We start from the raw sequence: 51,063 nt of genomic DNA, 5'->3' as shown, positions 1-51,063 counted from the left end.
AGTATCGGTTACTACAAAAGAAGGAAGTACAACAGATATCTGTGAAGGAGTACAGGCATGGGTATCTGGAGTAAGTTATGCTGTTGGAGATCGAGTAATTTACAGGAGTTATGTTTATGAAAGAACTGCCAACGGATGGATAAGGCTCGGGAGATGTGATGCTAATCTTTGTGAAGGAGTAGATGCTTGGGTATCCGGAGTACGTTATAATATAGGAGATCGAGTAGTATATAGAGGTAATCTATGGGAACGTGGTGCAAGAAGATGGAGATTTGTTTCGTCTTGTAGTGAACAAGCGAACAAATTTGAATCAGTTGCTCCGCCACAAAAGATGAGTGTGTATCCTAATCCGATAAGCGGAAATGTACTAAATATTGTTTTCAATCCTTCTCAAGAAGCAACCTATAGTATTTATAATTTATTAGGAAAAATAGTGTCTAGTGGTTATTTTAAGTCTTCTGTACAGATAGATCATTTGCAAACAGGAACATATATCCTCAAAGTTACTTCTGATAAAACACAACATGTTACTCGATTTGTAAAAGAATAGAGAAAGATGAAAAACTAAAAAAATAGACTTTTATACTTAGATTAGTCTACAGAATTTAAAAACAGCTATAGTTAAATGGTCGCTATAGCTGTTTTTTTTGAATTCATTTTTCAACTTTTGTATTGTGTGGTATATTATATAAGGTTGTGATTAATTTATTTTCTGTAATAAAGGGTTAAATGCTTTTGAAGCAACAATTACGTTATCTCCCACAGCTATTGCTTTAATATCATCTTCTTCAGCAACTATTTTCACAAAATTTGAGCCTATCAAAATAGTAACAATATAAATTATATCTTCTTTTTCAATTTGAATTATTTCTCCCGAAAACTGAAATTTTCCACTTACTTGCTTCGTAGTAAATACTTCAATAGGTTTTCCTTGTTTGATTATTTTTCCATTTTCAATACTAAATACAGTATCAGACATTTTTATGACTTCGCCTATCTCATGGCTTATTAGTATAGTAGTTAAATTAAATTGTTTATGTACTTTAAGAATATAGTCTTGTAGTTTTGTACGCATTTTTATATCTAGTGCAGAAAGAGGCTCATCCAGCATTAAGATTTCTGGTGTTCTTACCAATGCTCTTGCTAAGGCTACTCTTTGTTTTTGTCCTCCTGAAAGATTTATGGGTTTTCGATCTTGTAGATCACCTAATTCGATAATATCTATGAGTTCATTAACAATTTCCTTGTTTTGGCCTTTCTCTAATGCAAAAAGGAGATTTTCTTTTACAGTCATATTAGGAAACAAGGCATAATCCTGAAACACAAACCCAATTTTTCGTTGTTGAGGTTTTAGGCAAATTCCCTTTTTGGTATCAAGCCATGTTTTTTGATTCACAGTAATTAGCCCTGCATCTGTTTGTAGTAATCCGGCAATCATTCTAAGTATAGAAGTTTTACCCGCTCCGGATTCTCCATATAATGTAACTAATTGACCTGGCTCGATATTGATGTTAACATCAAGTTGCATTGCTCCATTTGCTGCCGTTAATTCTTTTTGCAAAGCTATATGTATCATTTCCAGAATCGTTTTAAATATCCACCATTAACCAGATATACCAGTAATAAGATGCTAAATGTAATTGCAAATAATATAAGCGAATACCAATTTGCTACATCATAATTAAGAGCCTCTACTTCATCATAAATAGCAATAGAGGCCACTTTTGTTTTTCCTGGCATATTACCACCGATCATTAATACAACGCCAAATTCACCAATGGTATGAGCAAAAGCTAATACAACTCCCGTGAGTAATGATGGTTTTATATTGGGAAGTAATACTTTGAAAAGAGTTGTGATTTTAGACTTTCCTAATACGTAGGATGCTTCTGTTATTGATGAAGGTAAATTCGAAAATCCAGCTTGAATGGGGTGCACCATGAATGGTAAACTATAAATAACCGATGCAAGAACAAGTCCTTTGAATGAAAAAATAAGTTGTATCCCAAGATATTCGTTTAACCAACTTCCAAAAGCATTTGCAGGACTAAAAGCAACTAGCATATAAAACCCTAAAACGGTTGGAGGTAAAACCAAAGGCATACTTACCAGAGTTTCTATGAATGGTTTTACTCTAGATTTTGTATGAGCAAGCCAATAGGATAGGGGGACAGAAATAACCAATAACAAAAGCGTGGTAACTAATGCCAGTTTAAACGTTAATACTAAAGGTTGCCAATCCATCATTCTGATAACATTATTTCGGTGGTTTTAATCAGGGCTGTGATTTTTTCACCAATTTCTAATTGTAATTGATCCGCAGCATCAGAAGTAATGATAGCAGTTAGATGCCCAATGGTAGAATCAATAGTTAACGTACTTAATAATGTTCCTTTTTTTATATTAATAATCTCTCCGATAGCTTTATTCTGTATACTTAAAGAGTGCTCTATTCCTTTTCCAACAATTACCTCTGTTTCTTTAAAAATCATTTTAATATGATTTCCTTGTTTTAAATAGGAAGCCGTATCGGGGGTTTCTATTATAATAGTATTAAAACTAATAGTTCCAACATGAACAGTTACCAATGATAAACTACCATTAGTTTTTATAGACGTTATTTCTCCCTGTAGGACATTCATAGATCAATTTTCTTTTGTTGAATAACCAAAATTTTCGAGAATTTTTCTTGCGTCTGCAGAAGATAAAAAGGTATAGAACTTTTCTGCATCCTCATGATTCTTTTGGTTAAGAATAACAACTCCTTGAGCGATTTCAGAGTAATCAGTGTCTTCGAGATCAATCCAATTGCCTTTATTACTCATTTCTAGAGATAAAACTACGGATTTTGAAGTAAAACCAATTTCTGCCGATTTTGAAATAATAAACTGATTGGTTTGTAAGATGCTTTCTCCGTATACCAGTTTGTCTTTTACGTTTTCATAAAGGTTATGTCGTTTTAAAATCTCTATTGTAGCTAGGCCATAAGGAGCCATTTTAGGATTTGCAAGTGCAATATGGTGTATCTTCGAATTCTTAAGAATTTCTAGAGATGGATTAATAGTATCAATCATTGACCACATAACCAATTTTCCGTAGCCATATGTTTTTGGTGCTTTGGTAGCAAAACCTGTATCAAATAATTCTTTTGGATATTTCATATCGGCAGAAACAAAAATATCAAAAGGAGCACCTTCTTTAATTTGCGCAGTTAATTTTCCCGATGAGCTTATAATAAGATCACAAGTAATACCTGTTTGATTTGTAAAAGTCTTGGATAGCTCTTTTATTGCAAATTGCATATTTGCAGCGACAGCAATAGTTAATTTTCTCTCTTCTTTTTGCTGGCATGCTGTTATCAAATATATGAGGAGTATGAATATTGCTTTTTTCATTTTTTGTAATTGTTCTCCTGTATTACTTTTTTTGTAAAGATAACAACTCAAAAAGCAACCACGTATAGAGATGGAGTACAATAGGTAACTTTTTTATCTAAAAACAATTTTTAATGACACGAACCAAGATGTGATGGTATTTTATTCTTCTAAAAAACGATCAAATGTAAATTTGGCTGCGAAGCGATTATTCGTGTATATAGCTGTAAACTCAATATTATTGAGGTTGACTAAGTGGATAAGTAGGATCCAAAAGTTTAAACCCTAAATCGCTAAAGTGACGACTTCCGTTAACAAGAACAACAACACCGATTTGATCTTCAAGGTTAAATCCCGCAAAACTCACAAAACCATTAGTACCTCCTTTATGGTAGTGAATCGTTTTTCCTGATTCTTTTCTTTTTAAAATAGACCAACCCAATCCCATTATTTTATCACCATCAGAAAACCGTTCTTTATGTGTTAACTTTAGGGCTTTATCCAAATTTGAAGGATACATGCCAAGTTGAGCTTCGAGAAACCGTACCATATCCTTTGTTGTTACTTTTAACCCTCCCATAGCAGGAAATTTGCCTAAATCTACTTCATCAATTTGTTTCCCGTTTCTATACCCGCTAACTAACCTATTTCTTTTTTTATCAGGAACAACAAAATGGGTGTCTTTCATATTAAGAACAGTTGTAATTCTATCGTTAATTAAGGATTCGTAACTTGTTTTCATTTTGGTCTCAATAGCATGTTCAAGAACTAGATATGCGAGATTAGAATAAAGGTAAGAACTTGTTTTAGAATCAATCTTATAACTTGATAAGAACTCGTTTAAGTCATCTACAGAATAATCTTTATATCGGTTACTGTCACTTGTAGTCGTATTAGATGGATTACGAGGAAGTCCAGATGTATGAGTTACCAAGTTTTCTAAAGAGATTTTTCTAGTGCTATTAGCCAATACCTTTTTAAAAACTGGAAGATAGATTTCGATTGGATCATGGATATTGATTTCTTTTTTTAATTCTAAATCAGCAAGAAGTGCGGTTGTAAATGGTTTGGTTATAGATGCAATTTCAAAAAATGAATTTTCATCTGGGGTATTAGTATCTGATAATGACATTTGGCCAAAACCATAGTAATGGGTTCCGGTTTTGTCTACAATGCCAATTACAGTACCTAGATGATAACCGTTATCAATTCTTTTTTGAGTCTGTACCCTAATGTCTTTTGGTAACTTTTGTGCATTAGTTGATGCACAACTTATAAAGATAATACCTGAAATAAACGATACTAAATATTTTAATTTTATCATTATAATTTCCTTTTTTAGAAAGTTTAAAAGACAAGTTTATGCTAATGGTTGGACATAAAATAGAATGAAATTTGCCTTATTGTGCCTACTATAGTTTTTAACATGATTGTGATTAGACAAACTGTAAAAATAAAGCTGCTATCCTTTTATAGTTTCGGTGTATACATTTGGGTTAAATTTCTCCATATAAATTTCGGGTTTAGGAAGTTTTGTAAATCCGTACTTTTCGTAAAGCCATTTGGCAGTACTTGTTAACAAAATCCAACGTCTTAAATTTTGTAAATTAGGATGTCTCATGATGGTTTCCATTAGCCATTTACTTAATCCTAATTTTCTATACTCTTTGAGGATAAAAATATCTCCTAAATAAGCAATAGTTGCATAGTCAGAAATCACTCTTGCAAATCCAATCTGCTTTTCATTATGATATAATCCAAAATTAAGAGAATTCTCTATTGATACTTTTACTACATCATATGAAATACCATCACTCCATCCTGATTCATTTGTTAGAAAATTATATATCAATAAAACATCTAACTTGTTCTTATCTGTTGAGATGCTATAGTTTTCCTTAGATACTTCCATATTTTTAGTTGATAGAATCCATTACTTTTGAGGATACAAAGTACCAAAATTAAACAGAAAATAGCGATTTAAGTGTTAGTTTAAACCGCTATTGTTAGTGTATCATTATCAAAATGAATTTACCATTTCATTTCACCTTTTGCGACTTTGGCACCTAATTGAAGTGCAATACCTAAGCCTGCATTGGGATACAGTTTTTGCATGGCAGCAATAAGCTCTTCAGAGTTTTTTGATTTTACTTCTTCTTTCTGATAAGCAATCAAATAATTTTTAGAATAGGTAATAGCATTACGATTTAGATTACTGTTGTCTAAGGCATGAGCAGAAACAACAATTTCTGGGTTAAGGTGTTCCATTTCTTCTAAAACCGATAACCAGGCAACACGTTTTTCTGTAGTGCTCGCATCTGCTATCCATAGATGTAAATTGTCATATACATTCACACCTCCTACAATTGCTTTTAGAGATGGGATCCAGACAAATGTTCTTTCTGGAGTAGGGCCATTAAGACCTTTTATTTCAATAGAATGCCCTTCGAGATCTATCGTATTTCCCTCTAATACTTGTGGGAAAACAACTTTTTTTGTTCCATTACTCCCTAGTTTTGGTCCCCAAATCTGTAACTTTTTCTCATACGTTTTTTTGATGTGAGATAGCGTATGTTTACTGGTATAAATAGTTGCATCTGGGAAGGAATTTTTAAATACTTCTAACCCAAAATAATAATCAGGATCTCCATGACTTATATAAATGGTTGTAAGGTTTTTACCACTTTTTAGGATTTCTGCAACTACGTTATGTGCATCAGAAAGTGTGAATTGCGCATCGATAAGAACTGCGTCTTTTTCTCCATAAATTAGAACAGAAGCGATGTGAAAACTGTTTTCGTCTGCCCGATATACTTTGTATTCTAGGTTTTGTGCTGTACTACTCATTGTTATTGAAATTAATAGTATTGTTATTAAAAAATTGATTTTGTTCATTTTAATGTTCTTTTAAATGATGGTACAAAGTTGCATGCATCCATTGTTAAAAACATTGAACTAGTTCAATAACTATAAGTATCTTGATTATTTTTTTGAAGCGACCTTCCTTCTAATTTTACTTACAAATTCATGTGAAATTCCTAAATAGGCGGCAATCTGTAAATTGGTAAGTTTTTGTGCTATTTTTGGATAGGTCTTCATAAAATGCAGATAGCGTTCATCTGCTGTATAACAATGATTTCGTATCAACCTTCTTTGTAAAGAAACCAAGGTTTTTTGTGTCATTATACGAAATAGCTTTTCTACTTTAGGCATTTGTTGATACAGTTGTTCTTTGTCTTTTTTATTGATCAGAAGAACTTCGCTATCCTCTAAGGATTGAATAGATAAAAGAGCAGGGGCTTGATTTGTAAAACTATCTATATCGGTTACCCACCAATCTTCGACAGCAAAATATAAAACATTTTCATGGCCATCATTATCTATAGTATACACACGAAAACAACCTTTGGTTACAAAACCTTCAAATCGACATACATCACCTTGTCTAAGTAAATATTCTTTTTTAGAAATTGTCTTAGGATAAAAGAAAGAACCATAGGTTTCAAATTCTGCATCAGAAAATTGAATGTGCTTATCTATATTTTCTTTAAGAAGAGTATATGGCATTTTTTATTTCTTATTTTCTGGTAATGTCTTAAATAAATTATTTTTAATACTGCTGGTTAAATAAGATACAAACTAATTTTTAAACCCGGTAGTAAACAGGTTTCTTGCCCCTTTTATACCACATTTTTGATACGCATGATACGTTTGAGCTGCTCTCTCTTCAATTTGTTTGCCTGTTTCATCTTTGATCCAACCATCGATTGCAGATTTTAATGTATATGCTTCTGGAGCCATTAAATGTGTGGTCCACAAAATTGGATTTGCTTTTGCTCGAGATATTTCTTTTGAAAAGTAATTTTGACTATAACATGCTAAAACGATAACATCTCTTTTTTTAATCACTTCTTTCTTGTATGAAATATCTACGTTAAATTCCATTAAACCATCATGGCCGATATATGAAAGCAAATCGGCATCTCCGCCAAATCTTAATGTTTCCGAGCCTACATCAATCGAAATAGGGTTTTGAGAATTAGATGCCTCTAGGAAATCTTCAATACAGGTTTGGATTTTTGCACCGTCATATGCATCGGCTAATAAATAGATTTTTTTGGTGCTATGTTTAAATAAAACTCTATCTAATACTATTGTATTGTCCGTTTCAAAATCTTTTATCAACTTCCAGTCCTTTGCTTTAAACTTAAAGAAAGATTTTACCCCATAACCGGCGCCCCAGTATAAATTATGTTTCGGATCTTTTCCGTTTCCCAATTTTGCTGGTACAGGAACAATTCCTTGATTCTCATTATCACACAAAGCTACATATACATGAATGGTTTTTGTCTGACTATACCCTTTATGGCATAGAAACGAGATCAATATCAAGAGGAATATTTTATTCATGATTGCTGATATTTGTTTTTTATTCATTGAATTTACAAACAAATTTCTTGTGAGTATTTATAAAACCTTGGTTTTTGTAAAAGCTATGAGCATTTTCTCTCTTAATATTTGAAGTAACTTCTAGCTGAATAATTTCTTTTTCTCTGGCGATCTTTTTGAGTTGATTTATTAATTTATGTCCAATTCCTAAACCACGACAGCTTTCTGTTACAAACATTTCCTGAATTTCGCCAACCAATCCATTATGATGAAGCAAATTTTGAACATGACAACTTAAAAAGCCGGAAATTTCATTTTCAACTACGGCTATAAGATATATGTTATGGTGATTCTTTATGTTTTCGAAAAAAATCTGTTCTTGTTTTTCTTTTTCGAAGGTTTGATTTTCTAATATTTCGATAAAATGATGAATAGACAAGAAATCAGAATCTTTGGCTTTTCTTATTTCTACTTTTTTGTTATGCATATACAGAATATTAGATAGAAGAAAATATATGGGACTTTATACTAGATATACATAGTTTTTATAGATGCCAGGGTTTTTTGAAAAAGAGAGGAGTCTGATGTGGCTTTGGATACAATTAAACTTCCTTGGATTAAAATTAAGGTTTGCTCTGCTTTACTCTTTGCATCACTTTCTGATAAACCAAATGCAATTCCTAAAGTATTAAAACCTGTAATCCATTGACTCATAATTTGACTTAATTGTTGTCCAAATAATTCGAGATTCGAATCCATTGTTAATGCTCTTAAAATACAAGTCTTTTGGCCTCCTCCATAAAGATCATCTATGTTTATGAGTACTTTTTCAAGCCTTTCGACTGGCTTCATGTTGGTATCAGACAAAAGAGAAAGAATGTTATCAGCTGCCCATTTTTCTACATAATCCAGAACGACAGAGGTAATTTCTTTTTTTCCATTGGGGAAACGATGATATAAACTTGCTTTCCGTAGACCTGATGAACCAGCCAGCTCATTAAGGCTTGAGCCGTCATAGCCTTTAGAGCGAATAACAGACATTAAGCCTTCTAATAAATCCTGATCATTTACTTTTTGTGGTCTCATAGGGCTAATGTACAAATAAAAAATATTTTACCAAACGTTCGGTAATGTGTGTTTGATTGCAATATAAAACTATATTATTTTATGTCGAAATCTTTTGTTCTATCACTTTGAGAAATATTTTTAGTTATTTTTCAAATTTTCAAAATCCGTGTTGTCAATTATTATTTCTACCAATTCTTCTAGTTGATCATCCTCTTTGATGTAAATTTTTAAGACCCAATTTGATTCATATCATTTAGTTCCTGATTTCTTTTTTGCATGCTGTAAATTTTCTTTAAATAGTTTTACGCTATGATGATTTGTTTTTTCTCCTAATTCAATTGCTTTTGAATAAGAAGTAATTGCTTCATTATAACTTTCACACACTAAAAAACCTTCACCCAAGCTATCCCATACATTTGGTGAATTAGGATATCGTTTTGTATTTTCTTTAAAAAACTCAATTGCTAATTCACAATTATCATCAAGAAATTTATAACCTAGTCTATTTATAGAATTCTCAGTAGGGTTATAATTTTTTAAAAAAGACTGTTTTATACTATCTGCAATTCTCTGGTTCCCATTTTGATAATAGAGATACATAATATGTCCAACAGAAGTTTCTGATGGTAACACTTTATAGCCACATAACTCAGATAGTTTTTCAAAATAACTATTCAATGCTTTAATACCTCCATTTTTTTTAAATTCATCTAAAGAACTTCTGTCTGGATACCCTTTCATTTTATAAACATCTTCAAGACCATGCGCTGTTAGATATAATTGATGTATTATCTCTCTGTCTTTAATTGGACTTACATTCGAGAGAAATATAATTGTTGTGCCATCATCAAATATGTTTATTGACGAGCGATGACCATGAAGAGCGCCACCATGAGTATACATTTTTATCTTGGTGTTTCTTTCTATCAGATCATCCCAATTGCGAATCCAGCCATAACAATAGCCATGCTTATTTGGGGTTAACATTTTCTTGGTATAGGCAGCAGATAATAATTTGTTTGTCCTAATTGCTTCGCTCCAAATAAATAAATCATCAACTGTAGAGTGTATCCCTCCGGTAGCATATATATTAGACTGATCTCTAAACGGTACATTATTAAAGTTTCCTCCATATTTCATAAAAATCATACGAAAAGTTTTATCTTCAATAAAAGAATAGCCTTTTGCAGTTTCATTTTTTATAAATTCATTAGTTTCATATCCGGTGTTTTTTAGGCCTAGAGGTTTTGTTATTTTTGTTTCAAGTAATTCTGAAAAGGATTTTTTTGAAACTTCTTCCAAAATAGCTCCTAAGAGCATATATCCTAAACTACTATAATAAAATGTTGTTCCCGGTTCATAGGCTAGTTTTACTTTTCCTACTAGTATTGCCAATTCCCTGGGGGTGTAAGCAGTAGATATAAAAGCATCTTGAGTTATTCCGGTTCTTAGGATGCCTTCATAATGTGGTAATCCAGAAGTATGTGATAACAATTGATGAATTGTTATCTTATTTCCTAATTCTTTTGGAAAATAAGATAAATGTGTTGATACAGAATCTTCTAATTTTATAGTACCTTCTTCGACCAGTTGCATTACTAACATCGCTGTAAACTGTTTGGTTACTGATCCAATTGGAAATTTGGTGTCTACAATGTTTGGTATATTTTGTTCTCGATCTTTTAGCCCATAAGCTTTTTTAAAGGTTATTTTTCCTTTTTTCGCAACCAGAATAACTCCATTAAAAGGACTACTAATTTTTTTTCTTCCATTTTCAGTATACTCCTGCATTAGTGCATCCAGTGATTTTGGAGAATTACTACATGAATTAAAAAAGAAGATTATAATTACTATAAATAATAGTATACGAATTGGTTTTTGTGATGATTGATGAATCATATTTGTTTCATTTTGATTATTCGAAACAAATGTATGGGCGCGAAAGAGGATGTATTATGTCAGAACTATGACATTCTTATGCCATTTATTGCTAACTATAAGAAATTAGGTATAAATGACATGGTAAGAATGTTTTTATTATTTAACTGAATGGTGTTTTTAGCGATGATAAAAACGTTAATTGCTAAACAGAATAAGTAAACGATTAGAGCGATGTAGAGTCCGTTGCCAGCATTTCCTGTGATAAGGTTATTAAGGAAAACGACTAACAAGAAGGAGGATACGGTAGCTACTGTCCAAATGATTTGAAAACTAATTATTTTACCTCCAAGGTGCTTTAAATCTTTTAATGTTCCGTTTAGTTTCCAGATCATAAGTGGAATTATGATATTACCTAATGGGATAATTAATGTCGCTAGAATAGATAAATTCATTTTTTTAAGAATAGATATTTCGTTGGTTAAATTCTGTATGTTGGGTTTTCTAATAGTTAAATTAGAAATATCTATATCTAGTTTTTTTGCTAGCGTTTGTAGAGTAAAAAGACGTGGTGTAACAGAACCTTTTTCAATTCGCTGTATGGTTCTTAGAGAAATATTTGACATTTCGGCTAATGCTTCTTGAGATAAACCTTTGGCCAAACGAGCTTCTTTAACTTTTTCTTTTACAGTTATTGTATCCATGGTGTTGTTTTAAGTCTTCTTATGTTCTTATATCAAAAACATAGGTTTTGAAGTGACTTTTTTTAATTCTAAGCAGTTTAATTTAAGGCTTATCTGATGTTCGTTCAAATATTTTTTGTTCTTTTTTCTCAATAAAATTCTGATTTAGATAAAACCCATGAGTAGATTTTCTTTTTACGTTACATCTTACCCTAATAGTTTTATAATCATTAACGTGATTTTCTAGATGCCTGATCAAAGTACTAGCGATTCTATTCCTTCTGTATTCTTTTCTAACGATAAGCCCTCCGATTTCCAAAAAAGGGGAAGATGTTAATCTAATCGAAATAAACCCATGTATATATCCAATAACTATCGTATTTAAGACAGCGACAAATGCAAAATGATCGTTATTAGAATTTATTGAGGTGATCTGTTTTAAAATTAGAGATTCATCAATTTGATAGCCAAGTTGTACAGAAAGTTCAGCTATTGAAAATGCATCAGATTTTTGTAGTTCCCTTATTTTAATTTCTTCAGACATATTGTTTATAAAAACGGTTATTTTTTTTGAAGAAACTCTCCAAGTCTATCAAAAACAGAACCCCAACCATTCATGATACCCATTTTTGTTTGTTGCTCACAATATTCTTCTGTTGGATGTATCACATTAAAAGTAAAATTAGTTTTATCTCCATTTTCCTCAAATAAAGCTTGTATTTCAACCCCTTCTGTCATGGGTTTGAAGTTTGCAGAAGAGCATATTTTTTCTAGTTCAACAATCTCTAAATACACCCCATCAGAAATGAATTCGTTTCCGTCTGGCATTTGCATAGCGTATTTCCACTTACCACCAACCCTAAAGTCATGTTCAATTACTTTTGTGTTCATTCCTTTTGGCCCCCACCATTGAGCAATATGTTCGGAGTGAGTCCAGGCTTCCCAAACCAATTTTATAGGCGCATTAAAAGTTCTTTTTAAAGTTACGGTTCGATTGTTTGCTTCACTTTGATTACTCATTTTTTTTATTTTTTGTTTGTAATTTGGTTAAATAATTTTCGAAAGAATCGAGTCTGTCTTCCCACAGATTTCGATATTGTTCTATCCATAAGAAAGCGGGGATAAGGTTTTTAGGTTGGATATGGCAAAATCGCTCCCTACCTTGTTTGTTAATAGTTATTATTCCACATTCCTTCAGGATTTTTAAATGTTTTGAAATTGCAGGACGGCTAACATCAAATTTTTGGGCTACCGTATTTACGGTTAATGTTTCGTCTGCCAGTAACTCTATAATTTCTCTTCTAACAGGGTCCGCTATTGCTTGAAAGACATCTCTTCTCATAATTTTAAGTAACCGATTGGTTACAAATATATATGTAATCATTCGGTTACGCAATTTTTTTGTAAGAAATTGTAATTAATCAATAGAATTTGCTACGAGAAGGAGGTAGTCAAAACCATAAAATTGTGCATACATCTTTTTTCGATTTTTCTCAAGAAGTTAGCAATTTCTATTCATCCATTCTTTAAAATCAACATACCCTAGTATATGATTAGGAATTGGATGTTCTTCAAGTTGTTCGTTAAGTATTGCAAAAGCTTTTCTTTTCTCTATAACATCATATTCGACAGTTTTTGACAAAAACTTTAAGATGTTTTTTTCATAGAAAACTATGTTTTTTTGTTTTTTAAGATGCTTTTTCATAGAATTTATCAAATATCTTAATGTAAACCCATTACTAAGTTCATAGTGAACCAATAGGTTTAACCAATAAGTATAAGTGATTAGATCTTTTCGATCTTTTTTAGTTTGATGATTAAGGATGTCATTGATCCATTGTAATGCTTTTTTATTATCTTTTTTTAAGAAGTAAATATTCGCAAACTGAAAACGAAAAGATAGCCAATAATTATTTGGAACAAGGCTTTCATGAAGCTCAATAAAATTTTGAATTTCATCAATGATTTCGTGAGTAGTATGTAGCTCTTTTAGGTTCCTGTGAATTTCAAGTTCTATGTTATAGAGTCTTAGTTTTTCTTTAATCAAAGCTGCAGAGATAGTCCCAACAGCAAGTGCTTTTTGTTTTAACAATAAGATTCTTACAAAAGCCTCTTTATATTGTTTTTTATACACAAGAAAACCAAGAAGGTTATTATTTACAGAAAAATACATAGCAAAGTATTCTTTTAGTAATTCAGGATTTTGTTCCCATTCTTTGATGAGGTCTTCTAGAGTTTGTTTTGCTTTATCGGTATGCTTGGCAAGGAGTTGTTTTCTGTATTTATGCAGTGTTTTAAGGGTTTTGTTTTGTAACGAAACACTTTTTTTGTGTGATAATGAGAATTGAGTGGGGTCTATATTGGCCAATAAAAGACTGATATATTCATTTGTAGATTCGAGTGTTTCTTTTTGTTTTTGAATAATAGTTTTAAATGTCTCAAAATCCTGGGGATGTAATGCTTGATGTACTTTTCTTTTCCAATCCTGGATATGAAAAAGTAAAACATCCTGTTGAAAGTTTTTTGCTTTTTTTTCGGCTCTGCTTAATTCGCTTAAACAGATGGTGTACTGACCTTTATGAAATAGGATTTCTACATTGCGAATAATGTCTATAAGCTCTGCGTTTTTTGAAATTCGAGAATGATAATTCCTTAACGATTGAAGAATGCGTTGCTTTAAATAATTTTTTATTGTAGTTAATTGTGTTACAAATGCTTTGTCTTTGAAAAGAGCTTTAATTTGAGCTTCATTATATTCTTTTTGAGCTTCTATTGCATCAAAAAGATTTAAGTATTCTGAAGACTCATTTCCTTGTGCGCTTAATTTAAAATATCGCTTTTCACTTTTGGATAATGATTGAATCAGGTAAAATAACTCTTCGTTTTTTTTCATTTTAGAAACCTATGTTTTTGTAAAAATATAATTTTTTTGACACATAGGATCACTTACCTTTGAGATATTAGAAACCAATAAATTATAATATCATGTCAAATGCAATTAGCTGGTTTGAGATACCAAGCACTAATTTTGAAAGAGCAATACAATTTTATAATGTGCTTTTAGAAGCCGAACTGCAACCTATGGAGATGGATTTTAAAATGGCTTTTTTTCCATATAAGGATGGAGGTGTAGGAGGTTGTATTACCCATGGTAATGGTAATAAACCTTCACAAGAAGGTACATTTGCTTATCTTAATGGTGGTGATGATTTATCTATTCCTTTGGCTCGAGTAGAAAAAGCAGGAGGGAAGATTTTGATGCCGAAAACTTCACTGGGAGAAAATGGATATATGGCGATTTTCCTGGATACCGAAGGAAATAGAGTGGCTTTTCATTCTATGAAGTAGCCTTTCGTATCTCTTGTCATATTAAACAATGTGAAAAGGTTGAATATGACAAGAGATATCTATTCTGTGTTTTTTTACTAATTTTAATTATTGCATTGATGCACTATTTTACAGAAGATTTTGTGGCCTTTTTTAAAGAGTTGGCAAAGAATAATCATAAAGACTGGTTTCATGAAAACAAAAAAAGATATGAAGCTAGCGTGAAAAAACCTTTTGAGGTATTTGTTGATACTATGATAAGGGAAATACAAAAATTAGATCCTGCACTCCAGGTTGAATCTAAGAATTGTGTACTTAGGATTAATAGAGATATTCGTTTCTCTAAGGGCAAATCTCCCTATAATTTATATTATACTGCTTTCATTTCAAATGGAGGGCGTAAAGATAAAAGCATCCCGGGTATATTTTTACGATTTTCGCCAGAAATGGTAGGTATTATGGGTGGATGTTTTGGCCCATCGAAAGAACAATTGCATAAAATAAGAACTACGATTAGTAAATCACCTAATGTATTTAGAAATTTATTAGAGGAGAAAAGTTTTGTACAGAAATTTGGAGAAATTAGAGGCGAAACAATGAAACGTATTCCCAAAGAATGGCAAGACACATGTAAAAAAGAACCATTAATTGCTAATAAACAGTTCTACTTTGTTGGAGAAGAAGCTCCGGGTTTGATTTGTAGTGATGTTTTGGTCGAAGAAATGATGGCATATTGGCAAACGATGCGTCCTGTAAATGAATATTTATTAAAAGCAATTCAATAATTATGGCGTACAATGAATTTATAGCAGATCGTATTCGGCAGATTTTTAGAGAACAAAAGGCAGATTTTTATGAAAAGAAAATGATGGGAGGGTTATGCTTTATGGTCGATAATAAAATGTGTTGCGGAATCCATTTTAGTAAGAAAAAGGAAATGGATTTACTAATGGCACGAATAGGAATAGATGCAACCGAAGAAGCTATGAAAAAAGAAGGGTGCCAGCCCATGGACTTTACCGGTAGACCCATGAAAGGTTTTGTTTTTGTTACCCCAGATGGTTTTGATCTGGATGAAGATCTCGAGTATTGGGTGCAATTATGTTTGGATTTTAATCCTTTTGCAAAGAGTAGCAAAAAGAGATAAAATCAACCAAGATCACTTAAATTAATTGTGTGTCTGGCTATTATGCCAGGCCTTAATATCTTAAAAAAGTAATTGTTACATTTGGATGGTTGTATCATATCCGGACTAATGATTTTTTTTAAAAGACTTTTATCAGAACCCTTATTTTTTTCTATAGGATTATCTGTTTTCTTAATGATTGGAATGTTTGCTCAGGAAAATAATGTTCCAGTATTTGATACTCTTGTTGGTAAATCCTCTAAAGAACTGGGGAGGTTTATAAAGACATCTACGCCAGAAGAGGCAAAAATTTACGAACTAGCACTTTCTAATCTCAAAAATCAGGATAGCGCCAAGACCAATGAGTATTATTATATCGCACTTTCTTTTTACAATACGGGAAACTATGAAAGAAGTGCATATTATTTTAGCCATGCAGCAAAAGCGGCAAAACAAGCTAATTACGAGCTGTTTTTATGTGCTATTTATTTAAAACTTGGCAATTCTTATCTCAAGGATTGGAAAAACCAAAAAGCGTTAGACTCCTATTACAAGGCTTTGGAAATTGCACAAAAGAATAGAAATATTAAATATGAGATTGTTGCAAATTCAGGGATTACTATGATTCGTAGAAGAATGAAGCAATTAGATAAGGCTTTAGAAGTTTGTAAGCATTCCTTAAAACTTGCAGAGAACTCTTCTTTTAAAAATGGTAAAAATCATGTCAATCTAATCACTATTATTAGTGAAATATACATGGATCAAAAGAAATATGATTCTGTACTTTATTACGCAGAAATAGGAATTAGACTTAGCGAGCCTATAAATTATCATATCGGAACTATTGATTTAAACACTAAAAAAGGAGCAGTGTTTTTTCATAGAAACGATTTGCCTAAGGCATTTGAGTATTTACACCTGGTAGAAGATATTGTACATACTCGTAAGATTAAGCAAAAAAAATCTATAATGAATCTTCATTATTTTCTTGCCCGTTGTTATTATAAACAAGGAGCATACAGAAAGGCAATTGCATCTTTGGATCGTATATTAAACTTGTTAGAAAAAAAAGATTCAAGAAATGATAGAGTTTTGGAAGCATATCGATTATTAGCATACTGTAATGAGGCTATCGGAAATGAGAGAAAGTCTAAATACTGGCTTAATAAACATACGATACTTCAGGCTCAATTTCAGGAAGAAAAAGATAAGACTGTTAATAAAATATACAATAAGGATACTCAAGAGTTAGGAGAAACTATAAAGGAACTCGAGAATAGACAACAAAAAGAAGTAAGATATAGTATAATTGTAGTATTGATATTGTTAATATCGTTGATAGTAGTTGGAGGATTGTTTTACAGGAAACAAAAAATAAATAAAACTATTTTTAACAATTTGATGGATAAAATATCCAATCTGGAATCTGAGCGCAGAACAGAAATAATGGGGGCCAAAGATAATACTAAGGAGATTATAATTGATGATGATAAAATCAATAATGTGTTAAAGGGATTGGGTAGATTAGAGGACCAGGAATATTTTTTGAAATCTGATTGTAGTCTAAGTACAATGGCTAAAAAAGTAAAAACTAATACTACATACCTTTCAAAAATTATCAAAATACATAAAGGAAAAAACTTTAATGATTATATCAATGATTTAAGGATAGAATATGTATTAAAAAGATTGAAAAATGACAAGAAGCTTAGATCTTTTTCGATTAAATCAATTGCTTCAGAAATAGGATATAAAAGTGATAATTCTTTTACAAAACACTTTAAATCCAAAACAGGTTTAAACCCTTCTTATTATATTAAAAAAATCGAAAACTTAGGATAGTATTTTCATGAATAAGTAGCTTCTAATTCCTACCGCAATTTATTTAAATTGAGGCTAACAAATTATGATCGATGTTATATAGAAAGTATATTATTTTATAAATATTAAACTAATATGATCATGAAAAAACATCAAAACAAAAGGATGGACCTTAAAAAAATTACTATTACCAGAATTAACCACAGTGCAATGAGAATGGTAAAAGGCGGAGAATGTGAGGTTACAGATGATGATACAGGAACTCATGAGAGTCTTTGCGTTTGTCAAAGCGGGCGTGACGTATTTTAGATTTACCTTTTTTAACTAGTCTAAATTTTTTAGGTTTTATAGGTTGCTGCGAGTGTTTTCTTGCTCCTCATTTTATCTAATATACGGGAGTTATGTTTTTCTCTCTCTTTGTTAGATTATACCTTAGAGTAGAAAGTCAAAGTGTTGTTAACGATAATATTTTGATATAGGGGGAAGCCGAAAACCTTTTAATAGAGTAGGTAAGTTTTATAATTCAATTTAAATCTAATAAATTATGTTATCAAAAATTCTAAGTTTAAAAGATGTTCAGCAATTAAACAAAAAACAACAAGAAACTATTAATGGAGGGATACAACATCCTGTTGGATGTAGAACAAGAAGGGATTGTTTCCAAGCCATTGGGGAATGGGATTGGTATTGCTCTATATCGCCATATGGTGGTTATGGGACTTGCATGCCGTACTAAAGATTATGTTGTAATAAATATGATTCTTTGAAATTTAAAAGACTGTCTGAAAGGACAGTCTTTTTTGTTGAATATTTTTTAAGATGTTTGCAAACCTGTAGAGAGTTCTTTTAAGGATTATACAGGTTAAATATGTAAGAAGTGCTATTAGTTTTGTCATCAAAATAGAATGTTCTTTTTCCTTGTTAATATGTCAAGGATGTAGTATTTTAAAAATCTCACAATGTATAAGGTTATGATTACTACTCTAGCGGGATATGTTAGAAATTATATTGATATTTCTGATGAAGAAATAGAACTGTTTTATCAACATCTTAAGGTAAGAAAGTTCAAAAAGAAAGAATATATATTAGAAGAAGGAAAAATCTGTATAGCAAGATATTTTATCGTAAAAGGATGTGTACGATCATACTATATTGATGAAAAAGGAATCGAACGAATTCTTGATTTTGCAATTGATAAATGGTGGTTTACAAATTATAATAGCTTAATTAATCAAAGTCCTTCAGAAAATTTTATTCAAACTATTGAAGATTCAGTAGTATTAGAACTACATCAAGATTCTTTTGAAGAACTGTCTGCTAAACTTCCTAAAATTGATAGATTATTTAGAATAATCACCGAAAAAACCCACATTGCTCATATCAATAAAACAAAGTATACTCGTAGTCTTTCTGGAGAGCATCTATACAAGCAATTTGTGTTAAGCAATCCGAAGTTTTCACAAAGAGTTCCCCAGTATATGATCGCTTCTTATTTGGGGTTATCACCAGAGTTTGTGAGTAAGGTAAAAGCAAAATATCGTTAATCGGGTTTAAGCAAACCCGATTTATGGTCATTATGTATCTATAAAATCATCTCTTTTTATCTCGTAACATTTGCCTAATACTACGTATAGCATTATCTGCATCTGATGTGCTAAACTCTCCTCCTACCTCTTCGATCATAACATTTTCAGAAAGTCTGACCTCTATCCTAGAACTCCCCGAGGTTGTTAATATGAATTTTTCTGAAACATTATATTGATAAATTGTACCATTATTGATTAGTTTTCCTATAAGTGGGATTTCATTTACAACTTTCTCACCAAAAGTAAATTCTTCGTGAGTTACTGATTCTGATTTGGTTTCTATAGAAACTACATCTGTATAAAAATAAGATGAGGTAGATTCATTTAAAGGATTTTCCGTTATGGGGTCAAATACACATTGATAAAATACGATTTCATGTTGTGTAAAGTTGATGATCGTTACTCCTATTGGGATGTATCTGATAAAATTGTCCTTACCTTTTTTTAATTTAAATTCGGCTCCGCCAATATTATACATTTTTGGTCCTGTAATACGACGCGGAGTTCTTAAACAATCATTTTTGTCTAAAAGTGTTTTGGTCAACGCTCTGTCGAATAATTTACTAATTGATTGGTTGAGAAGGTTATCAAACTCATTATCCGAGATCTTAGAGGTTAAAATAGATTTTGAGAAATATTGTTTAATTTTTTTTCCATTTGAAGTCATGTGAAGATTATTTATGTTGGTTTTCAATTTTTAAAATAGTTATCTTTTGATAACCCACCTAATGAAGAAAATAAACGCTCCAGCTCATTGGGTTCTTCTTTTGTTATCATTGGTAAATCATTAGAAGAATTGTCTGGATCATCGAGTCCGCTTCGTCTAAAATAATCTTGAGTGATAAGGTATTTTAGACAATGATATTTTTCTTTCTTATTATTTATACGTATCGCCGTTTTTAGAGAAGTTTGTATTTCTTTGATTTCATTCATTTTTAATCTAAAAGGTCTCTTGCCTTTAAACATTGCCAAGGCCAGATTATAATGATATTCATCATCGATTGGATTGATCTTAATAGACTCTTTTATATACCTTATAGATTCTTCATATTGATTTTGGGAAAGTAATAGAACTCCTAACCAGAAAAGAGTTTTGTCATTAGAAGATTCTGATTTTGTTTGGGCTAAAAAGGATTTGGTATACTTAACAATTTCTTTTGGTGTTAAATTAGACAGTTTTTTATATGATAGCTTTTTATAATGTCTCTTTTCATCTGTACTGGATTTGTGTTTCTTTTTGTTTCCTCTACTAAGTATAAGTTCTTCTGCTCGATATTTCTCAAGGCCCCAGAAAGCTTTATTTTCTTTAATGAAGTTTTCGTAAGAAGAATAATCAATATACTGTGCCAAAATATCCAGATAAGATTTTAAGTAGGTGAATTTTTCTCCTTCTTTTTTATTATATCGATCTCTATAATTAACTATAGTGGTTCGGCCAATTTTTTCTTTTGTTTTTTCTTCCAGTCGCTCTATAAGTCTATTAATATCACGTTCTATATAATCTTTAAAAGACTTATTTGGAGTATGTTCTTTTGCAATAGCATCAAAAAAATATACAAATACATCAAACTGTGATTCTGATAAGGATTTAGCCATTTTAGTGAGTTAAAAATATTTCTTAAAGAATACTCTGTGTAAAGTGAAGTGAAAGTATTAAAAGTTAGGAAACCGCTTTTGCGGAAAACCACAATGATCAAAAATAATTGACTGTTAGAATGATACAATAGACATGGTGTTTGATTTACCCCATCTGATGATGTAAATCAATATTTTTTATAGAAAAGTTAAAGATTAAAAGAGTTTACTGTAGCCTAAAAACAGGTCAATTAAGAATATTTTTCAATAATTTTTTAAATAGTCGTCGGCCGATAATCGACCAATATTATCGACCGATTATGTTTTTCACCTTTGTATCGTAGTTGATTCTAGAAAACTACTTGTGAAGTTTAATAGGTTGAAAATAACTTAAGAGAAGAAGATATTTCCACCCTTATCAAAACTTCATTCTTCTCAAAAACTATCAAAGCGCTTTGATTTTATCAGACTGCCCGAATCCTCATAAAGATTCGGTAAGGAGAACCATAATGTTTAATCAAAAAATTTAATAAAATGAAAAATATAAAGAATATAATAAAATGTATAATAATTTGCTTGTTTTTAGGGTTAATCTTTATTTCTTGTGAAGAAAAAAATGACTTTACAGATGATATTTGTAATTATGAAACAGCTACCACAGAGGAAGGGACTGTAGAAGAGCAACCTGATGACGATGAATAAGTCGTCCTAAAAGATTGACAGATTTTAAATATTTAAATCACACCTGTGAAGCTTGCTTCACAGGTTTTTTTGTTGTGTATAAAGCTAGATGTTTTATAGTTTAAACTTAAATGTGATCTTTTATTGTTGTAGGTTTTAATTGATTGTTGAACAAGTTGTTTGAGTTCTATTACATTATTACAAGTATGTATTAAAGATTCATTTTTTAATTGCCATCTTCATTGTTTTTACTACATTTTTGGCACTCATATCATTACTGATTTGGTGTCCCAAGATCATTCTGCTATATGCATCAGTTACTAAAGATAAATAATGGGTGGGTTCTCAACTTTTGATATATGTAATATCGCTAACAAAGAACTCTTCGATTCTAGATGGTTGTGTTTGTTTCATAAAATTAGGGTGTTTTCTTATTTTTCTATCTAATCTACAACTGCTAATTTAAAACCTAAATTGTAATCACGTTGTGTGTGTTTTTTCCGAAGCTTTTCCGAATAGTTCATAAGTAAATCGATTTTGTGTCAACTTATTTTAGGACAGGACAAAATGATAAATCAAAAAGTCACAAGAAAGTGTGGCTTTTTTTTTAATTTTAATTCTTAAACTATTGATAATATGCATAATAAAACTTTAGTAGTTGTGTTAATCATTCTATTTTGCGCTTGTAATAAAGAACATCTTATTACTTTTTCTGAAAAAGAGAAACCTTTGGATAGTATAGCATATTATTATGACCTTTCGAAAGACAAGACCAAAGACCTAAACATTAGATACCAGGCTATAAACAACGCATATAAGCGCTTTGATATAGATTATAAAGGCGCTGTTTATCACAAGGTTTTATATCAAAAAAGTGTTATTCATTATTCCCTAAAACAGATAGATAGTTTAAAGCATTACAATGCCTTATTATTAGATAAGACTAATGAAGCTAAAGATATTTATTACGAAGGAAAAGGGTATTATTTAAAAGCATATTATTTTGATAAGATTAAATTTTATTCTGATAGCGCATACTATTATTATAATAAATCAAAAAATAATTTTCTGACAATAAAAGATAGTAGCCAGATAGGTAGGCGTTTATTGAATATGGCTTATGTACAACAAAGCAATAGTGATTTTTTTGGAAGTAAAGAAACAATTACAGATGCATTGCGGTATTTGTTACCAGATAAAGATGCAAAATATATTGCTTCGGCATATAATGTTTTAGCCATTAGTAATAAGAACCTTTTGAATAATGAAGATGCAATAAAATATTATGAAAAAGCTATTGCAAATACAAAATCTAATATAGATAGATTGGTTTATAAAAACAATCTTTCAATAGTATACATTAAGAATAAAAAGTATAAAAAGGCAATTGAATTATTTAGAAATATTTTGAGTGATTCTTTATTGCATATTTCATCAAAACAAAAAGCCAGGTTGATAGATAATTATGCTTATGCCCGATGGCTTAAGGATACCTTAGATATCGAAAAAGAACTTTTAAGCGCATTACATATAAGAACTCAAGAAAATGATAAACGAGGATTAATAGCAAGTTATAAGCATTTGGGAGAATATTTTTCTCAAAAGAACAGAGGAGAATCTTTAAAATGGTTTGATAAAATGATGAAAATTTCTAAAAGCATTAAAAACCCAAAAGGAGAATTGGAAGCTTTAAATTTTTTAATGGAAATGAAACCTGAAGACCTCAATATTAAAACAAGATATATCCAACTTACTGATAGTCTTCAGGAACAAGAATTACAGGTCAAGACTCAATTTGCTAAGATCAGGTATGATGATCAGCTAAAGGTAGAAGAGATTCATAGATTAAAAGATCTTACTGCTAAACAGGAATTAGAAGTTTCTTTTCAAAGGACTCAAAAGATAATTTATCTTTTAATAGGAGTTATACTTGTATTGATTATTGTTTTTGTGTTGTATTATTTGATGCAGAAACACAGAAAGGATACAGAAACAAAAGTTTATAATACCGAAAGAAGGATTTCAAAAAAGGTTCATGATGAATTGGCAAATGATATATCTAATATTATCAATTTTATAGAAAATACTCAAGATATTTCTACTTTTTCAATACGAAAAAGTATAGGAGATAAATTGCAAAATATCTATCTAAGAGCAAGAGATATATCAACAGAGATGACAAGTATTGATGTTGTTAATTTTCAAAAAGAATTAAAAAATTTAATACAGCAATACAATAACCAAAATATGATTGTTATTACTAATGTGTCAGAGACAGATTGGTCCACTGTTCCTGATTATAAAAAAATAGCAGTGTTTAGAGTGGTTCAAGAACTTTTTATTAATACAATAAAACATAGCAAGGCTAACAAGGCAACATTAATGGTAAAGGATACAGGAAAGCATAGAATTGTTACCTATAAAGACAATGGTATAGGGGCCATTAAAAAGAACCTAAATATTAATGGATTAGCTAATGCGGAAAATCGCATTGAAAATATAAAAGGGGAGTTTATCTTTGAGACTAGCCCAGACGAGGGATTTATAGCGACCATTATGTTTCAAAGATAATTTTTATTGTATGTTTAAAAAAGTCCTTATCTCCGAAGATCAACAAAGTATTAGTGTAGGATTGCAAAACACGTTAAAAGAGTTTTGTATTAAGAAAATAGAAACTGTTAATTACTGTGATAATGCTTTGCTTAAACTAAGATCTGCCAGACAGAAAAACACTCCATTTGATCTCTTAATTACCGATCTCTCTTTTAAAGAAGATCATAAATTGAGAAAAATTAGCTCTGGAGATGAACTTATTAAACAAGTTAGAAAAATCCAGCCAGACCTTAAGATTGTCGTTTTTTCTGTAGAAAATCGTATCGGAAAAATAAGGGAACTTGTTGATAATCAAAAAATTAATGCTTATGTTTCAAAAGGTAGACAAGGCACAGAAGATATAGTTAAGGCAATCAAAACTATTCTTCAGGATAAATATTATTATTCTGATGATATTATGAAATTACTTCGAAGATCTGACAACATTTCAGAAGTAAAAAAAACAGATACTTTAATCTTGAAATTAATAGCCAAAGGCTTGACACAACAACAAATATCGGATTATTTTAGTAAACATAATTTAACTTCCGGTAGTAAAAGAAATATTGAGTTTCGTTTACAAAAACTTAAAGAACTTTTTGATGCCAAAACACTTCCTCAACTTATAGGAATTGCCAAAGATGTTGGCCTGATTTAATTGTAATTTTTAAAACTTCTTTTTTGAAATCTTAATGTGGTGAAAACACAATTTGAGTTTAAATTAAAACAACAACTTCTAATTTATAAACTCTATTAAGTATTATCCGAATTAAATGTAAGATAAAAAATGATGGGTTGCGGTTTGTCGCAAGCTATTGATTTTTAATCTCTTTACTTTTGAGTTATAGATAATAATTCATACGGAAAGCATTCATCGAATTCAAAAGTGGGCATCATGAAATACATTAAAATTCTGTTTTTAGCACTTCTATTACCATTAACAATTCAAGGTCAGGAAATCTTTGAGGTTAAGTTTACTGCTGGTTTAACTCAATATCGATGTGCTCTGGTGATTTTTGATAATGGAACAGGTAAAATGCGTGTTAGGTATTATGATAAAAGAACTACAATGATTGAGCAAGCTATGACAATAGAAAACACACAGTATGGTATAAGGTTAAAGGGGTATAATCCAGTGTATGCAGGGACAAAAATTAAACATCCAAGTTATAGTGCGGATAACTTCTATATTTCAATGAATGAGTACGGAAAATACACAATCATTAATGTAGATGATGCTGGTACACGAGCAAAATCGTATATCAAAAAAATAAAAGGGAAGTATACGATAAATAATTTTCTAAGGGATTTTAATTGGAAATTATAATCATATACTTATAAAATATGAAAAACATACAGATAAGTTTTTAAATAATTATTGGAATTATCCCCAAATCAAAATCGAATATACACAAGGTTATTTATTAATTTTTTAAATTATTTTAAAGATGAATACAGAAAATTCAGGCGGGGAGTCTTTAGTTCAAATTTTTGCGGTTGTAGGAGGTATTTTAGGATTTGGAATCGGAATTAGCGGTGAGGAATCAAGTTTTATTATGGCTATAATTCTAGCGATAATGGGGGTAGCAATAGGGAGGTTTGTTGGAAATGTAGTATGGAGAATGCTAATCTTTTTAGTTGGGTTATTAATTTTTCTTTTTAGAACGGGGCTACTTCGTGAGATTATAAGAGGATTATTTGATTGATGAAAAAGTAGATTGACTATTTCTTTAAGCATACTAACAATGGGTGTATGTAGTTAAAGTATATAGCACTAATAATTTGATTCCTTTTGGAGAATTAGGAATTAATTTTAATCGATTTATTGGAAAACATAGAAGAAAAAGTAGAATAAGAAGGTATGTAATTCATGAAAGTAGTTCGTTTTAAAATAAATAAACCCTACTTAAAAACTTAAAAACCTTTCGATCAACGAAAGGTTTTTAATAAAATGTATTTTGAGGATACTTTTTCTAACAATTTATTATTGCCGTACAATTCTTTTAATAGTTCTACCTTTGTTAGTTTCAACCTCCATAAAATATACTCCAGATTTAAGAGATGAAATATCAAAAGTAGAGTTAGAGGTTTCAAATACTTTTCTTCCGTAGTAATTATATACAGAAACTTTTTTTACAGTAATCGTAAGATTTACAACTCCATCAGTTGGATTAGGATATAGTTTAAAGGTAGATATTGTATCTTCTTGTTGTGAAACAATAGTGTCTAATACAATACAAGAGGATCTGGTTGTGCAACCATTTTGTGTAATATCAACAGCATATGAGCCATTTTCAGACGCCGTAAATGATTGATTTGTTTCTCCAGATATAGGTTGATTTGTTTCACAATTAACCCACTGATATGTTGCATCTGTTTGAATGGCTGTATAGGTTAGTGAATTATTTGTTATTGTTACATCTGGTAATGCGTTTATGGTTATGTCTACCATGCTAGAGGTAGCACATGTGCCTAATGTGGTATAGGTTACGGTATGGGTTCCAGGTATAGATTTCTGGATATTAATTTCTCCAGAAATTTCATTAATACTTAATCCTGATGTTGAACTAAATGTTCCTCCTTCTACCCCGGTTATTGTCGGTATGGGATTATTTGCATCAGGACAATAGGTCAAATCATCAAAACTGAAAGCAGAATTATCTAATTGAGTAATATTTACGACTACATCATTAGAATTGGGACAGGTTCCCTTGGTTGTATATGTTACAGTATAAGACCCTGTTGTACTGGTAGCAATATCAATTGTTCCGGTATTAGGATCAATGCTTAATCCTGATGTACTAGAAAATACTCCTCCAGCTAATCCCGAAATCGAGGGGGTAGGGTTAGCATCTTCTTTGCAATAATTACTTGAACTATAGTTAAAACCTGGATCGTCCAATTCGATGATATCTACAACAACATCACTAGAATTGGGACAGGTTCCTGTAGTTGTATAGGTTATAGTATGAGATCCTGTTGTGCTGGCGGCAATATCGATTGTTCCGGTATTAGGATCAATGCTTAATCCTATTGTACTAGAGAATACACCACCAGTCAATCCCGAAATCGAAGGTGTAGGATTAGTATCTCCTTTGCAATAATTACTTGAGCTATAGTTAAAACTTGGATCATCGATAGCGTTAACTACAATAGTAATCGTTGTACAGGTTGCTGTTGTCTCATCAATGCAGGAGATGCCATCATCTTCTCCTCTGATATAATAGGTGGTACTTGGTGCAGTTGGGATGACCTCAAAGGTCGATGTATTAGTCTTTGTTGTGCCTATAAGAGTGCCTCCGCAAGAGTCAGTATATATCGACCATGTAGAGGCGATATTAAGATTACCGGTAATAGTTATGGTAGAGGTTTCTCCTTCGCAAGTAACAGGTGTTGCTGTAATAGTTGATATGGTTGGTGGTATACATACAGGAACTTGTCTAAACCAGGCAAATCTAGGAGCGTTAAAATTTGCTAAAATAGCATCTTTTAAACCATCTCCATTTACATCACCAAAATCAACAGTAGGAAAATCTCCTATATCGGCATTAGTTAATTCTCCATCCATAGTTTTTTGAGAAGTTGAGAAATGAGGATTTGTAACTGTTCCGGTATTTTCTATCCATCTCACGAAACCTGTGTCAATCATAAAATACATATCATAATCCCCATCTTTGTCAAAATCTTCAAATACAGGTATGGGTACATCCATATTGGTATACGCACTTTCATCATCCCAAGGGCTATCTGCTTCAGATTGTAATTCAAAATTAGGATTTTCTTTGGTGCCTATATTTTTATAGTATGTTAGCTTATCACCTCCCAATGCCACTAAATCAAGATCTGTGTCATTATCAAGATCTACAAACCCTAAACCTGGAAATTCTGCAATATCTTGATCCAGAAGCCCAGGTAAACAATCTGGAGCATATTCAAATACGGGCACTTCTTTGGTACCAATATTTCTATAAAATCGGATATCATCATCCGTATGACCTTCATAATTATATTGAGACCCAATAAATAGGTCCAGATCTCCATCATCATCAATATCTGCCAGTTGCGGTCTATTTTGGTTTCTCGCAGAGCTACTGGCATTTATTTTTATAGTATCTAAAGTAGGTATTGATGCCAAAACCCAAAATGGAGCTGTAGCTGTACCTGTATTTTCGAAGTAATGAACAGATCCTCTTTGGCTTCCGGAAATAAAATCAAGATCATTATCATTGTCAAGATCTACCAGTATTGCCGAAGGAAGACGACCATCAGAAGTAGGTATTTCTGTAGCCCCTCCTGGGCCATATAATCCAGCAGGTTCGGGTCCAGGACGTGTAGAACCACTACCATCTGGATTAGAAAGAATTCTTCCTCCTCTAAACTCCCAACCTATATAATCCGCTTGCGCAAGAATTAATTGATTCCCCAAATGAAAAAGTAAACAAATAAGTAATAGTTTTTTCATAACTATAATTTTAAAATAGTTGATCTCTAATCTTGTAATACATATCATTATGATATATGCTTTTTGTATATATCATAGTCAATTAATAATTTTAAATGGCAGCACATCTTTGCAAACCAATTATGGAGATAATAGGGGCAAATTTAATTTAGAGACATTTTATGTTCTCTCGGTCTGTGGTTTTAAGAAGTACTGTATTACCATTACCAAGAGGGGGGAAGTAAGTAATTTTATGTGTGTAATACAGTTGAGTGCAAAATTAGTAATTTAGTTTTTCTTTAACAAGATAATGTTTTGTTAATACTCTGTATTTATGTTTTAGCATTAATCAAAATAATAGGAATTAGTTGCTTCTAAGGGCTTCAAAAAGAGTTTTAGAAATAATAAATTAAATCCTGAGAAGATTACTTTTTAATCAAATGCCCATACCTGATATACCTGATTCGTTTGACTATTAATAACCCTAGTCTAGTGCTTCCTACAATGTATAGTAGGATATTCTTGATTTTATTCTATATAAAACAAGCAAAACTTTTGTGAAATTACAAAACAAAAAAGTCCAACATTTCTGCTGGACTTTTGCTCCCCCTCTTGGGCTCGAACCAAGGACCCTTTGATTAACAGTCAAATGCTCTAACCAACTGAGCTAAGGAGGAATTTATTTTTGCAAATATAGAATGTTTTTCTCTTTTTGCGAGTGCAAATATATACTATTTTTTATATCTCAAAAAGATTTTTTTGATTTTTTAAGGTTATTTATTCGGTATTTGGCAAATTTCATTTCGTTTATTAATGCTTGTTTTATTAAAAACCTCAACTATATATTTGTAGTTGAGGTTTTTAACGTGTTTTTTGATTGATTAAGAAACTTGTTTCTTAATCCAAATAAAAATCGTTTAAAATAAAATAGGCTCTCCCCCTGGAAATGGTTTAGGAAATTGAGGAAAGAATGGAGGAATACATCCGCCTCCTGTTCCATCATCATATACATTTGTAGAATGTGGCTCAGTACCACCATTAATACGTTTCGCTTCTAAACTTGTTAATTCGATTAAGTTTTTCATTTTTTAATTGATTTAATGATACATTATTTTTTAAGCTATCTTTTGATCGATAACTGATGTAAAACTAATATGCATTGGTCTCAAATTGTGAGACGCTATCTAAAAAATGAAAGAAACTGTTTACATTAGGGGGTAAAAAATTAAGTCAATAAACCACTGGATCTGGTTTATTGACTTGATTTTTATCTCTTGTTAGAAGGGTTTGAAACCTCCATTTATCTTAAGTTTTGCTATTTATCAAAAATTGCCCGGTAAATATCATTACCGTTAGCAAATAGCAATAGAGCGATAAGAAGAATAAAGCCAGCAAGTTGTGCATACTCCATAAATTTATCATTGGGTTTTCTACCTGCAATAATTTCGTATAATAAAAACATTACATGGCCACCATCTAATGCCGGGATAGGAAGGATATTCATAAATGCCAAAATAATTGAAATAAAGGCTGTGGTTCCCCAAAAAGCTCTCCAATTCCAGGCATCGGGGAAAAGATTTCCGATCGCACCAAATCCACCTACCTGACTAGCTCCTTTTTTAGTAAATACATATTTAAACTGTGCTATATAATCATGTAAAGTCCAATATCCAAAATCAAAACCTTTGGTAATACTTTCTCCGAAAGAATATTTTTTTTCTTGAACCTTATAACCATTTTTAACTACAACACCAATTAACCCATCTTCGTTTGGAGTTATCGAAGTAGAATTGGTCTCATTGTTTCTTATATAATTTATAGCAATAGGAGTGCCTTTACTTTCTTGAATTGTTTTTCTAAACTCATGCCAGTATTGTATAGGTTTTCCGTTTACTTCAGTTATTTTATCTCCTTTTTTAAGACCGGCTTTCTCAGCTATTTCTAGATATGTACTATCTATAATTGGTTTGTTTATAGGAGAAAAAGGTCGTAAAACTCCAGATTCGAACATGGTTGTTCCTATGTTTTCGGGAATTTGGATTGTTTCTTTATTTCCATTTTGATGTAAAACGCTAATGTTTTTAACATCACGCATAAACAAATAGTGATTGATTTGGGTTACATCTTCTAATGTCTTCCCATTTATTTCAAGAATTCGATCTCCGTCTTCAAATCCTAACTTTTTAAAAGAATCTTCTACGGCGAAACCGTTTGGCATATCATCAAAACCAACATAATTAGTTCCCCAGGTAAATATAATAGCCATATAGATTAAGAATCCAAGGATAATATTTACGGTAACGCCACCTAGCATGATAATCAATCTTTGCCAGGCTGGTTTAGATCGAAACTCCCATGGTTGTGGTGGACCCGCCATTTGTTCTTTATCCATACTCTCATCAATCATACCAGCGATTTTAACATATCCTCCTAGAGGTAACCAACCAATACCATAAACGGTTTCACCTATTTTTTTCTTAAATAGCGAGAATTTTATGTCAAAAAACAAATAGAATTTTTCTACTCTTGTTTTAAATAATTTAGCAGGAATAAAGTGTCCTAATTCGTGTAATACGATCAGAATAGATAAACTTAATAATAACTGTATTGCTTTTATAAAAAATGGACTCATAAGTCGTTGTTCAAAATTAAATCACGCAAAAGTAACCTTTTAGAAGAGTATATGAAAAAAAACTACCATACAGTTCGGTAGATTTAGGATTTTTTTAATGAAAATGACCTTTTTATAAGTGATAATCCTTGTAATTTTGCAGGAATAATAAGTCACTATGCTTCAGTTTTTTTCTAAATATAAATTTTTTGCAATTGTACTTTTTGTATTATCTGCAATTATTATTTCCATAATATATTCAATTCTTAAACCCAATCGAGTTTTACCAGTGTATGAACCTGATATGGTGAATACAGAATTGGTAGATAGTACAGTGCAGTATATTCGCAAATATCATAAAATTCCGGATTTTAAACTAACCAATCAAAATGGAGAAGAAGTAACCCAGAAAAATTATGAGGATAAGATTTATGTGGCAGACTTTTTCTTTACTACTTGCCAAACAATTTGTCCTATTATGACAGGGCATATGAAGGAGGTACAGGAACGCTTAAGAGATGATGGCGATGTGCTTTTACTCTCGCATTCTGTAACTCCAACAATAGATAGTGTTGCGAGGTTAAAAAAATATGCTATCGAAAAAGGAGTGGATGATGTTAAATGGAATTTGGTTACCGGGGATAAAAAACAGATCTATGATTTGGCACGTAAATCCTATTTGGCAGCAAAATCTGATGGAGATGGAGGGCCATATGATATGGTACATACAGAGAACTTTATTTTAGTAGATAAAAAGAAACGTATTCGGGGATTTTATGATGGGACCAATCCAGAAGATATTGATCGGTTGATAGAAGATATTGCTATTTTAAAGAATGAAGGTAAATAACCAAGAATTTCCCAGAGATATGGTTTTTATTACCTTTATTTTGAAACTTTGGCTTTTTCAATACGATTTTTTACACTATTTTTGCTTAGTTTAAAATTAATCTAAATAAACTTTGAAGACTACAATTGCTACACTTAAGAGAGGTCAGCGTGCTTTGATTAAGGAGATTACTTCAGATATTATTCCTCTAAAATTATTAGAAATGGGATGTTTACCAGGAAATGAGGTCGAATTACTTCAGACGGCTCCTTTTAAATGTCCAATGTATCTTAATATAAATGGTAGCCATCTTGCCATCCGTAAAGAAATTGCAGCCCAAATTGAAGTTCAAATTATTTAAATAGCAATTCTTTTTATGGCTAAGCAAATTAAAGTTTCACTTATAGGAAACCCAAATACCGGAAAAACATCAGTTTTTAATTTGCTTACTGGCCTTAATCAACAGGTTGGTAATTATCCAGGTATTACTGTCGAGAAAAAAGAAGGAGTGTGTAAATTATCTCGTGGAGTTAAGGCTCACATTATGGATTTACCCGGTACTTATAGCCTTAATGCTTCTTCATTAGATGAAAATGTAGTGATCGAATTGCTACTTAATAAAAAAGGCAAAGATTATCCCGATGTAGCTGTCGTAGTAAGCGATGTAGAAAACCTTAAACGAAATTTACTTCTTTTTACACAAATTAAAGATCTGGATATTCCTACTATTTTGGTCATTAACATGGCAGATCGTATGCGTAGAAAGGGGATTTCATTAGATATTCCACTATTAGAAAAAGAGCTAAATACCAAAATAGCTTTGGTAAGTGCTCGTAAAGGAGAAGGGATCGATGAGCTTAAAAAGTTAATAGAATCATATACATCATTATCAAAAACACCTTGTTTTGATGCATTGTCTTTTGCACCAGATTATTTTGGTAGATTACAAAAAGCATTTCCTGATCAATCTTTATATAAACTTTGGTTGATTATAACTCAAGATGTTAATTTCAGGAAAGTTGATAAGCAAGAAATAGTTGTTTCACCTGATTTTAAGATAAAATCTGAAAGTGAATTAAAAAGATTACAGCAAAAAGAGACCATTAAGCGGTATCAATTTATTAATAATGTGCTTAAAAAAGGTCTTACCATAGATGAAAAAGCTGCTACAGGAATGCGGGCAAAGATGGATAGGATACTTACCCATAAGTTTTGGGGATATGTTATTTTCTTAGCAATACTCTTATTGATATTTCAGGCCATTTATGATTGGTCATCTTACCCAATGGACTTAATAGATGAAGCTTTTGCTTGGTTAAGTGAAGTAACAAAAGCCTCTCTGCCATCTGGACCTTTTGTCGATTTGATTACAGAGGGTATTATTCCTGGGTTAGGAGGGATTATTATTTTTATTCCTCAAATCGCATTTTTATTTCTCTTTATTTCCATATTAGAAGAAAGTGGTTATATGAGTCGCGTAGTTTTTCTTATGGATAGAGTGATGCGCAAGTTTGGATTAAGTGGTAAAAGTGTAGTTCCTTTAGTTTCTGGTACTGCCTGCGCTATTCCGGCAGTAATGGCTACAAGAAATATCGAAAACTGGAAAGAAAGATTAATCACGATTCTTGTCGTGCCTTTTACCACATGTGCTGCAAGATTACCGGTATATCTTATTATTATCTCATTGGTTATTCCAGATGAAAAAATAGGCTGGATATTTGGTTACCAAAGTCTTACTTTAATGTTGTTGTATTTTCTCGGCTTTGGTACTGCGGTAGGATCGGCGTGGTTACTTAACAAGATATTAAAAATCAAAAGCAAATCTTATTTTGTAATCGAAATGCCGGGATATAAAGTCCCACTATTTAAAAATGTAGCAATAAATGTAATCGAAAAAACAAAAGCTTTTGTTTTTGGAGCTGGAAAAATCATTTTGGCAATCTCTATCATCTTATGGGTTTTAGCGAGTTTTGGACCTAATGAAAATTTTAGTAATGCCGAAGAAATTATAACAGAACTTCATCCTAACCTTTTGCAAGAAGAATTAGATAACAAAATAGCATCTTATAAACTAGAATATTCCTTTATCGGATATGCAGGTAAAGCAATAGAACCTGTGGTGGCTCCTTTGGGTTATGACTGGAAAATAGGAATAGGAATTATTAGTTCTTTTGCTGCTAGAGAAGTTTTTGTAGGAACGTTAGCAACGATATACAGTGTGGGGAGCGATGAAGAAGAAACAATAAAAAATAGAATGGCAGCAGAGGTTAATCAGGTAACAGGAGGACCATTGTTTAATTTAGCTAGTGGTATCTCATTATTATTATTTTATGCCTTTGCCATGCAATGTATGAGTACTTTGGCTATAGTGAAACGAGAAACTAATAGCTGGAAATGGCCGACGGTTCAGCTTGTTTTTATGAGTATCTTTGCTTACGGTGTAGCTTTAATTGTATATCAAATTTTAAAATAAAAACATTAGTTTTAGTATCTTTATACGACTATATATACTATGAGTATTCTTATCCAAAATATAATCGTGCTTTTGATTTTTGCTGGAGCAATAGGATTTTTGATTAAAAAATTCTTTTGGAAATCCTCAATATCTTCTACAAAGAAAAAATCATCTAAATCTTGTGGTAGTACAGGTTGTGGTTGTCATTAGGAATTTGATTTTTTAAACCACTTTAAAGGGCCACTACTAATAAGATATACCCCACAAAAAATCAAAATACAACATAATAATTTTGGTATTGTGATATCGCCTTTATATTGACTATTTATAACAAAATATGAAATAACACCCACAAGAATCATAGCAACTGCGGGTTGTACATAAATATAGCTACTAGAAACGGTAGGTTTTACAAATTGTAAAGCAAACATATTAAGCAAGTATGCCAAAAAAGTTGGACCCACCACAACATAAAATAAAGAAACCCAATTTGAAGTAACAAAAGTGCTAAAATCGGTATGAATCAGTTTTTCTATACAAAACGGAAACATAAATATAAATCCAAATAAAAACGTCCAAACAATTACAGTAATAGGTTTATATTTAGACATTAGTGGTTTTACAATTACCAAATAGAATGCAAACGCCAAGGCATTAATACATACAAAAATATTTCCTAGCAAGGAGCCAGTTCCTAGGCCAGAATTTCCTAAATAAATTAATAAAACGGCACCAGTACCTCCTATTGATATCCCAAGAATACGCTGTAATGTTAAAGGCTCTTTAAGCAAGAAATAACTAATAATTACTGTAAAAATAGGCATTGCGGTAATAATAATTGCAGCGTCAACGGGAGAAGTAAGACTTAATCCATTCATAGAGAAGAACTGATTGGTAGCGACTCCCAAAAAGCCACATAATGCTAAGCGAGGAATATCTTTTCTTGCTACTTGTTCTTTAATAAAGAGTTTAAGGATTAAGAATAATGAGCCCGCACCGCTGATTCGAAGAAATACCAATGCAGAAGCTTCAATTTTATCAGGCATCAATCCTTTTGCGACAAGATAATTTGCTCCATATATAATATTAACGCTCAATAGAGCCAAATGAGCTTTTATCTTGTTAGAAATCATTTGGCAAAGAAAAGGAAAGTTAACCAAACTCTATTTTAAAAAGTTTAAAAAACTGTTATCAAAGGAGTATTTCTATACATTTAATGTCTTCTCTACTGTTTAAGTATTTGGCACCAGTTCGCACTGCAGCAGCTTTACCAGAATTCTTTTTAACATCAATAACACTGGTTTGAAGAGGATTATTGGATTGAATATCTTTTAATATATCTATAGTATTATCATCACTTCCATCATTTATAAAGCATAAATGTATATTGCTCTTTTTTTGTATGAAATTAAGAAAAGCAGTTACATCTAATCTCTTTTCTTCATTGTGGCAGGGAATAATAATTCCAGTTTTCATAATAGGTGTTTTTTAGGTTTATGCCTTAAAAGTAATCATGATTTATATTGTAGAAGGCACTATGCCGATGAGAAGGAAATTACTATAGATCAATGGTTTTTATCTATCGATATGTAGTTATTCTATGGGAATCACAAATAAAATGGTCATTTCATGATTAAAGATGATTGATAAGAAAGATGTATAAGAAATAAACCTAAATACTTAATGATATAGTCATATTGCTGAATTTTCATTTTATATTTGACTATCAAATATATGCAAAAGTACGATTACATAATTTCTGGTTTAGGAGCTTCGGGTTTGATGCTGGCTTATCATATGGTTTTAGACCCTTTTTTTGATGAAAAGCAAATTTTGCTAATTGATAAGGAACTAAAGAATCAGAATGATCGCACCTGGTGTTTTTGGGAAAAAGGTATAGGTGTTTGGGATGAAATCGTAAGTAAAAATTGGGATACTATCTATTTTGGAAGCACTCATTTTTCAAAACAAATAAATATCTTGCCTTATCAGTATAAGCTTGTGAGAAGTAAAGATTTTTATGATTTCATTTTTAGAATTTTAAAAGAAAAATCTAACATCACCATCTCGCAGGAGGAAATCATTTCTTTAACTGATGAAGGAAACATAGTTAGAGTTGAAACCAACACTCGAATACATCTTGCGGATAAAGTTTTTAATAGTGTCGTGTTATCCAAAGAGTACAAAAATCAAAGTCGATACCCTGTTTTGAATCAACATTTTGTAGGATGGTTTGTAAAAACACAAAGCCCTCTATTTGATATTAAAACAGCTACTTTTATGGATTTTACAGTTGCTCAGAAAAACAATACCCGATTCATGTATGTGCTACCTATTTCTGAAACCGAAGCATTGTTTGAATACACCTTATTTTCTGAAGATCTTTTGGAAGAGAAAGAATATGAAAATGAAATAACGAGATACGTAAGAGAGAAAGGAATCGATGAGTATGAGGTTATCGAAAAAGAAAAAGGATGTATCCCAATGACTTGCTATGAATTTAGAAAGCATAATTCTAAAAATATATTGCATATTGGTACAGCTGGAGGCTGGACAAAACCCAGTACAGGATATACATTTAATATATCTCTTAAAAAAATAAATACCCTTATCTCTTACCTTAAAAGTAATACAGATCTTTCAAAATTTAGCAAAAGAACGAAGTTCTGGTACTACGATTTACTATTTCTGGATGTTTTGTATACAGAAAACAGAATAGGTTCGAATTTGTTTTCCAGATTATTTCAAAAAAATAAGAGCACAAAGATTCTAAAATTTTTAGACGAAGAAACTACGCTATTAGAAGACATTAAAATTACTACAAGCCTTCCTGCTGGAAATTTTCTAAAAGTGCTGTACAGGCGAGTTTTTAAACTAAATTAATATCATTTGTTTTTTTAAAAACGAGTACATAGATAAAATCATAATTTCGGTTTATAAACCCCTGAAAACAGTGAAGTATATTTTTACTATAAAAACTATTTTTGGAAGGTTAATTATAAGTGTTGATATGGTAAATGAATTACCATAATTTATATGATACTTTATGCAAATAAATATGAGTATGTATTATTGTTTATGTAACCCGGGAGCGATGACCACTTATGTCGAATCCATAAATCGAACGCAGGATAGTTTGACTAGAGGTCGTAAAATTGATGAAGATTATGAAGATTTGCCGTATGTGTATACATATGATGAACCAGATCATCACCCTCTCCTTAATATTATGGGAAATGATACTATAGAAAAAAATGGCCTGAGCGGTTTAATTAGAGAAACTGGAGAGGACCATCTTTGGGAATTTTTTGAAACGCAGTGTATCATGAGCAAGAAAATGTATACTGTTCTTCAGGATTGTGGTGTAGATAATATTCAGGTATTACCATTTCAATTTATCAATAAAAACACAAATGAAGTACGAGAAGACTATATTGTTTTTAATATTCTAGGATTAGTTTCTTGTACAAGAAAAAGTGAATCAGATACATTACCATTAGGAGAAGATTTTTATGAATTTGCGGGTTCATTAATTGATCCCAAAAAGACAAATGGAGCCTTGATTTTTCGCAAAGAGATCTCGCGAGGAGTAGGAGGAGGGATTTTTATTCATGAAAAAGTAGCTAATGTATTAAAAGAGCATAACATAAAAGGGGTTAATCTAATCCCAACAAGAAAATGGCAAAGAGAATCTTAAACAAAAAGAATTATCTACCTAAAATCTAAGAGGGTTTATGTGCTAGATAATAATCAATGATATTTCCAGTAAAGATAAAGCATGGCATATTATAGAATTATTTCGCCTGATGAAGGTAAGAATATTATGATGAAACGTGATTCACATCGAGAAATATATCATACCAGTGGTGTTTCTATTGATGAAAAGAAAATAGAACTCCCTTTTAAAATTAAAATGTTTGCAGGAGAAGAATCGGGTTATGATCAATATGATCCTGATTTTGAAGGAGAATATATACAACCTTCTATAGAAGAAAGGCTAGTAGATTATTATAGTGAATCTTCCTTAATGACCCCAGCATTAGTTAATGCGTTGAGAGATGCAGGAGTTGATAATTTACAAATCTTTCCTGTAGAAATAGAAGATGCATTTACAGGAGAAGTGCTAAACTTTAAATATGCTCTTGTAAATATAATAGGACTTGTTTCTTGCGTCGATCTAGAATCATCAGAACATTTACCTTTTGGTAATGGATATTACTTTCATAAAATAAAAATTGATGAAGAAAAAGTAAAAGGATTGTCTATGTTCAGACTTGCCGAATCACATCTTGAAATCATAGTTAATGAGAAAGTGGCTAAAGTAATTAATAGTGGAAAATTTACCGGTATTACAGCAGAACCCTGTAATTAGATAACTATTTGTAATCGGTAAAATAATACGCAATCATTAAAAAATAATTCAGCAATCATGACAACACTCAATATAACAAAACATATAGCTACAGAACTCAAAACAATAATTGATAACGCTATTGAACAAGAGCAGATTAATGCTAAGGAAATTAGAATGATCATTATTCATCCTAACTCATCTTTTGATGCGTTAGAAATTTATCATTCAAAAGAGTGGGAAAACTTCTTCTCATTAACGACCAATGATAGTCCTATTGGGTCAATTGATATCAGCATGTGGTTGGATTTGGCAGATGAGGGACTTGGTAAGAATCTAGACAAATATAGTGCACCGGCAAGTAAGTATATCCAAAAATACAGTGATGTAAAACAGAAACTTACGTTTGATCACATTTCAGATCCTGCGTATAAAAGTTATTTGATTTGCTTACGACAAGCACTATTCTCTCAAACAATTAAAGCTGCCAGGACCTTAGCTACTCAATACTTTGCAGATAAGTTTAAACATGTAGTAGGAATTGTACTCAACAATATGATGCATGATTATGAAGAGTATAATTATGTTGCTGCTTTTACACATGCAAACGGCGCAGGGCCTTTTCATAATGTCAAGTTAAGCCTTCCAGATATAAAGTTAACCTATCCATATTTAAAATTCAATGAAAATGGGTGTACACTTTTTTATCCCAAGGGGAATAAATTAGATGATAGTTTGAAAAAAGAGAGCAATGTGTACACCATTGACATGGAACATGTTAAATACATTTATTCGACACCTAAGGATAATCCAGATGAAATTGTCTTTCGAATGGATGATGAGTTTGAAGATTGGGAATTGAGTGCAGGGCATACCAAGGAAGATCGGGGAGATTTATCATACGAGTTATTGTTTAGTGAATTTAAAAAAATTATTGAGCGATTTCCCGAGAAAATATTAGATAAGGATTTTGTTCCTAATCCACTCGAAAAAAAATCTGAAGTTGAAAACTGGATTAAAGTATTTATTGAAAATAATCAGAAGCTGTCTTCTAAGCAAAAACGACACTTATTTACTTATGGCACAGAGGCTGTAGAAGTTTTACTAAAACAGTTCCCTCCCGATCATAACGAGTACAGCAAACTCAAATTAGGATTAGCATCAACCTATTTCGAAAAAGGGGATTTCAAGAAAGTGATTACGATTTTGTCAGAGATCAAAAACCTCTCAAAATACGATATGCACTATATTCTCGAATCTTGCTATTTCCTTAATGATAAAAAAGAATTTGATCTTTACTATAATACTATCGAAGATGATTCGGGTCGAAAAGAAGTAGAATTGTCCAGTTGGTTGTATGATATTAAAACACATGTAGGAAATCCAGATAAATTGGAGGTTATCGAAAAAGATTGTTTGAATCTGTTCGAAGAAAGGAAAAATAGAACCTCTAAATACAATCCGGCATTTGCTTTAACAAAACTGTATTTACAAAAAGGAAATGAAGATAAAGCGATTCATTTTTTCAGAGAAATCGATCTGGACTATGGTAATTTATTAACGCTTGTAAATTTTGAATTCAAAGGTAGTACCTGTATCAAAAATGAAGTAACTCGCTGGTATAAAAAGAAGGAAGAAAAAAAGCAATTTATAGCTGAATTGAAAGCCAAAGAATTTCGCAGTCCGGATAGTGAAATTCGTACCACTCAACTAAATGAATTTGATGAACACTACATTAAAACAAATGAAATAAGCATTGATGAAATCTACTGGATTCAGCCTTTATCCGAATCTGTTTTTATCATATACGCCGATCAGGAAATTTTTATTGCGAAATTAACCAAAGCCTATGAGTGGAATAAATTAGATTCGTACACCTTTGGTACGACTGCAGAGATTAAGGATGTATTTGTAGAAAACAATACACTTTATGTTCCTATCGAAGAAGAAGGTATTTTATGTTTTGATATTAGTGATCATAAATTTGAATTGACCCAAACTATTAAAAACCAAAATAGTAATCCTGGCTATTCTTGTGCGGCTGTTGATCAAGGTATGCTTTATGCCGTAAATCAGCAACATCTCGAAATTTATGACCTGAAACAAACACCGGCTAAGTTACTGTTGTCAGAATATTATGTTGGCAGTCAGGGTGGCGCAACGGCAAAGGATGGTTTGTTGTTTTTAGACTGGGGTTCACTTCTGATATTAGATGTTAGTGAACCGAGCCAACCAAAAATCGCTTCCGAAATAGTGAGTTTTAAGACAGGCGAAAACCATTACTTCAAGATAATTGATCAACATTTGGTAGGTGGAGATGTTATCGATATCAAAGACCCAAAAAACCCGGTTTTTGTTCATGTAAATCAAGATGATTCTTCTAGTAAAGATGCGATCGCTCCAGTTTACGATTTTACAGGCAAGATTCCGGATAATGTAATTGTTGGGGATGGAAATGTTCTACTAAAACAGCTAGTGAATGTTGATGGTAAATTAGTTTCAGCAAAATGGATGGATTGCTTATCAGAAACAAAAGAATATCCAGAAATGGTTTATTCTAATATATGCAATGTATTTATAGACAATACATTAATGTCATTTAGCCAAGATGAGATCTATATATTTGAAAAACAAAAGAAAATAGTAGAGAAAAAAGAAACCTATTCTATTCAAGACGAATTGGCAGAAATGATGCTTAATACTGTAGCGCATTACTGTGAGAAAAAAGCAGAAATGAATATTGGAAAATTAATTGTAGGCTGGAATCCACATTTCTATGCTGTCCAATTTGAAATTCATCCTTGTAGCAGTTTTGCAGTAAACGAAAATCCTTATGGGGTTGATACGGTTACAACTACCTCATTTTCTGTGTCCGGTTTTTTGTCTGAGACTCAAAACATTACCTATGATCCAAAAGTACATGATATCACTTACGATCTGCAAGCCATCATCAATTCTATCGTAGAAAAAGAGAATTTTAAAAAGAAAGCCGCCAAAACAGTGATGATTTCTATTGACAATTCGACTTCGTTTTTATCATTCCCTAATAATCCCTGGAATCCGGTTAGATCAATTATCAAAGACAAGCAAAAGAAAAAGGAATCAAAGAAAAATCAAGAGACAGACACAAATGTTGCCGAGATTCTTTCGGTTTATAATATTGACTTATTTAGGAAGCTAGCAGGAAAAATTGCTGAACCAGCCACTCTGGAACAGTTTATTGAAATTTTTAATGATGATATTACACAAGGGAAAGATGTAGAAAAAAGAAAGCAAATTAAAGATTATGCTCTTTGGATATTTAGTGCAAAGGCAGACAAAGGTTTGGTGAAAAAAGTTCTTTTGAATGGTGTTAAATATGGCAAGCCGATTCCTGAAGATTTAGAAGGCTCTGTTGTTATAAATGATCCCGAATATTTAAGCATTTTTGCTGATAATGATTATGAGATTTTTGAAGATTTTGAGAATGATAAAGAAGTAAGATCTGTACTTGAAACTGCCTTGTTAAATGATATCGAAGATAAATTAGCAACAAAAATTGCGATTCGATTAAAAAAATATGATCATCCAAGTATACATGCATATATTGATTATTTGTTAACAACCGAATTAAATTTTAATCATTACATGTATCTTGGAGGAACCAACAGTAATGGTATAAATTTATCTGCATTGCCTCCTTCTTGCTTTCTGCCTTTCAAAGAAAAGCTTATTAAAGCCTATACCACTTATAATGAAAGTGATGAGGTAGAATATCAATTAAGAGAAAGTATTATTAGTATTGTCACCATATTAGCAAAACTAGGACAGGATGAGTTTTCTGAAAAAATTTGTAATGAAGCAGAACGCTATAAGTACACTTATGAACAAAACGGAGATTTCAAAAAAGAGGATAAAAAGGACTCTCACTTGTTGAGAGAGGAGTTTTTAGCCACACTTCTTCGTAGGTTGACTGTACAGAAAATATTGAAAAATCTGGATGATGAAAAAGGGACAGTATGGCCCGAAAATGAAAAACCAGAATTATATAAAAATTCTTGGTATCATTTTTTTGCAATACTATTCCAGGAAGATAAAAACCTGTTTGTTAATAAATTGACCTCACGTTTACGTGAGACGGTTATACAACCCAAAAAATCGTATGATGCCGATCGAAAAATGGCTATTTATCTCATCCATTATTCTATGTTTCAACTTATGGAAGATCATCCCGAAATCGCTTCTGCTATTTTACCGTTGATTGATGTAATTGAAAAACATGCAGATCTTTTTGATGATAAGGATATTTCCTTTTTGAAGAGAAATGGTAAACAAGCAATATTACAAGAAGCTTGGAATGCACTTCAGAATAAGGATTTTGAAGCTGCAAAAACCAAAGGAGATCTTGTATTGTCTATTGATCCCAATTATGGTCAGGCACATTATTTCAAAGCTCGATTATTGTGGTTAACAGAAGGAATCGATATCTATTTAGAACAGCGCAAAGATTTTGAAGAAAAAGCAGTACATGATAAAGTAGCAATTGCAAGTTTATACAATTTAAGTGGCTGTGCACTCGATGAAAAAAATAAACTTGAAGAATCTCTGGCATATTTTAAAAAAGCAGCACTTGCTAATCCTTCTGATGCCATGTACTATGCAAATATTGGCGAAGTGTATTATAAAATGAAGCAGCCAGAAGAAGCATTAAACTATGTACAAAAAGCTAAAGAAAAAGGTAATTCGGCAACAATATTAGATGAAATAATAAAAAATAAGGGAGTTATACCAGTGAACTAATAAGATCCGAAGAAAAACATACTATAGGCGATACGTTTATAGAACAGATGATAACCCAGAAAAGCATCCCGCTGGAATAACTATTAACAATAAAAACAACTATAAATGTCAAAACCTTTAAGTGAAGTGTTTAATAACTCTACATTATTTTCAGACGAAGAAAAGATCTACTATTTGAAGCAGAGGTCATTAATTCAGGAACTTTATGAGAGTGTTGATATAGAAGAAATTAAAATTGAATTTGAGTCTTATATTTTTGATAATCTAAATAATATTATGCAATTATTTTGCAATGAGGAAAGTACTCACAATACATTTAGCACCTTTTTAGATACGCTTAATCTTAATTCAGAATTCAAAGAAGTAACTATTAATGTGTTTGATTTTAGAATAAGCGAACCTCATGGAATGATTACATTATTTGCTCATCAAAATGAAAATGGAGAACCCTCGAATTATGATCCAGCTGAAGAGGTAATGACAATAGATGAGTTTGAGGAAATATTTAATTTTACAGGAGAGGGAGGCATGCGTTTTGAAGATGAAGGCATAATTGAAAACTATGACTATGATTCAAAATATCATCAATTACTCGAAACAACGTACTATTTCATATCTCGTCTTACAGAAGATTTTATGAAAAGAGCTGTACAGAAATATTTTACGAAAGAAAATTTAGCAGAACTAAATATTAATTATCCTGTTTCATTCTATTACAATGAAGATTATGATGGAAATGAGGCTACAGGAGGTACTTTGTTATTAGCATTAGAAGCTTAAATTAGATTTGCTTTACAACTTAGATAGAAATAAAACAACATGCTTAAAAATTAACTAGACAATCCCTCGCTCTTTTTTAATCTGATCATATGCTTTTTGTACCTCTCTAAATTTGGTTTCGGCACCTTTGATATGAATCTCATCCATATGCTGTACTTTATCGGGATGATATTTTTTTGCCATAGTTCTAAATGCTTTTTTTACTTCGGCATCGGTAGCAGTTTTATCAATTTCCAGAATTTTATAAGCATGATCTCCAGTTTTGAAAAACATAGCTTTAATACTCTCGAAATCTTTAAAATTTATTCGTAAAAACCCCGCTATTTTCTGAATCTCTTCAGCTTCAGAGATACTTACTCTTCCATCAGCATTTGCAATTCCAAATAAAAAGTGTAGAATCTGTAATCTAGATGGGTATCGGGTATGTTGATTGATATACAAACAAACACGTTGTGCAGAAACATGTCTGTTTTTGATAATTTCATTAAATGTTCTAAAAGTAGCATTAGCTCGCTCTTTGCCGTAAGCACTTACAAAATAACGTCTTACATAATCAAGTTCTGTTTGGTTTACTCTTCCGTCTGCTTTAATAACAATAGAAGACAACGAGAGTAAATTAAGCTCAAAATCGGCTGGAGTTACTTCTGGTTCTTGAGAAAATACTGTTTTAAATCCACCACTGGTTTTGATTTTTGTCGCATCGAGTAGACTACCTAATATAAAACCTAGAACTGCTCCTGGTAATCTGAAAAATATATAGCCTAATATAGCAGCAAACCATTTAATCATTCAAAACATTTTTTTGGGTTGTAAAGATAAACTAATTATTAAAAGATAATTTTTTAGTTCTCTATTATATTAGTAAGTGATATTCTTTATTTGTTACGAAATAGATTATGATATTAAATCTTATTGATTAATTCTCTATATGGGTTAAAAGGAGCTTCAGGTTTTTAAATAATATATAAACAGAAAAATTATAACATCAACAATTAGGTTTTATTCATAAATCATAATCGAATTTTCAGACTACTTGTCAGTTGTTCTTATGTGGTACATAATTTGTAACTTTGCATAAAATTGAAACACGAAAATAAAAGATAAAAATATGTATCCAGCAGATTTAGTAAAACCAATGAGAGAAGATCTTACAAGTATTGGTTTTGAAGAATTACATACAGAAGAGGCAGTAGAAACGGCAATAGCTAAAGAAGGAACTACTTTGGTAGTTGTAAATTCGGTGTGCGGTTGTGCTGCTGCAAATGCTCGTCCGGGAGCAAGAGCGTCATTAGAGAATGATAAAAAGCCAGATAATTTGGTTACCGTTTTTGCAGGAGTAGATAGAGAAGCGACTGATAAAGCACGTAGTTACATGATCCCGTTTCCTCCATCATCACCTTCTATGGCATTGTTTAGAAATGGAGAATTAGTTCATATGCTAGAGCGTCATCATATCGAAGGACGCCCTGCAGAAATGATAGCAGAAAACCTTAAAGATGCTTATAACGAACATTGCTAAAAAAGTAAAGCGTATACGTTAAAAATAAATTTAAACCGTTTGCCATTGCAGGCGGTTTTTATTTTGACAAATCTATTGATTTGCTCACATAATATAAGACCTTTTAATACCTTTACACAAATTAAATTTTATTAATTATACAGATAAAATGGGGGCAATAAAAAAGATATTAAGTTATCCGCTTTCTATAGTTTTCTATTTGTTTTTTGGTTTGACCCTGGTGATTTTTCATGGGCTACAATGGCTAGGCATAAAATTAGGGGGATCCAAAGGACATAGAGGAGTTGTAAATATTATGAATCTATGTTTATTACGATGTTTACACATTTTGGGAGTAACATTTAGTTTTAAAAACCAATATGCTTTACCTCAGAATCAACCTTTAATCGTGGTGTCGAATCACCAAAGCATGTTTGATATACCTTTGATATCTTGGTATTTACGAAAACATAAACCAAAATTTATTTCTAAGATTGAGCTAGGTAAGGGCATACCAAGTATATCTTTTAATTTACGTCATGGAGGTAATGTTTTAATTGATAGGAAAAACCCAAAACAATCAATTCCGGCATTATCAAAATTTGGAAAATTTGTAGCAAAAAATAATTTTTCTGCGGTTATTTTCCCCGAAGGAACACGTAGTAGAGATGGAAAACCTAAATCGTTTGCTCCAACAGGGCTAAAAATCTTATTTAAGAATGCTCCAGAAGCTTTGATAGTGCCAGTAACTATAAATAATAGCTGGAAGCTGGTTAGATTTGGTAATTTCCCTATGGGAATAGGAATCCATATGACATTAGAAGTACAAGAACCAATAACAATTAACAAAGAACCCGAAATATTATTAGATAAAATAGAAGAAAGGGTTACTTTAGCAATCAGAACGTAACATCAACCATAATGGCTTTAGATAATATTAGATTAGAGGTAATGCAGCTACTAGAAAAGAAAGTAGATGGTTTTATAGATAAATTCTTGATTCCGGTAGATAAGATATGGCAACCAACTGATTTTTTACCAGATTCACAAAATGAAGATACTTTTTTTGAAGAAGTAAAAGAATTAAGAGAATTGGCTAAAGAACTCCCTTATGATTTTTGGGTAGTATTGGTTGGAGATACTATTACTGAAGAAGCTTTACCTACTTACGAATCCTGGTTAATGGATGTAGAGGGAATCAATCAACATGAAAATGGGAAAGATAATGGTTGGGCCAAGTGGGTACGTTATTGGACAGGTGAAGAAAATAGACATGGAGATGTATTGAATAAATATCTCTATTTGTCGGGTCGAGTGAATATGATTGAAGTAGAAAGAACTACGCAACACTTAATTAACGATGGTTTTGATATAGGTACAGATAGAGATCCTTATAAAAACTTTGTATATACTAGTTTTCAAGAATTGGCAACCTATATTTCTCATAACAGAGTTGCAAAATTAGCTAGACAATACTCTAATAAATCATTGTCTAAGATGTGTAAAATTATTGCAGGAGATGAGATGCGTCATCATAATGCATATAGTGAGTTTGTAAGAAGCATTTTTGAGGTAGATCCAAGTCAGATGATGATTGCATTTAGTGATATGATGAAGAAAAAGATTGTTATGCCTGCACATTTACTTAGAGAATCTGGCCAATCTATAGGAACTGCTTTCGAAGATTTTTCGTGGTCTGCACAACGTATCGGAGTATATACCTCACAAGATTATATCGATATCATGCAACGTCTTATCGATCGATGGGAAATTGACAAGATAATTGATCTTACCGATGAAGCAGAAAGAGCACGTGACTTTTTAATGAAATTGCCTGCCAGAATGCAGCGTATTAGTGAGCGATTGGTTATCCCAGAAGAAATTTTTGAATTTAAGTGGGTACAACCAGCAATGGCAAAATAAATAGTATTGGGTATGATTGAAGATCAGATTATATCTAAAACTATTGATTTTGTAAAGGATACGCTTAATGGAGCAGAGGGAGGACATGACTGGTTTCATATCCAAAGGGTTTTTAAGAACGCTCAATTAATTTCTAAAGAAGAAGAGGTTGATTTTTTTGTAGTCTCTCTGGGTGCATTACTTCATGATATTGCAGATTCAAAATTTTATGATGGTGATGAAACTATAGGTCCAAAAATAGCTGCAGACTTTTTAGAAAACCTGCAGGTAGAACCAACAGTTATCAATCATGTCGTTAAGATCATCAAAAATATTTCTTTCAAAGGAGGAAATATAGATCAAAAATTTAGATCTCCCGAACTAGATGTTATACAAGATGCAGACCGTTTAGACGCCATTGGAGCTATAGGAATAGCAAGATGTTTTAACTATGGAGGGTTTAAAAACAGAACTCTGTATGATCCAGAAATTGCTCCAAACCTAAAGATGAGTAAAGAAGAATATAAATCTTCAACATCACCTACTATTAATCATTTCTACGAAAAATTATTACTGCTTAAAGATAGAATGAACACTAAAACCGGAAGAAAATTGGCAGTAGAACGACATCAATTTATGGAACAGTTTCTAGAACAGTTCTATCAAGAATGGGAAGGGAAATCTTGATTAGAAAAGTCGTAACTGCTCATCTTTATAAAATTGATGTAGATCGCAATTTAAATGTATCCTTTGCTCTTGAGAGAAGTATTTTTGTCTCGCTATAGTAAATAACTGGTGGATTTGATCTGCCATATTACCCGAGCCTCTCATTCTTCTTCCAAAAGCACTATCATTTAGATTGCCTTCATGACACTGCATGATTTGATGTAGGATTTTATCTTTACGATCTGGTAAGGTGTTTTCTAACCATTTAATGAATATTTTTCCGATTGCTCCATTTAATCTTACGATTGTATACCCAATACTTTTTGCACCATGCTTTGAAATTTCTTTGGCTAATGGCAATATTTCGTGACTATTAACTGAAGGAATTATTGGTGCCATCATCACATTCGTAGGAATCCCAGATGCATTTAGTTTTTCTAGAGTTTCTAATCGTTTTTTTATACTTGTGGTTCTTGGTTCAAGGATTCTTCGTGTATCTTCTTTTAATGTAGTGATAGAGAGGTATACCGCTACCAGACTATGTTTAGATAATTCAGAGAGAAGATCCAAATCTCTAAGGATTAAAGCATTCTTAGTGATGATACCAACAGGGTGCCTGTATTTTAGAAAAATTTCAAGAAGTTTACGGGTGATTTCAAGTTTTTTTTCAATAGGTTGATAGCAATCTGTATTTCCAGAAAGTGAAATAGGATATGCTTTCCATTTTTTATTTCGCAACTTTTTCTCTAATAATTCAGGAGCATTCTTTTTAACCAAAATTTTACTTTCAAAATCTAATCCAGCACCATAACCCCAGTATTCATGAGAATTTCTAGCATAACAATATACACAACCATGCTCACAACCTTGATATGGATTGAGAGAATATAGCATGCCAACATCAGGGCTGGTAACTTTGTTCACAATCGTTTTTGGAAACGTTTCTATATAAGTAGTTTGATATTTATTGATCGATTCTCCCTGGTCAAGACAATAATTAAGAAAATCATCTCTTGTTTCATGATGCAGTTCAAAAAATCTATTATGAACTTTTTCTTGAGCTCCTCTACCTTTTATGTGCTTTTTTATCTTCATTACAATGGATGATTTGAGGTATAAAGGTAAAATTTATTTATGGAATAATTCCTTTTTTATATGGAATAATTCCATATAAAAAATAAACTAATAAAGCTAAATATTTGGATAATGATTATCATTCGAATGATATATTCAGGTATTTGCTCCTGTTGTTTAGGGGGATTTACCCCTTGATGCTGACCCTCTTAAATAGTAATTTCAATCTGTGATAAATAATAGTGTTTTATGAAACCTAAAAAAGGAATTGTAGAATACGTAATGACCTCAAGAAATAGTAAATAACTATAAGCTTTTAAAACCATAATCACCTATTAAAAAATAACAGTACAGAGTAAAGAATATCAATAATTTGTAGAGATTGAACTTCACTTTATTGAATGTTTTTTTAAAAAATATTACCCCATTTAATTTTCACATTTTATCTTATTTATTATGATCGGTAAAGCTATGTCTTTTATTGAAGACAGGACTAATCAATATTTTCAAGGAATTCTTGGTCCATCCACAGAAAAATATGCTGCACTTGGTAATATCGCCAAGATTGTAGAAGGAGGGGACACTACTGATGAAGAAGGAGGTTCTGGTATTGTCATTACACTGGTTAATATAGAAGAGGATAGGATATCAAAAAACCCTGATGGTATATATAGACAGGGTGATAAAGTAATTAGAAGTAATCCCGAGATATTAGTTAATCTATATGTGTTGTTTTCGGCTAATTTAACCTATACAACGGCTTTAAGCAGGATTTCGAGTGTTATACAATGTTTTCAAAGTAACAATTTTTTTACCGTACCCAAATTTCCCTCTCTTGATGCAGATATCATGAAATTACATATAGAATTGTATACCATGAATTTCGAACAAATCAACCACCTGTGGAGCACTCTTGGTGGAAAGTATTTACCCTCTGTGCTGTATAAAATGAAATTGATTCCGATTTCAGATAAAGATAACAAAATAGAAGGTAGTCTAATTACCGAAATACAAACGAAAAAAAGTGCAATTGCAGGAGCACTAAAGTAACCTGAATACATATAGAATTTGCCCCAAAATTCGATTATCATTTTAAAGTATACGGCCAGTAATACTAGCCAGAATTTAAGGAATAACGTCCAAAATTAGGTAAAGAAATGAAGTATACTCCTTTATTTACTATAGAAATAGAACATGATTATTTTTCTGTGACCAAACCCCAGTTGCTACGTATTGTACCAACTGTATCAACACAAAAAATACTTCAGGGAGCTGGCTTGATTTCAAAATTTATTCAGAACAAATTATATGTTCTGGTAAAACATAATGATAGTAGCGAACCTTATCTTAAAATTTCGAATGATTTTACTCTTCAATTTTTCCTTGAGGTTATTGGATATGATTTTACAAAAATCACAAATTATGAGTTAAAAGACCCCTACAATACAAAACTATACTTCAGCAACGCAAATTCTATTATTGATGGAAATGATAAATCTGTTGAAGATGTATTATATCTAAATGAAAAATTACCAGTATTTGATGCAACACAAGAATATCTATATAATGATATTGTA

The 51,063-nt window shown here is 31.5% G+C and carries 53 protein-coding genes and 1 tRNA gene (1 of these 54 running past the window's edge); 27 read left to right on the top strand and 27 right to left on the bottom strand.

The annotated features are described in order from the left end of the window. Positions 1 to 550 (top strand): T9SS type A sorting domain-containing protein (locus Z053_RS28690; RefSeq protein WP_035096255.1); only part of this gene is annotated, 550 nt, incomplete at its 5' end. A gap of 150 nt (positions 551 to 700) precedes the next feature. Here the strand turns inward: Z053_RS28690 and Z053_RS0115345 are convergent. The 17 genes from Z053_RS0115345 to Z053_RS0115265 form a co-directional block, all read right to left on the bottom strand. Then, positions 701 to 1,576: an ATP-binding cassette domain-containing protein gene (locus Z053_RS0115345; RefSeq protein WP_025665890.1), complete on the bottom strand. Its 876-nt coding sequence runs from the start codon at positions 1,574 to 1,576 to the stop codon at positions 701 to 703. Next, complete coding sequence (modB, locus tag Z053_RS0115340; protein WP_025665889.1) at positions 1,573 to 2,244, bottom strand: molybdate ABC transporter permease subunit; 672 nt, start codon at positions 2,242 to 2,244, stop codon at positions 1,573 to 1,575. The genes Z053_RS0115345 and modB overlap by 4 nt, the downstream gene beginning before the upstream one ends. After that, on the bottom strand, positions 2,244 to 2,642 hold the full coding sequence (locus Z053_RS0115335) for a TOBE domain-containing protein (protein WP_025665888.1): 399 nt from the start codon (positions 2,640 to 2,642) through the stop codon (positions 2,244 to 2,246). The genes modB and Z053_RS0115335 overlap by 1 nt, the downstream gene beginning before the upstream one ends. A gap of 3 nt (positions 2,643 to 2,645) precedes the next feature. Beyond that, a complete protein-coding gene (gene modA, locus Z053_RS0115330; protein ID WP_025665887.1) occupies positions 2,646 to 3,395 on the bottom strand; it encodes a molybdate ABC transporter substrate-binding protein in 750 nt (249 codons plus the stop codon). 217 nt (positions 3,396 to 3,612) lie between these two features. Next, a complete protein-coding gene (locus Z053_RS0115325) occupies positions 3,613 to 4,698 on the bottom strand; it encodes a serine hydrolase domain-containing protein (RefSeq protein WP_025665886.1) in 1,086 nt (361 codons plus the stop codon). Between the two features lie 138 nt (positions 4,699 to 4,836). After that, the gene (locus Z053_RS0115320; RefSeq protein WP_025665885.1) at positions 4,837 to 5,286 is read right to left on the bottom strand and encodes a GNAT family N-acetyltransferase; all 450 of its coding nucleotides are present in this window, start codon (positions 5,284 to 5,286) and stop codon (positions 4,837 to 4,839) included. A 119-nt stretch (positions 5,287 to 5,405) separates the two neighbouring features. Continuing rightward, positions 5,406 to 6,269 carry an MBL fold metallo-hydrolase gene (locus tag Z053_RS0115315; protein WP_025665884.1) on the bottom strand — a complete coding sequence of 288 codons (864 nt, stop codon included), beginning with the start codon at positions 6,267 to 6,269 and terminating at the stop codon, positions 5,406 to 5,408. Between the two features lie 87 nt (positions 6,270 to 6,356). After that, positions 6,357 to 6,941 (bottom strand): Crp/Fnr family transcriptional regulator, encoded by a 585-nt coding sequence (locus Z053_RS0115310; RefSeq protein ID WP_025665883.1) that lies wholly within the window; start codon positions 6,939 to 6,941, stop codon positions 6,357 to 6,359. Between the two features lie 72 nt (positions 6,942 to 7,013). Next, positions 7,014 to 7,784, bottom strand: a complete 771-nt coding sequence (locus Z053_RS0115305; protein ID WP_025665882.1) for a hypothetical protein — start codon at positions 7,782 to 7,784, stop codon at positions 7,014 to 7,016. 19 nt (positions 7,785 to 7,803) lie between these two features. Then, positions 7,804 to 8,250: a GNAT family N-acetyltransferase gene (locus tag Z053_RS0115300; protein WP_025665881.1), complete on the bottom strand. Its 447-nt coding sequence runs from the start codon at positions 8,248 to 8,250 to the stop codon at positions 7,804 to 7,806. 41 nt (positions 8,251 to 8,291) lie between these two features. Then, positions 8,292 to 8,849, bottom strand: a complete 558-nt coding sequence (locus tag Z053_RS0115295; protein ID WP_025665880.1) for a TetR/AcrR family transcriptional regulator — start codon at positions 8,847 to 8,849, stop codon at positions 8,292 to 8,294. A gap of 231 nt (positions 8,850 to 9,080) precedes the next feature. Next, the gene (locus Z053_RS0115290; RefSeq protein ID WP_025665879.1) at positions 9,081 to 10,730 is read right to left on the bottom strand and encodes a serine hydrolase domain-containing protein; all 1,650 of its coding nucleotides are present in this window, start codon (positions 10,728 to 10,730) and stop codon (positions 9,081 to 9,083) included. Between the two features lie 95 nt (positions 10,731 to 10,825). Next, positions 10,826 to 11,413 carry a helix-turn-helix domain-containing protein gene (locus Z053_RS28685; protein ID WP_025665878.1) on the bottom strand — a complete coding sequence of 196 codons (588 nt, stop codon included), beginning with the start codon at positions 11,411 to 11,413 and terminating at the stop codon, positions 10,826 to 10,828. Between the two features lie 82 nt (positions 11,414 to 11,495). Next, complete coding sequence (locus Z053_RS0115280; RefSeq protein WP_025665877.1) at positions 11,496 to 11,936, bottom strand: GNAT family N-acetyltransferase; 441 nt, start codon at positions 11,934 to 11,936, stop codon at positions 11,496 to 11,498. A 17-nt stretch (positions 11,937 to 11,953) separates the two neighbouring features. Next, positions 11,954 to 12,412: an SRPBCC family protein gene (locus tag Z053_RS0115275; protein ID WP_025665876.1), complete on the bottom strand. Its 459-nt coding sequence runs from the start codon at positions 12,410 to 12,412 to the stop codon at positions 11,954 to 11,956. Beyond that, positions 12,405 to 12,776, bottom strand: coding sequence for an ArsR/SmtB family transcription factor (locus tag Z053_RS0115270; protein ID WP_231389253.1), 372 nt, complete (start codon positions 12,774 to 12,776; stop codon positions 12,405 to 12,407). Before Z053_RS0115270 ends, Z053_RS0115275 begins: the two co-directional genes overlap by 8 nt. Before the next feature lie 117 nt (positions 12,777 to 12,893). After that, positions 12,894 to 14,285 carry a hypothetical protein gene (locus tag Z053_RS0115265; protein WP_025665874.1) on the bottom strand — a complete coding sequence of 464 codons (1,392 nt, stop codon included), beginning with the start codon at positions 14,283 to 14,285 and terminating at the stop codon, positions 12,894 to 12,896. Positions 14,286 to 14,377: 92 nt separating this feature from the next. Here Z053_RS0115265 and Z053_RS0115260 point away from each other — a divergent pair, with 92 nt between their 5' ends. The 7 genes from Z053_RS0115260 (at position 14,378) to Z053_RS0115230 (ending at position 19,210) form a co-directional block, all read left to right on the top strand. Further along, positions 14,378 to 14,740, top strand: coding sequence for a VOC family protein (locus Z053_RS0115260; protein ID WP_025665873.1), 363 nt, complete (start codon positions 14,378 to 14,380; stop codon positions 14,738 to 14,740). 98 nt (positions 14,741 to 14,838) lie between these two features. Next, entirely contained in the window at positions 14,839 to 15,504 is a 666-nt protein-coding gene (locus tag Z053_RS0115255; RefSeq protein WP_025665872.1) for a DUF2461 domain-containing protein, read from the top strand. A 2-nt stretch (positions 15,505 to 15,506) separates the two neighbouring features. Next, positions 15,507 to 15,866, top strand: a complete 360-nt coding sequence (locus Z053_RS0115250; protein ID WP_025665871.1) for a TfoX/Sxy family protein — start codon at positions 15,507 to 15,509, stop codon at positions 15,864 to 15,866. A 108-nt stretch (positions 15,867 to 15,974) separates the two neighbouring features. After that, the gene (locus Z053_RS0115245) at positions 15,975 to 17,687 is read left to right on the top strand and encodes a helix-turn-helix domain-containing protein (RefSeq protein ID WP_025665870.1); all 1,713 of its coding nucleotides are present in this window, start codon (positions 15,975 to 15,977) and stop codon (positions 17,685 to 17,687) included. A 114-nt stretch (positions 17,688 to 17,801) separates the two neighbouring features. After that, on the top strand, positions 17,802 to 17,975 hold the full coding sequence (locus Z053_RS31555; RefSeq protein ID WP_316930185.1) for a class I lanthipeptide: 174 nt from the start codon (positions 17,802 to 17,804) through the stop codon (positions 17,973 to 17,975). Between the two features lie 235 nt (positions 17,976 to 18,210). Then, positions 18,211 to 18,402 carry a hypothetical protein gene (locus tag Z053_RS31095; RefSeq protein ID WP_025665869.1) on the top strand — a complete coding sequence of 64 codons (192 nt, stop codon included), beginning with the start codon at positions 18,211 to 18,213 and terminating at the stop codon, positions 18,400 to 18,402. Between the two features lie 235 nt (positions 18,403 to 18,637). Then, a complete protein-coding gene (locus Z053_RS0115230; RefSeq protein ID WP_025665868.1) occupies positions 18,638 to 19,210 on the top strand; it encodes a Crp/Fnr family transcriptional regulator in 573 nt (190 codons plus the stop codon). A gap of 46 nt (positions 19,211 to 19,256) precedes the next feature. Here the strand turns inward: Z053_RS0115230 and Z053_RS0115225 are convergent, their stop codons facing one another. Then, a complete protein-coding gene (locus Z053_RS0115225; RefSeq protein ID WP_025665867.1) occupies positions 19,257 to 19,919 on the bottom strand; it encodes a hypothetical protein in 663 nt (220 codons plus the stop codon). Between the two features lie 23 nt (positions 19,920 to 19,942). Beyond that, positions 19,943 to 20,848, bottom strand: a complete 906-nt coding sequence (locus Z053_RS0115220) for a tetratricopeptide repeat protein (RefSeq protein WP_025665866.1) — start codon at positions 20,846 to 20,848, stop codon at positions 19,943 to 19,945. A 513-nt stretch (positions 20,849 to 21,361) separates the two neighbouring features. Between Z053_RS0115220 and Z053_RS31550 the strand changes: the two genes are divergently transcribed. The 5 genes from Z053_RS31550 (at position 21,362) to Z053_RS0115195 (ending at position 25,806) form a co-directional block, all read left to right on the top strand. Beyond that, positions 21,362 to 21,529: a hypothetical protein gene (locus tag Z053_RS31550; RefSeq protein ID WP_160170105.1), complete on the top strand. Its 168-nt coding sequence runs from the start codon at positions 21,362 to 21,364 to the stop codon at positions 21,527 to 21,529. A 615-nt stretch (positions 21,530 to 22,144) separates the two neighbouring features. Further along, positions 22,145 to 24,079 carry a tetratricopeptide repeat-containing sensor histidine kinase gene (locus Z053_RS0115210; protein ID WP_025665865.1) on the top strand — a complete coding sequence of 645 codons (1,935 nt, stop codon included), beginning with the start codon at positions 22,145 to 22,147 and terminating at the stop codon, positions 24,077 to 24,079. Positions 24,080 to 24,089: 10 nt separating this feature from the next. Further along, positions 24,090 to 24,758, top strand: a complete 669-nt coding sequence (locus tag Z053_RS0115205) for a DNA-binding response regulator (RefSeq protein ID WP_025665864.1) — start codon at positions 24,090 to 24,092, stop codon at positions 24,756 to 24,758. A gap of 237 nt (positions 24,759 to 24,995) precedes the next feature. Further along, complete coding sequence (locus tag Z053_RS0115200; RefSeq protein ID WP_025665863.1) at positions 24,996 to 25,427, top strand: hypothetical protein; 432 nt, start codon at positions 24,996 to 24,998, stop codon at positions 25,425 to 25,427. A gap of 121 nt (positions 25,428 to 25,548) precedes the next feature. Beyond that, positions 25,549 to 25,806 carry a hypothetical protein gene (locus Z053_RS0115195; protein WP_025665862.1) on the top strand — a complete coding sequence of 86 codons (258 nt, stop codon included), beginning with the start codon at positions 25,549 to 25,551 and terminating at the stop codon, positions 25,804 to 25,806. A 278-nt stretch (positions 25,807 to 26,084) separates the two neighbouring features. On the opposite strand, the gene Z053_RS0115190 is transcribed toward Z053_RS0115195, so the two are convergent. The 4 genes from Z053_RS0115190 to rseP all read right to left on the bottom strand — a co-directional run bounded on the left by Z053_RS0115190 (position 26,085) and on the right by rseP (position 31,173). Continuing rightward, entirely contained in the window at positions 26,085 to 28,562 is a 2,478-nt protein-coding gene (locus tag Z053_RS0115190) for an FG-GAP-like repeat-containing protein (protein WP_025665861.1), read from the bottom strand. A gap of 582 nt (positions 28,563 to 29,144) precedes the next feature. Next, positions 29,145 to 29,218, bottom strand: a tRNA-Asn gene (locus Z053_RS0115185). A 240-nt stretch (positions 29,219 to 29,458) separates the two neighbouring features. After that, the gene (locus Z053_RS31545; RefSeq protein ID WP_160170104.1) at positions 29,459 to 29,626 is read right to left on the bottom strand and encodes a hypothetical protein; all 168 of its coding nucleotides are present in this window, start codon (positions 29,624 to 29,626) and stop codon (positions 29,459 to 29,461) included. Between the two features lie 230 nt (positions 29,627 to 29,856). Next, complete coding sequence (gene rseP, locus Z053_RS0115175) at positions 29,857 to 31,173, bottom strand: RIP metalloprotease RseP (protein ID WP_025665860.1); 1,317 nt, start codon at positions 31,171 to 31,173, stop codon at positions 29,857 to 29,859. 157 nt (positions 31,174 to 31,330) lie between these two features. Between rseP and Z053_RS0115170 the strand changes: the two genes are divergently transcribed. The 3 genes from Z053_RS0115170 to feoB all read left to right on the top strand — a co-directional run bounded on the left by Z053_RS0115170 (position 31,331) and on the right by feoB (position 34,454). Continuing rightward, the gene (locus Z053_RS0115170; protein ID WP_025665859.1) at positions 31,331 to 32,002 is read left to right on the top strand and encodes an SCO family protein; all 672 of its coding nucleotides are present in this window, start codon (positions 31,331 to 31,333) and stop codon (positions 32,000 to 32,002) included. A gap of 112 nt (positions 32,003 to 32,114) precedes the next feature. Beyond that, positions 32,115 to 32,342 carry a FeoA family protein gene (locus tag Z053_RS0115165; protein ID WP_024769991.1) on the top strand — a complete coding sequence of 76 codons (228 nt, stop codon included), beginning with the start codon at positions 32,115 to 32,117 and terminating at the stop codon, positions 32,340 to 32,342. A 15-nt stretch (positions 32,343 to 32,357) separates the two neighbouring features. Beyond that, positions 32,358 to 34,454 (top strand): ferrous iron transport protein B, encoded by a 2,097-nt coding sequence (feoB, locus tag Z053_RS0115160; RefSeq protein WP_025665858.1) that lies wholly within the window; start codon positions 32,358 to 32,360, stop codon positions 34,452 to 34,454. Positions 34,455 to 34,642: 188 nt separating this feature from the next. Here feoB and Z053_RS0115150 read toward each other — a convergent pair whose 3' ends face one another. Beyond that, the gene (locus Z053_RS0115150; protein WP_051476070.1) at positions 34,643 to 35,569 is read right to left on the bottom strand and encodes a DMT family transporter; all 927 of its coding nucleotides are present in this window, start codon (positions 35,567 to 35,569) and stop codon (positions 34,643 to 34,645) included. A 58-nt stretch (positions 35,570 to 35,627) separates the two neighbouring features. Next, positions 35,628 to 35,912 carry a glycosyltransferase gene (locus tag Z053_RS0115145; protein ID WP_025665856.1) on the bottom strand — a complete coding sequence of 95 codons (285 nt, stop codon included), beginning with the start codon at positions 35,910 to 35,912 and terminating at the stop codon, positions 35,628 to 35,630. A gap of 258 nt (positions 35,913 to 36,170) precedes the next feature. On the opposite strand from Z053_RS0115145, the gene Z053_RS0115140 reads away from it, so the two are divergent. The 5 genes from Z053_RS0115140 to Z053_RS0115120 all read left to right on the top strand — a co-directional run bounded on the left by Z053_RS0115140 (position 36,171) and on the right by Z053_RS0115120 (position 44,346). After that, a complete protein-coding gene (locus Z053_RS0115140) occupies positions 36,171 to 37,319 on the top strand; it encodes a lycopene cyclase family protein (protein WP_025665855.1) in 1,149 nt (382 codons plus the stop codon). 181 nt (positions 37,320 to 37,500) lie between these two features. Then, on the top strand, positions 37,501 to 38,133 hold the full coding sequence (locus tag Z053_RS0115135; RefSeq protein WP_152538319.1) for an imm11 family protein: 633 nt from the start codon (positions 37,501 to 37,503) through the stop codon (positions 38,131 to 38,133). Positions 38,134 to 38,214: 81 nt separating this feature from the next. Continuing rightward, positions 38,215 to 38,808 (top strand): imm11 family protein, encoded by a 594-nt coding sequence (locus tag Z053_RS30220; protein WP_025665853.1) that lies wholly within the window; start codon positions 38,215 to 38,217, stop codon positions 38,806 to 38,808. A gap of 57 nt (positions 38,809 to 38,865) precedes the next feature. Further along, positions 38,866 to 43,566 (top strand): tetratricopeptide repeat protein, encoded by a 4,701-nt coding sequence (locus Z053_RS0115125; RefSeq protein ID WP_025665852.1) that lies wholly within the window; start codon positions 38,866 to 38,868, stop codon positions 43,564 to 43,566. Between the two features lie 105 nt (positions 43,567 to 43,671). After that, on the top strand, positions 43,672 to 44,346 hold the full coding sequence (locus Z053_RS0115120) for a hypothetical protein (protein ID WP_025665851.1): 675 nt from the start codon (positions 43,672 to 43,674) through the stop codon (positions 44,344 to 44,346). A gap of 54 nt (positions 44,347 to 44,400) precedes the next feature. Here the strand turns inward: Z053_RS0115120 and Z053_RS0115115 are convergent, their stop codons facing one another. After that, positions 44,401 to 45,135 (bottom strand): TerB family tellurite resistance protein, encoded by a 735-nt coding sequence (locus Z053_RS0115115; protein ID WP_025665850.1) that lies wholly within the window; start codon positions 45,133 to 45,135, stop codon positions 44,401 to 44,403. Between the two features lie 319 nt (positions 45,136 to 45,454). Here Z053_RS0115115 and Z053_RS0115110 point away from each other — a divergent pair, with 319 nt between their 5' ends. The 4 genes from Z053_RS0115110 to Z053_RS0115095 all read left to right on the top strand — a co-directional run bounded on the left by Z053_RS0115110 (position 45,455) and on the right by Z053_RS0115095 (position 48,433). Beyond that, entirely contained in the window at positions 45,455 to 45,865 is a 411-nt protein-coding gene (locus Z053_RS0115110; RefSeq protein WP_025665849.1) for a BrxA/BrxB family bacilliredoxin, read from the top strand. Positions 45,866 to 46,013: 148 nt separating this feature from the next. Then, on the top strand, positions 46,014 to 46,754 hold the full coding sequence (locus tag Z053_RS0115105; RefSeq protein WP_231389252.1) for a lysophospholipid acyltransferase family protein: 741 nt from the start codon (positions 46,014 to 46,016) through the stop codon (positions 46,752 to 46,754). Between the two features lie 11 nt (positions 46,755 to 46,765). Then, the gene (locus tag Z053_RS0115100; RefSeq protein ID WP_025665847.1) at positions 46,766 to 47,767 is read left to right on the top strand and encodes an acyl-ACP desaturase; all 1,002 of its coding nucleotides are present in this window, start codon (positions 46,766 to 46,768) and stop codon (positions 47,765 to 47,767) included. A gap of 12 nt (positions 47,768 to 47,779) precedes the next feature. Continuing rightward, positions 47,780 to 48,433, top strand: coding sequence for an HD domain-containing protein (locus Z053_RS0115095; protein WP_025665846.1), 654 nt, complete (start codon positions 47,780 to 47,782; stop codon positions 48,431 to 48,433). On the opposite strand, the gene Z053_RS0115090 is transcribed toward Z053_RS0115095, so the two are convergent. Then, entirely contained in the window at positions 48,434 to 49,507 is a 1,074-nt protein-coding gene (locus Z053_RS0115090) for a PA0069 family radical SAM protein (RefSeq protein ID WP_025665845.1), read from the bottom strand. Between the two features lie 435 nt (positions 49,508 to 49,942). Between Z053_RS0115090 and Z053_RS0115085 the strand changes: the two genes are divergently transcribed. Together Z053_RS0115085 and Z053_RS0115080 are read left to right on the top strand one after the other, a co-directional pair. After that, a complete protein-coding gene (locus tag Z053_RS0115085) occupies positions 49,943 to 50,536 on the top strand; it encodes a DUF4255 domain-containing protein (RefSeq protein WP_025665844.1) in 594 nt (197 codons plus the stop codon). 107 nt (positions 50,537 to 50,643) lie between these two features. After that, on the top strand, positions 50,644 to 51,063 hold the beginning of the coding sequence (locus Z053_RS0115080; RefSeq protein WP_025665843.1) for a hypothetical protein. 819 nt of this gene lie beyond the right edge of the window; 420 of the gene's 1,239 nt are visible here — the first part of the coding sequence; its start codon is at positions 50,644 to 50,646; the stop codon falls past the right edge of the window.

This window comes from Aquimarina megaterium XH134 (assembly GCF_000520975.1).
GTDB classification, from domain to species: domain Bacteria; phylum Bacteroidota; class Bacteroidia; order Flavobacteriales; family Flavobacteriaceae; genus Aquimarina; species Aquimarina megaterium.
Note: the sequence above shows the minus strand (reverse complement) of the source record. Positions and strands in the feature narration are given on the sequence as shown.

Excerpts from the sequence above, each read along its gene's own strand:
- Z053_RS0115120 (WP_025665851.1), top strand. The coding sequence starts at position 43,672 with ATGTCAAAACCTTTAAGTGAAGTGTTTAATAACTCTACATTATTTTCA.
- Z053_RS0115290 (WP_025665879.1), bottom strand. The coding sequence starts at position 10,730 with ATGATTCATCAATCATCACAAAAACCAATTCGTATACTATTATTTATA.
- Z053_RS0115090 (WP_025665845.1), bottom strand. The coding sequence starts at position 49,507 with ATGAAGATAAAAAAGCACATAAAAGGTAGAGGAGCTCAAGAAAAAGTT.
- Z053_RS0115205 (WP_025665864.1), top strand. The coding sequence starts at position 24,090 with ATGTTTAAAAAAGTCCTTATCTCCGAAGATCAACAAAGTATTAGTGTA.
- modB (WP_025665889.1), bottom strand. The coding sequence starts at position 2,244 with ATGGATTGGCAACCTTTAGTATTAACGTTTAAACTGGCATTAGTTACC.
- Z053_RS0115140 (WP_025665855.1), top strand. The coding sequence starts at position 36,171 with ATGCAAAAGTACGATTACATAATTTCTGGTTTAGGAGCTTCGGGTTTG.
- Z053_RS30220 (WP_025665853.1), top strand. The coding sequence starts at position 38,215 with ATGGCATATTATAGAATTATTTCGCCTGATGAAGGTAAGAATATTATG.
- Z053_RS0115095 (WP_025665846.1), top strand. The coding sequence starts at position 47,780 with ATGATTGAAGATCAGATTATATCTAAAACTATTGATTTTGTAAAGGAT.
- Z053_RS0115220 (WP_025665866.1), bottom strand. The coding sequence starts at position 20,848 with ATGGCTAAATCCTTATCAGAATCACAGTTTGATGTATTTGTATATTTT.
- Z053_RS0115245 (WP_025665870.1), top strand. The coding sequence starts at position 15,975 with ATGATTTTTTTTAAAAGACTTTTATCAGAACCCTTATTTTTTTCTATA.
- Z053_RS0115145 (WP_025665856.1), bottom strand. The coding sequence starts at position 35,912 with ATGAAAACTGGAATTATTATTCCCTGCCACAATGAAGAAAAGAGATTA.
- Z053_RS0115280 (WP_025665877.1), bottom strand. The coding sequence starts at position 11,936 with ATGTCTGAAGAAATTAAAATAAGGGAACTACAAAAATCTGATGCATTT.
- rseP (WP_025665860.1), bottom strand. The coding sequence starts at position 31,173 with ATGAGTCCATTTTTTATAAAAGCAATACAGTTATTATTAAGTTTATCT.
- Z053_RS31555 (WP_316930185.1), top strand. The coding sequence starts at position 17,802 with ATGATCATGAAAAAACATCAAAACAAAAGGATGGACCTTAAAAAAATT.
- Z053_RS0115310 (WP_025665883.1), bottom strand. The coding sequence starts at position 6,941 with ATGCCATATACTCTTCTTAAAGAAAATATAGATAAGCACATTCAATTT.
- Z053_RS0115275 (WP_025665876.1), bottom strand. The coding sequence starts at position 12,412 with ATGAGTAATCAAAGTGAAGCAAACAATCGAACCGTAACTTTAAAAAGA.
- Z053_RS31550 (WP_160170105.1), top strand. The coding sequence starts at position 21,362 with ATGAAAAATATAAAGAATATAATAAAATGTATAATAATTTGCTTGTTT.
- Z053_RS0115325 (WP_025665886.1), bottom strand. The coding sequence starts at position 4,698 with ATGATAAAATTAAAATATTTAGTATCGTTTATTTCAGGTATTATCTTT.
- Z053_RS0115190 (WP_025665861.1), bottom strand. The coding sequence starts at position 28,562 with ATGAAAAAACTATTACTTATTTGTTTACTTTTTCATTTGGGGAATCAA.
- Z053_RS0115085 (WP_025665844.1), top strand. The coding sequence starts at position 49,943 with ATGATCGGTAAAGCTATGTCTTTTATTGAAGACAGGACTAATCAATAT.
- Z053_RS0115100 (WP_025665847.1), top strand. The coding sequence starts at position 46,766 with ATGGCTTTAGATAATATTAGATTAGAGGTAATGCAGCTACTAGAAAAG.
- Z053_RS0115150 (WP_051476070.1), bottom strand. The coding sequence starts at position 35,569 with ATGATTTCTAACAAGATAAAAGCTCATTTGGCTCTATTGAGCGTTAAT.
- Z053_RS0115300 (WP_025665881.1), bottom strand. The coding sequence starts at position 8,250 with ATGCATAACAAAAAAGTAGAAATAAGAAAAGCCAAAGATTCTGATTTC.
- Z053_RS0115110 (WP_025665849.1), top strand. The coding sequence starts at position 45,455 with ATGTATCCAGCAGATTTAGTAAAACCAATGAGAGAAGATCTTACAAGT.
- Z053_RS0115200 (WP_025665863.1), top strand. The coding sequence starts at position 24,996 with ATGAAATACATTAAAATTCTGTTTTTAGCACTTCTATTACCATTAACA.
- Z053_RS0115210 (WP_025665865.1), top strand. The coding sequence starts at position 22,145 with ATGCATAATAAAACTTTAGTAGTTGTGTTAATCATTCTATTTTGCGCT.
- feoB (WP_025665858.1), top strand. The coding sequence starts at position 32,358 with ATGGCTAAGCAAATTAAAGTTTCACTTATAGGAAACCCAAATACCGGA.
- Z053_RS0115230 (WP_025665868.1), top strand. The coding sequence starts at position 18,638 with ATGATTACTACTCTAGCGGGATATGTTAGAAATTATATTGATATTTCT.
- Z053_RS0115115 (WP_025665850.1), bottom strand. The coding sequence starts at position 45,135 with ATGATTAAATGGTTTGCTGCTATATTAGGCTATATATTTTTCAGATTA.
- Z053_RS0115255 (WP_025665872.1), top strand. The coding sequence starts at position 14,839 with ATGCACTATTTTACAGAAGATTTTGTGGCCTTTTTTAAAGAGTTGGCA.
- Z053_RS31545 (WP_160170104.1), bottom strand. The coding sequence starts at position 29,626 with ATGAAAAACTTAATCGAATTAACAAGTTTAGAAGCGAAACGTATTAAT.
- Z053_RS0115170 (WP_025665859.1), top strand. The coding sequence starts at position 31,331 with ATGCTTCAGTTTTTTTCTAAATATAAATTTTTTGCAATTGTACTTTTT.
- Z053_RS28685 (WP_025665878.1), bottom strand. The coding sequence starts at position 11,413 with ATGGATACAATAACTGTAAAAGAAAAAGTTAAAGAAGCTCGTTTGGCC.
- Z053_RS0115315 (WP_025665884.1), bottom strand. The coding sequence starts at position 6,269 with ATGAACAAAATCAATTTTTTAATAACAATACTATTAATTTCAATAACA.
- Z053_RS0115125 (WP_025665852.1), top strand. The coding sequence starts at position 38,866 with ATGACAACACTCAATATAACAAAACATATAGCTACAGAACTCAAAACA.
- Z053_RS0115320 (WP_025665885.1), bottom strand. The coding sequence starts at position 5,286 with ATGGAAGTATCTAAGGAAAACTATAGCATCTCAACAGATAAGAACAAG.
- Z053_RS0115250 (WP_025665871.1), top strand. The coding sequence starts at position 15,507 with ATGGCGTACAATGAATTTATAGCAGATCGTATTCGGCAGATTTTTAGA.
- Z053_RS0115195 (WP_025665862.1), top strand. The coding sequence starts at position 25,549 with ATGAATACAGAAAATTCAGGCGGGGAGTCTTTAGTTCAAATTTTTGCG.
- Z053_RS0115260 (WP_025665873.1), top strand. The coding sequence starts at position 14,378 with ATGTCAAATGCAATTAGCTGGTTTGAGATACCAAGCACTAATTTTGAA.
- Z053_RS0115270 (WP_231389253.1), bottom strand. The coding sequence starts at position 12,776 with ATGATTACATATATATTTGTAACCAATCGGTTACTTAAAATTATGAGA.
- modA (WP_025665887.1), bottom strand. The coding sequence starts at position 3,395 with ATGAAAAAAGCAATATTCATACTCCTCATATATTTGATAACAGCATGC.
- Z053_RS0115265 (WP_025665874.1), bottom strand. The coding sequence starts at position 14,285 with ATGAAAAAAAACGAAGAGTTATTTTACCTGATTCAATCATTATCCAAA.
- Z053_RS0115345 (WP_025665890.1), bottom strand. The coding sequence starts at position 1,576 with ATGATACATATAGCTTTGCAAAAAGAATTAACGGCAGCAAATGGAGCA.
- Z053_RS0115305 (WP_025665882.1), bottom strand. The coding sequence starts at position 7,784 with ATGAATAAAATATTCCTCTTGATATTGATCTCGTTTCTATGCCATAAA.
- Z053_RS0115135 (WP_152538319.1), top strand. The coding sequence starts at position 37,501 with ATGTATTATTGTTTATGTAACCCGGGAGCGATGACCACTTATGTCGAA.
- Z053_RS0115295 (WP_025665880.1), bottom strand. The coding sequence starts at position 8,849 with ATGAGACCACAAAAAGTAAATGATCAGGATTTATTAGAAGGCTTAATG.
- Z053_RS0115225 (WP_025665867.1), bottom strand. The coding sequence starts at position 19,919 with ATGACTTCAAATGGAAAAAAAATTAAACAATATTTCTCAAAATCTATT.
- Z053_RS0115335 (WP_025665888.1), bottom strand. The coding sequence starts at position 2,642 with ATGAATGTCCTACAGGGAGAAATAACGTCTATAAAAACTAATGGTAGT.
- Z053_RS0115105 (WP_231389252.1), top strand. The coding sequence starts at position 46,014 with ATGGGGGCAATAAAAAAGATATTAAGTTATCCGCTTTCTATAGTTTTC.
- Z053_RS31095 (WP_025665869.1), top strand. The coding sequence starts at position 18,211 with ATGTTATCAAAAATTCTAAGTTTAAAAGATGTTCAGCAATTAAACAAA.